The sequence below is a fragment of the Bacteroides stercorirosoris genome, from assembly GCF_900142015.1.
GTDB lineage: Bacteria > Bacteroidota > Bacteroidia > Bacteroidales > Bacteroidaceae > Bacteroides > Bacteroides stercorirosoris.
Genome location: NZ_FQZN01000007.1, coordinates 57,672 through 115,342, shown reverse-complemented (window position 1 = coordinate 115,342; position 57,671 = coordinate 57,672). Strand labels below are relative to the sequence as shown.

Below are 57,671 nucleotides of genomic sequence, written 5' to 3'. Positions count from 1 at the left end.
TTTGCTTCCATTGGAACTTTCACCTGAATTTCCTGGCGTGAGTGTGCGATGAAATCAGCCTCACCTACCGGTAACTCTTCAAAGAAGATTACTTCTTTAATAAGATTCAGATATTCACCCTTGATGGTGAGTACATCGCCAGGTTTCACCGGATTAGGTGTAATCGTCTCTACGCCTATAGGCTCGGTATAAGTAATCTTAGTCTTTGTAGTAATCTCTCCCGTAGGTGTTTTCAGAGTAACATACCCTACTTCAGCCGTTTGAGGAACGGTTACGCGTATCTCATTCGCACTGATTACTTCTATATCAGTAATCTCCCCGCATCCGGGAATAGATACAGATTGTATCTTATCCATTCCGCTACCCAGGAAGCGGAGTACACCGCCACGGGCTACAGGACTGGGACCAAACACATTCAAGCTGATACCACCTTTATATTGGTTAGTATCTTCTTCATCTCCATCATCGCAGGCCGAAAATGACAAGCAACCCAAGAGTATGAGGCACATCATCCAAAGTGCCGAAAGTTTATATGTCTTGTTCATATCTATAGTATCTTTAAAGGTTATTTATTGGGAACCGCACGGATATTATCGATTTTGATAATCGGCGTACACTCTGTACCATTCACACCTCCGCCTACAACGAAGAATGTCAGACTGGCAAAATCTCCCGGTGAACTGGGAACACTTTCAGCCGCTGCACCTAAACGGTCGAGAGTAAAGTTGGAAATAGGTACAGTTACAGTTACCCATTTATCACCGGTATCGTAAGAGCCGGTATCCATCCAAGGGCGGTACAACGCACGACCGTATGCCCCTAAACCATCTTCTCCATTAAAGACCTTGGCATTGGCTCCTGCAACAACCCCGTCAAATCCTTCTATAGGATTACCACTCAGCGTCACCTTGTCATAACCTGCAAAACAAATCTGCATAGCACCCGCACTCCACGGATTAGACGTAGGAATATACATCTCGAACTTCAAGGCCATATTAGCAAAATCTGTAAAATCTACCAGATTATGCAATGCAATACCATCACCCGATGTCACATTCTGCGGACTATCCCACGAACCACACCAATATTCGAATGCAAATACACCGTCGTTCCAACCACCGTCCACACTCATTTTTGATGTACCGTCACCCAACTGGACAAAGTTGCCCGTAAGTGAGGTTTCATCCGTCTTGATTTCTCTTTCGTGCCAACCGTGATTACCCAAACCAGTCTTTCCGTCAAAGTCGAACATAAGGCCACGCGAATCGAGATAGTGGAACGTAGAAGTACTCTCGCCATAAATAGACGCTACACGAATAGAGCCCTCTGTATCACATTCGGGCATTCTGAAAGTGATAGTACTATTAGTGAGCTTTGTAAACGTGGTAAGTTGTTTACCATCTGGAAGAATAACAGTAAGCGGCACATTAGGATCATCAATGAAGTAATTTCCATAAAGAGTCACTTCACTTCCGGCAGTAGCGTATTCACATGACATAGAAGCTATCATCGGCTTGGGAACGATCACATGGAAAGCATATTCTACCGTATCCTGCGAGGCAGTCACCATATAAATTTTGTCACTCACTTCTTCAGGTATATTGTCAGGTATCTGTACAATCATAGTATGAGATGTGATATAACTGGTATTCAACTGTGCCTTTTGATCATTAAAATAGAGTTCCTTGATACTTGTAAGGTTATCACCCACAAGGCAAATAACAGATTTCAGACTTGCCTCCACAATAAGCGAATCCGACTGTGCCAAATAAGGCATACGTATATAACTCACCTGGGGCAGACCACCGGTAAGCTCAAACTTATCAGGCTGGTCCTCACATGAAGTAAACATTCCCGCAATCAGCAGCAGACTTACTACCAACCCTTTGAAATATATATTCATTTTCATATTCATTACTGTTTAACTGATTAATAAACAAACTCCGTTCTTACATCCACGTGTTGAGCCTCATCCAGCAAATGGGGATTATACACCACATCTTCGTCAGGAAGGGGGAGTTTGAAAATAGATGCCGTCACATTAGGTTTCGGAGTATTAGTCTCATAGTACATGGTAGATTCATCTACGTTCCATACATTATTCATCTTATACTCTTTGTAGAGATCGGGTAATCCATAGTAACCGTTACGGCGTTGCGCTTTAATGATATCCATTGCTTTATTTACATCGTAATAAGACATACGAACAAGGTCGAACCAATAGTCACCTTCAAAGGCCATTTCTAAACGACGTTCCTTCAAAACCTGGTCAAGAGTGATACTGGAAGGTCTTTCGTAAGCAGATACAGCACGCTGGCGAACTTTATAAAAAGCGTCAATGGCACTTGCATCCGTAGTAGAATTGTTGTTACCGATTACAGCCTCGGCATAAACCAGATATATATCCGCCAGACGGAGCACATGAGTACTCAACGAGCTGCATTGTTGTCCCGGACTGATACCGAACGTCTTGATATGGTCGTTTGTATTTCCATAAAGATGCTTAGCGATATTGGCACCGGTGCCCGACTGCAAACCGTCATTAGAACCGGGTGCATATTCCTTATCATAAAGAAAATCCAGATAATTGAATCCTCCCTTGTCCTGCCACCAATAACTATACTTATCACCAGCCATCATCATTGTGGCTTTGCGGCGGGCATCACTCTGGTTCCGCTGAGTAGGATTATCAAGCGGAGAAACATTGAACGCATCCTGCAAGTCAACAGAAGGTGCAGTCCAATCACCCCAACAATTATAAGTTTCAAAGCCCTTCATGGCAAGTTCCGAAGTCAGACAGTTTCCACAGGTATAATTATTTTGTTCAGCAGTCCAGCGCCAGCCAAACAAGCTCTCATCACAAAAATCATTTTCTCCTTTGAAAATATCCTCATAATTAGCCATCAGCTGTTTACCTGAATTATTGATGACATCTTTAGCATAATTGGCAGCCTTAGCCAGGTCATCTGCATCCCGTTGTCCGTTTCCGTTGGCGTTGATTCCGGATTTTGTCAGGTAAACTTTGGCCAGCAATCCTTTGGCAGCCCATCGGTCTATACGCCCGGCTTGATTTTCCTCCGGCAGTAATTCAATGGCCTTTTCCAAGGTCATAATGATATATTCATAAATGTCGGCAGCTTTCACTTTATATTTTTCATTGTAGTTGCCTGCCGCTATTTCCGAACTGTTATCATGAACGATTGGCACTTCACCGAAAATACGTACCAGATAAAAATAAGCCATCGCCTTCCAGGCCAGACATTCGCCCATAGCGGTATTCTTCACACTTTCAGAAGCATTGGCCGTTTTCAATCGGTTATAAATGGTATTGGCCTGCGCATTGACAGCCCACAATGAGTTAGATGTACTTTTCATATCTTCGTCACTGCCGTTTACCGTAAAATTGGCATAAGGGCTTCCACCCAAAAGCAAGTTACCCGACAATGCCTCAGGAATCTTATAATATCCACGACTCAAAAAGTCGTACCACGGTGAATTGTAAAGTGTATTGACACTTACTTTGGTCTGGGCATCATTCTGGAAATAGTTGCCATCGTTGTAACTATCCTCATTGGGTCTGTCAAGGAAATCCTCGCACGATACGAAGGATAATCCCAGTATCGCTCCCATTGCTATATATTTAAGTTTTGATACTTTCATGTGTTATTCTATTTAAACGGTTAAAAAGAGAGATTCAAACCAAAGGAATAAGTAGTAGGTGAAGGATAACGTCCAAAGTCCACACCATATACATTCGGAGACATTGTACTGACACCTATCTCGGGGTCATAGCCGTCATAGCCTGTAATGGTCAGCAGATTCTGAATGTTACAGTAAACACGCAGATTCTCTATACCGCACTTGCTCATCCACTTTTTAGGGAAGGTATAACCCAACGAAATATTCTTCAGACGAATGTAAGAACCGTCTTCCACATAACGGTCACTGATACGGTCGTTATCGTTAGGATCACCGATAATAGCACGCGGTAAAGAAGCATTCGGATTGGCAACACGTACATTCTCCACATGATTGTACCACTTCGTACCGTCGGTATATACAATAGAAGGATCAATCGGTTCCAGTTGGGCACGTTTCAAAACATCAGCATGCTGATTGGCCCAAGGAGAACTCATGGTAGTCAGATTGCGTTTAGTAAGATTCATCACTTTATTGCCATAACTTCCGTTGATAAAAATACTCAGGTCGAAGCCTTTATAGCGGAACGTATTGTTCCACCCGAATGTGAACTTAGGCATGGGTGAACCGATATTGGTACGGTCATTCTCGTTTATCACACCATCACCATTCAGGTCTTTGTATTTAATATCACCCACATATACAGTATTAGCACCATCAAACACTCCATTCGCCGGATATTTCACAGGTTTGGGTGAAGTTTGCAAATCGGCAAGGTCCTGATAAATACCATCTGTCACATATCCATAAAAAGAGTAGAGACTTTCGCCTGTATCAGAAAGGCTTACCAATGTACTTCCCCATTGCGCATACCCCATAATGGCCGAACTGGCTGTACCGTTCAAGGCTATCAACTTATTCTTATTCCAAGAAATCTGGAATTCCGAGTCCCACTGGAAATTGCCAATCAACGGGTGAGTATTCAGCGTCAACTCTAATCCAGTATTACGGATGTGTCCGTAGTTACCCATCGGTGCTCGCAGTTTAGAGTTATCATTGCCCGAGGTACCCATGTAAGTAGGCATCTGCAAATCCATCAGCATATCCTTGGATTCCTTTTGATACCAATCGAGAGTTACATTAATTCTATCATTGAGGAAACCGAGGTCAAGTCCCAGATTTATCTGTTCTTGTTTCTCCCATTTCACATCCAGATTAGGAATATTCTGCGGACGGTAACCAGCTCCAAGCGAGGTATACACCTGTTGCATATTCACACCCCACACATAAGAATTAATACTGGAATTACCAGTCTGCCCCCAACCGGCACGTAATTTACCATTGCTGATCCATTTGATATTCTTCATGAACTTCTCGTTAGTAAAGCGCCAAGACAGAGCGAAAGAGTGAAATCCTGCCCAACGATTGTTCGGGCCGAAGTTTGAGGAACCGTCGTAACGGTAAGTATAGGTAGCATTGTAACGGTTGTCATAGCTATAAGTCCAACGGGTAAAGAACGAAGCCATAGAACTACTGCCAAAACCAGCACCAATGGTTGGGGTATTAGTACCTAACATCGGATTATGTACAGCGTCGGAAGGCAGATTGGAGTTAGCGACTTTAGTATAGTCATATTTACTTTCCCAGCATTCCTGACCTATCATTGCACTTACAGAATGCTTCTCGGCAAACGTGTTATTATAAGTCACGTAGTTCTTCAACTGCCAGAAAGTATTGTTATTTTTCTGAATACTACTTTCATTAGCTTCTTTCCAGTTAGGCAAGTCTATGGCGTTGTTATACACTTCTGCCTTACTGTAACCAATATCATAACCTAGTTCCGCATGCCATGTCAAATTCTTGACTGGTGTCAGTTCTGCGTAAATATTACCTGAAAGCTTCTTGCGATTCAACATATTGTTGTGCTCCATAGCCTTGGCAATAGGGTTATGAATGCTGTAATTCTCGCGGGCAAAAGAGGCATAGTTTCCATCAATGTCATAAATAGGAGCCTCAGGTAAAGAAGTCAGAGCGAAACCGACAATACCTTCGGCACCATCAGCCAACTTTATGTCATCATTCGAATCGGCAAACGTAGCACTCAACCCCAATTTCAGCCATTTCTTCAACTGCGCATCTAAATTTACGCGTAAAGATAAACGATTGAAGTTAGAACCGATGATAGTACCTTCCTGATCCATATAACCGGCCGATACATAGTACTGGATTTTCTCCGTACCACCTTGTGCCGACACTTGATGTTGCTGTTGGAAAGCTGTCTGGAAAATGGCATCCTGCCAGTTGGTACCTACGCCCAACAAAGAAACATCACTATAATAAGGATCTTCTTTCACGCCCCCGAAGCCTGAGGCCACAAAATCATTATAATACCCTCCAAAGCCCCGGAGATTGAGCATATCCAAACGTTTTGTTTGACGACTTACAGCCATCATACCATCGTAAGAGAACTTGGCTTCACCGGCTCTACCTCTCTTAGTAGTAATCAGAACCACACCGTTCGCACCTTGTGCACCATAGATAGCTGTAGCAGAAGCATCTTTCAGAATCTCCATACTTAAGATGTCAGCGGGGTTAATGGTTGACAATGGGGAAATAGTAGACGTAGTACCATTGTCCAGCGCATCACCAAAGCCTAAAGAAGAACCGCTTGTACTTCCGCCTTGCACAATCACGCCATCTATCACATAAAGCGGTTCGGCATTAGAATTGATGGTGGCCTGTCCGCGTACACGGATAGAGGAAGCTGAACCTGGGGCACCCGAAGTCTGCACCGCCGTCACACCGGCTGCACGTCCCTGCAAAGACTGGTCAAGATTCGTAATAATCGAGCCTTTAATTTTATCTTCGCCCATAGATACCGAAGCACCGGAAAGGTCACTCTTTTTCATCGTACCGTAACCTACAACCACTACTTCATCCAGAAGTTCAGAGTCTTCTTTCATCACCACATTCACGACTTTTTGTCCCGGCTTCAAGGTAATTTCCTGTTGCTTATATCCGATACAGGAAATTACCAGTACATCTTTACCGGTCGGAACACTCACACTAAATTTTCCATTTACGTCCGCTATAGAACCGGTACCGGTTCCTTTTACCAGGACATTGGCGCCAATCAGAGGGGAACCATCCGTACCGTCAGTAATTGTACCGGTAACTGTGGTCTGTTGGGCCATCACATGACAGCTCAGGAAGAGCGTCATCAGAAACAACATAAAGTTCTTCATATTATAACTATTAGATTTAAAAAATTCTGTAAATCCTTCAATGCAAAGGTAGGTGATGTCGATAGCGCAAACAAGTATAATTTTATCAAGAGCTAATACTATATTGACAAAGCAATACTATCAGTTCACACCCCATAAGCATGTTCTCTTATTTATTTTATATTATCGGTATCTGTCATCTAAGGGAGCGTAGCCGAAGGATGACAAATGCCCGAAGGATTTATTTTGCCTGTAGTTCGTCACGGACCATCCGTCCCCATTCTTTCAAGTCCTTATCTTTCCAATTGCCTTCGGAAGAAGCGGACGGAAGAAGCATCGAACAAGTCTCATCCTTATCCGATACAGACCATGCAACCCAACTTATGGAACGCCGCTGCATCCAGTCCAGCCAGTTTTGCCATTCCTCCTTATTGATGGCACCGTCGCCACTGGCCTCCATACCGGCACATTCGGAAACAAAAATAGGAAGTCCCTTACCCAAAGCGTAGTCAGTGCGGTCGCGCAACCACTGTCCATGGGTATTAGCGTAGAAGTGGACAGTATACATTATATTATCATACCCCGTAATAGGGTCATCAGCCGCTAGATGAATATCTTGGTCCCAATGCGGGCAACCTACCAGAATAACAGCTTCCGGCTCTATGGCGCGAATCGTTTTGATAACTTCCACAGAATAAGTCTTCACCTGTTCCCAGCTATCATCCACCGGTTCATTGAATATCTCATAAATAACATTGGGGACACCTTTGTAGCGGGTTGCCATCTTAGCAAAGAAATCCTTTGCTTCTTCCTGGCGGATGCCATGACTATGCCAGTCAATAATCACGTAAACATCATTTTCAATAGCTGCATCCACCACTTTCTGCACACAGTCAATACCCATTTGCGGACGTTCCAGATAGGCAGTGTCCAGCTCTATCCCCATAGAAGCGCGAAGCACCTGCGCTCCCCAGTCTTCAGAAAGGTAAGCCACCGTGGAAGCATTATAAAAACGGGGCCAAAACTGATGCCAGCCATAACTAACCCCTTTCAATACCACTGTATCTCCTTTTTCATTCATCAACTGTGTACCGGTCACACACAAGCGAGGCAGTTGTTCCACAACTTCTCCCGAACCATTTTTCTTCGACGTACCCATACCGCACCCGAACACTGCCGCCAGCATAAAGGCAGCCAATATACCTTTCCAAATATTCATCATCTTATTTCAGTTTTTCATTTTCAGCCTTAATAATCCCAACCGTAGTATCCGTCGCAAAAACAGAATTCAATCCTTGTTGCTCCTGTGCCGGATCACCCGTATAATCATCTCCCTTCTCCCAATACACATGTCCGGGATTCTGTTCGGCAAAACCGCCCCACGCCCAGAAGTTGCATCCGGCAAAGAGACCGCCGCTTTCGCGATCCCGGCGAATCAGGTCGAACACATAACCATAATATTCATCACGGGCTGTGGTAGGCGCATCTTTAGAGAACCGGAAACCATCGCGCGGAAAGCCGAACTCCTCAAGCACGACAGGCTTCTTATACTTCCGTGCCACTACCATATGATCATCAATATACCTCTTCGTATTCTCTTTGGCTTGCGGAAGAAGTTCCGTCAAGCTGTCGGACTTCACCCACCCCCAGTTATAAGGCCAGATATGAATATTCAGATAATCGATATTCGGGTCGGAATGAATCTTCTCGTAAAGAGCGATATCCCCTTCACATCCCCATGCACCTTCACTTCCGGAAGAGACCAGATGATTAGAGTCAAGCGACTTTATCTGTGACGCTACATCTGCCATCCATTGCGCAAATGATTCCTTATTTTCGTCAGAAAAAGCGCGAGGCTCGTTGCCAATCTGCCAGGACATAAGCGTGGGATCATCCACATATTTTATCTGATTATACCTATTGGTTCTTGTGACGATATCCCTGACGTAATTGGCAAACAAGACCTTCGCGCTGTCCGATTGATGAAACTGTTTCACGTATTCCATATAGGCAGGCCAGCCGTCCACCGCAGGCACCACAGCCTTACCGTGCCCCGACCATTGCAAGTATACGGAATAACCACCACTCCATTCCCAAGAGTTATTCAAATAAAGCACGGCAGTCATATCACGCTTGCGCAGTTCATTCATGAAATAATCCAGACCGGCTAAAATAGTATCATTATACACACCGGGCGCTATTTGCAAAGAAGGCTCCACACGGGTTTTCACACCATTTTCACCGTCCGCACCTACCAATACACGCAAGTTATTGATGCCATTACTTTTCAGAAAGTCCAACTCTCTATGCAAGCGCTCACGATTACCACCTTCACCTTCTGAACCCAGGATAGCACCATACCAGAAGTTGGCACCTACATAGTAATAAGGTTTCCCGTTACGGATGAACTGTCCGTCCTCATTCACATATACAAACGGATTTTCAGCCGGCTTAGGGGTACATGCGCCCAGCAAGGAGATAAGAAGAGTCAATAAAAATAAGTGTCTCATACTATCAGTTTTTATTATTTACTTATTCCCATCTGTTTCCATATCCATGCCAGCCATTCATCCCATTGTTCCTGGTACCAATAATGCCCTGTTTCCAGATACGGATGAAGTTCTTTAGGAGAAGTCACCACATTGTAGGCAGCATACATGGAAGTCGGCGGACAAACATTATCATTATACCCCCAGCTGAACCATCCGGGCACGGTGAGGCAACGGGCAAAGTTTGCCGTATCGTAGTAACGCACCACTTTGAGTTCTTTTGCATCGGGTGCTCCATAATAATAGAAATAGTGAGGCCAGCCACAAGCACGCTTTTTGGTGTATGCTTCATGGTCGCACAGTGCCGGATGTACGGCAGCGTAAAAAGTGACACGCGAGTCAAGGGCAGCCGTCATCACGGACAGCGCTCCTCCCTGGCTGGAACCGGTTACTCCAAGAGCCTGCCCGTTATATTGCGGCAGTTCGCAGATGAAGTCGACGGCACGTAAAGCACCGATAATTACACGGTGATAATAGAAATTCTTCAAATCATTCCGGCAAAAAGTCCAGTAACAATTCAGTGCGCCATTCATCAGATTATCATAGAATGACTGTTCCATTGTAACAGGAATGCCATGTATACCGACTTCTAAAGTGATAGCACCTTGTTCCGCCGTATAGACATCGCCCGCATAGGGACGAATACCGGCACCGGGCACACGCAACAGAGCGGGGTACCGGCCTTCCTTCTTCGGCATACAAAGAATGCCATAAAAACGGGAACCCCAACGGTCAGTCTGAAAGCTGACATGATACACATTCACCGTCGAGGTGCAACGTTCGGGAAGTAAAGTCATCAGCGGTTGGAGGGAAGTATGACGCGCTTCTTCCAACTCTTTCGCCCAGAAGTCACGGAAATCTGCAGGAAACTCCGTTACGGGTTGCAGTTGCTCGGGGGCATAGGCGGCAGTGGCAAGTCCTTCATATGTACGGCCGCCCACGTGAGCCTTCACTTTGCAACGCAGAAAACCGGGAGTTTTCATTGTTCCGTGCAAGGCCAGTTCGCCATTTTTCAACACCACACCTTTTCGGGTTTCAGTAGGATACATTTCCGGACCCAGTTCATAGTCTACCTTCACATCCGGTAAAACGTTCTGAGCTTTCAGTACTCGTACAGTGAATGTACATTTCTCATTCAGACGATAATTCCAATCGGTATGATCGGGAGAAACCACTACGCGGATTTCATTACCGCGTATCTGCGCCGTCGTGGCAAGCATGCACAACAGACATCCCAAAAGAAGTGATATTTTTTTCATGGTATAAAACTAAAGATTTATTCGTTGTCTGCAAAAGTACGTGGTTTCCAAGAAAAAGAATGATACAATATTATCATATCACAATCTTCTTCTTCCTGTAGTTTTCGCGGAATTCTTTCGGCGAACAATCTTTCTTCCGTTTGAACATCCGGTTGAAGTTGGAAAGATTATTGAAACCGCAGTCATAACAGATTTCGGCAATGGTACGGGTAGAGTCCACCAACAGACGAGTGGCAAACCCCAGACGGATATCAATGATATAGTCGGAAAGAGTCTTCCCCGTGCGCAACCGGAAGAAGCGGCTGAACGAAACGGGCGTCATACCTACCATATCCGCCAGCATATTCAGACGGATATCCTCCTGATAATGATCGGCAATGTACTTCTGCACCTTCTGTACTCTCCGGCTATCCGAGAATGTTTCTATCTTGGCGAACGAAGAACTGGACAACACTTTGGCATCGTCATACTGCGACAATTCATAAAGTATTCTCAGAAAATGCATCACCGCATAGAAGCCTTGTTCTTCCGAAGCCAGCCTGTCCAGCCAGTTATACACCTTCATGATAGCCTGCATCGGGAAGCTGATGCCGCACTGCGCTTTCTCCAGCATGTACCGGATGCTGTCGAACTGGTTCTTATTCATGAAGTTCTTGAAAAACAAGTCTGACGAGAACTGGATAGTGATTTCACGTATCCCTTTCGAAGTGCATTCATGTTGCTCCCACACATGCTCCAATTCTTTACCGGTAATCAACACCAGGTCATAGTCCCCGATCACTTCGGTAGAATCGCCCACCACACGGCGGACACCGGCTGCATGTTCTGTAAAGTTCAGTTCAAACTCGGCATGGCAGTGAATAGGGTAAGTAAACTCCGTCTTACGACGGTCGGCGATATAAAAGCAATCGCGGTCGGACAAGGGAGTAATTTCCCTCATGATGTAGTTTGAGTTTTCCATATCGATTGGTTAAAAAAGTATCATGTCACAAATATAACCATTCTTTTTAATCACCGACTGGTAGAATTTGTTATATTATGGGGTAAGATTTGTTATATCGGCCAAAAGATAAGGTTATACCTGACCATAGGAAAGATATAACCTTACATAAAAGCAATCACCGATTCTATTAACTCTGTTTTTATTTCACGCAGAAAGTGTCCTTCAGCAAGTCTTTATCGTCGGAAGATGCACCCACCATCACGATAAACTCGCCCGGTTCCACAATCTTCTTCATTTTCTTATCATAAAAAGCCAGTTTGTCGGGAGTGATGCTGAATTTTACCACCCGGCTTTCACCGGCTTTCAACGGCACACGAGCAAAGTCTTTCAGTTCCTTCACCGGACGGGTGACACTGCTGAAACGGTCGCGAATATACAGCTGCACGATTTCCACTCCATCACGGTCGCCCGTATTGGTCACCTTCACACTGACATCTACCATACCATCTTTATTGATTTCCTTTTGTGCCAGTTGCAAGTCATCATATTTATAAGTGGTATAAGAAAGGCCGTAACCGAACGGATAAAGCGGAGTGCTCGGCTTGCCCGCCGCATACGGATGGAAATATTGCGACGGCTTATGGTTATAAATCATCTGCAACTGTCCTACGCTGTGAGGAATGGTGATAGCCAGTTTGGCCGACGGATTCACCTTGCCATAAAGAATTTCGGCTACCGCCTGACCGCCGCACATGCCCGGTGCCCATGCCTCCACGATTGCGGGAAGATTGTCGGCGGCCCACTGCACACCAAGCGGACGTCCGTTCACCAGAATAAGAATGGTCGGTTTGCCGGAAGCGGCGACTTTCTCTATGAGTTCGTTTTGCAGACCTACCAGGTCGATATCGGAGCGGTCGGTATCTTCACCGTCGGTACGGTCATTCCAGCGGAAGCGCATCATGTACTCTCCGGCCACGACGATATTGAGGTCGGCAGTCCTGGCACGTGCGGCAGCTTCGGCCACCTTCTTCGGATCCATGTTGCGCGGATCCCATCCCTGGTCTACAAAGTCGAATTGAGTATCGGGAGCAATCATTTTCAGTCCTTCGAGGATGGTCGTGACGTTCTCGTCTTTTTCAGGCGCACTCCAGTCACCCAGGATATTCTGATCGTCGGCATTGATGCCGGTCACCATTATCTTTTTATATTTGGAAGCGTCCAAAGGAAGTACACCGTCATTCTTCAAGAGCACGATACCGTTTCGGGCGGCTTCAAGGGCAGTTGCACGGTGTTCGTCGCAGAGGCGTATCTTCATGGTTCCGGCTTCATCGGCATAGGGTTGTTCAAAAAGACCGAGGCGGAACTTGATATCAAGAATACGGCGCACAGACTCATCAATGCGGGACTCGGGGATGCGGCCTTCTTTCACCAGTTCCACTACCATCTCGTTCCAGTGAATGCCATGCATGTGCATATCCATACCTGCCATGATGGACTGATAGAATGCTTCTTTCAGATTTTCGGCAGTGGCGTGCAAGTCGTGGATATGTTCGATGTCCATCCAGTCGCTGACCACAAAGCCGGGGAAGTTCCATTCGTCACGCAGAATATCCTGCATCAGCCATTCGTTGCTATGGCAAGGGATGCCGTTCAGTTCGTTGTGGGCAGTCATCAGTGACATAGCACCGGCCTTGACGCCCGCTTCGAAAGGCGGGAAGAAAACTTCGCGCAGAGTACGCTCGGACAGATCCGTAGGAGAACCGTTTGTTCCGTTGATGGGCTCGCTGCCACCAACAAAGTGTTTGATGCAGGCCAGTACATCTTCGCTACCGTTCAGATCGCCCTGATAACCTTTTACGGACTGCACACCCAGAAGTGTCACCAGATAAGGGTCTTCACCGTATGTCTCGCCTACACGTCCCCAACGGGCATCACGGGCTACTTCCACATTCGGATTAAACGTCCAATGCATGTTCATGGCACGCATTTCTTTTGCAGTCTGACGGGCTATCCGGTAAGCCATCAGCGTATCGAAAGAACAAGCCAGGTTGATATTGGTGGGATATACCGTGTTATCGGGCGCATTGGCATTGCCATGGATGGCGTCGATACCGAAGATAATAGGTATCTGCAAGCGGCTCTTCATGGCGAGTGATTGCAAATAGTTGGCTTCTTCGATAGTGAGCACATGCAGGAAAGAGCCTACCAGCCCTTCCTCCGTCCATTTCTCTATATCTTTCTCCGTGAAACCGGGATAGAAAGCATTTGCGGTATTGTTTTTCAATTCATCTTCACTCATCACGGCACTGTTGGCCTTGATGTGTTCTACGCCGACGAACTGATTCATCTGCCCTACTTTCTCCTCCAGGGTCATTCTCTTCAAGAGGTCTTCCACTCTGTCCTTCACGGGGGCGGAAGGGTCTTTATATACTTCCGTCCTGTCTCCGCCGCAGGAACATAAACAAGCTCCGATTGCCATAGTTGCGATAATTTTCTTCATTATTATTAGGTTTTGATGCACCACAGATTTACACAGATTAGGGAAGATATCTCTGATTATTAATAAATTAATTCTGTGCTAATCTGTGTAATCTGTGGTGAAATAATTCATTTCTGCACCGTTACACCGCAAAGATAGCGCTCTCTATGAATTTCCGGCAACAGTTTCTTATCCAATTGTAGTACAATTTGTTTCAAATCGAGGTATCAGTTGTATTCTTCATACTTTTGATGACCAAAACAAGCCTTTTCCGGAAGAATTGTATACTTTTGTACTTCGAATAATCTCTTAAAACCAATAACATGATAAACCCCATTTACTCTCCCGACAGTAACCGGTATGACAATGGTATGAAGTACCGCCGGTGCGGACGAAGCGGCATCCTGCTGCCCAAAATATCCTTAGGCTTATGGCACAACTTCGGCGACGTGAACACGCTGGCCAATTCCCAAGCGATGGCACATTACGCTTTCGACCAAGGCATCACCCATTTCGACCTTGCCAACAATTACGGCCCATCCTACGGTTCTGCTGAAGAAACCTTCGGAATAATAATGAAGAAGTCATTCCTCCCCTACCGGGACGAGCTGTTTATCTCCACCAAAGCCGGTCATGACATGTGGCCCGGCCCTTACGGTGAGTGGGGCTCCCGAAAATATCTGATGAACAGCCTCAACCAAAGTCTGAAACGGATGAACCTGGATTATGTAGACATCTTCTACTCACACCGCTACGACCCGGAAACTCCGTTGGAAGAAACGCTGCAAACCCTTGTTGACATTGTTCGCCAAGGCAAAGCCCTATACGTGGGCATCTCCAAATATCCGAAAGAGGCTGCCGAATTTGCTTACCGTTACCTCGAAGAAAGAGACGTACATTGTCTGCTTTATCAAGGAAGATATAATATGTTCAACCGGGAACCGGAAGAAGAAGGTATTTTGCTACAAGCCAAAGAAAACGGAACGGGTTTCATCGCTTTCTCACCACTGGCACAAGGATTGTTGACAAACCGCTACCTGAATGGTATCCCCGAAGATTCACGCATTGCCCGAGGCGGCTTCCTGAAAAAAGAAGCATTGACGGACGAAGTCCTGAACAAAATCAAAGCCCTCAACGAACTTGCCGTTCTCCGCGGACAGACTCTTGCCGAAATGGCTCTGGCATGGGTGCTGAAAGATGAGATGGTGACTTCCGTCATCATTGGTGCAAGCTCCGTAGCCCAGTTGAAGGACAATCTGGAAGCCATAAAGAACACTACTTTCACTACGGAAGAAATAGAGAAAATAAATCGGATATACAATCAGAAGTAACTTGTTGGCGGAATTAATCCGTTTCTGTAGCGGATATGAATGAAATGATGATTTATCAGTCCGCTTTTGATGGTCAGTAGTATCTGCCTCCTTTTTGTAGCGGTTATGAGCCAAATGACAAAGGAATATTTTTCACAAAAAAACAGATACATAACCCGGGACATATATTTAGGGTACCTCAGTCGTATACTTAGGGTATCTCGGTATACGACTGAGATAGCCTCTATTTATATGTACTCATAATCAAATAGTTACATTTTACTGCTTAGCTGGTAGAAAATTCACACAAATGAATAGGAAGCATTTCACTCATTTCTATACGGGGTTGAATAAAACAGGTGATTATTGCGCAGCTCAAGGCTGAAAGCCTTTCATCTTATAGCCCGGGGCAGCGCCCTGGGAATTGAGTTATGTTTATCCCTGCGCCCTGTAAGGGCATAACAGCACATATCAGCTTTTGCCCTTACAGGGCGTAAGATTGTGGGGAACGATTCATTCCCAGGGCGCTGCCCCGGGCTATAAGATGAAAGCCTTTCAGGCTTAGGCTGTGCTAAATTATCATTTGCTTCATTACTGCACAGTTATGAATTAATTCACCACAGAGGACGCAGAGTTTTTATACTTCTAATTCCGAGATAATCATAACCTCTGTGTCCTCTGTGGTGAAATAATTCATTTCTTCGAGCCACAATCCAGCAGTACTTTCCCACAAAAGAATACAAATTTAACATACCCCTCTCTGAACCTTTTATTTTTTATCTTGTTCATGTACCAAAAGCCTGAGGTACCAGGGCAGGATTTTTATATTTAACCTAAACATTATAAAAGTATGAAGAAATTAATTCCCCTATTATTGGTGGTCTTGACTTTCGCAGCCTGCGAAAAAGACCCTGACACGGATAAGCTGGACAACAAGTATCTGGTTTATACCAATTATGACACGAAAGCTGACTTCAAAGCTTTCCAAACGTACTACATGCCAGACAGCATCCTTATCATCGGTGACAAGAAAGAAGCTGAATACTGGAAAGATGAAAACGCCCAAGAGATTCTGAAAGCTTACGCAGCCAACATGACCAACCGTGGTTTTGTCCGTGTAGATGACCGTGACGATGCTAACCTCGGTTTGCAGGTCAGCTACATCAAGAGCACTTACTACTTCAATGATTATGGACAACCCGAATGGTGGTGGAACTATCCAGGCTACTGGGATGCACCTTACTGGGGTAACTGGGGCGGATGGTACTACCCGTATGCCGTAACCTATACTTACAGCACCGGTTCATTCATCACCGAACTCCTCAACCTGGAAGCTACTCAGGGCGAAAAAGAAAAACTGCCCGTACTTTGGACAAGTTATATGAGCGGATTGCTCAGCGGTTCCAGCGCAGTCAACACGAAGTTAGCGGTTGAAGGTGTAAACCAAGCTTTCACCCAATCCTCTTATCTGACTAATAAGTAGATAGTAGTTAGTAGATAGTAGTTAGTAGATAGTAGTTAGTAGATAGTAGTTAGTAGAAAGATGGTCCAGAAGTGGACTATCCGGGAACTTAAAAACAATAACAAATATGAAAACAATAAAATATATTTCCGTGAGAGTACTGGCAGTTGCCGCCCTGGCTCTCGTCTTCGCCATGCCGGCAAAGGCACAAATGACCGATAACGGTTATGCCAATATCGATTGGCAGTTCAACTTCCCCCTGAGCAACCACTTCGCTGACAAAGCCAGCGGATGGGGTATGAGTTTTGAAGGTGGTTATTACGTAACCCCGAACATTGCACTCGGTGCTTTCCTGGCTTACCACAGCAACCACGAATACTTCGGACGCCAGACACTGCCCGTAGGTGAAGGCGGTAGCATCAATACCGACCAGCAGCATACGCTGTTCCAGTTGCCTTTCGGTCTTGCCGGACGCTATACATTCGACCGTGGCAGTGCTTTCCAACCTTATGTTGGTTTGAAGGTTGGCCCTCAGTACGCTGAAATCAAATCTACTTTCAACGTTTACGAGGCTAATAAGAGTACTTGGGGTTTCTATGTATCACCGGAAATCGGTCTCAATATCTATCCCTGGGCTTACGGACCGGGTCTGCACATCGCAGCTTACTACAGCTACGGTACCAACAAGGGTGACTTGTTCACTTACAGTGTAGACGGTTTGAGCAATTTCGGTCTGCGTCTGGGTATTGCATTCTAACATAATTTGCATTATAGCACAGATATAAGTTTGACTGGTATTAATTGATTGTTTCAAGACGTGTAAAAAAAAGGGAATAGCCGGCCGCGTGAGCGGGGGACTATTCCCTTCGTTTTTTATCAATTATACGAATCAGGGGGTGAAATTAACTCCTTCTTATACAGTTATGAATGAAACAGATGATTATTGCGCAGCTCAAGGCTGAAAGCCTTTCATCTTACAGCCCAGGGCAACGCCCTGGGAATTGAGTAATGTTTATCCCCGCGCCCTGTAAGGGCATAACAGCACACATCAGCTTTTGCCCTTACAGGGCGTAAGATTGTGGGGGACGATTCATTCCCAGGGCGATGCCCTGGGCTGTAAGATGAAAGCCTTTCAGGCTTAGGCTGCCATTTGCTTCATTTCTTATCAGTTATGAATCTGTTTCAACGCCTGATATACCGCCTCCTGTATCCGTGTACGAATATCCAGCCTCATCAGCTTCGTATTCCATACATCAGGATAAATACGATTGCAAAGGAAGACATAGACAAGACCGTTTGTCGGATCCACCCAGGCACAAGTCCCCGTAAAGCCGGTATGCCCGTAGACAGTGGACGGTGCAGCGGCCGCACACGGACTCTTTGCAGGATTCTGACGGTCGGGCTTATCAAAGCCAAGACCACGACGGCTGATACGGGAAACGGTAGTAGTGAATACCCGGCAAGTTTCCGGACTCAGATAGCGTTTGCCATCCAGCTCACCACCGTTCAGCAACATCTGATAAATGCGCGCCACTTCCGTAGCATTAGAGAACAGCCCGGCATTGCCCGACACACCACCCAGAAAAGCCGCAGACTCATCATGAACAAAACCCTGAAGAACCGTTTTCCGCAGGAACGGGTCAATGGCGGAAGGCACGATTTCAGCTTTCGGTATCGGCGTATGGTTGCCGGAAACGATACCGGCGTATGTACTACCTGCAGTAGCCGCACCTTGCAGCGGCAGGTATCCCGTACGCTTCAGCCCCATCGGTGCATAAAATTCCTGTTCAAGAAAAGCATCCATCGACATGCCCGTACGTGCCTCGACCACCTGTTGCAACAAGATGAAGCCGACGCAGCTATAACGATAACGGCGGTCGCGCAAAGGCGCTTTCACAATCTTCTGCCAATATTCTTCTTTAAAGGAACGGTTCAGCCACAGGCTATCGCTTACCTGCAATGTATGTTCCGCAGTGCGCACCTTGGACATCAAGCCCTCCCGGAACTTGAATTTCGGATTCGCCCAAGTACGGGTGCCTATCTGTACAGAATGCACCGCATCGGGTTTCGCCTTGAAAAGAGTTCCCGCATAACTATCTTCATCTATCGCTTCCTGATAGAACAGCAACGTAGACGGCAATCCGGATTCATGCAGCAATAACTGCCGGATGGTAATGTCTTTCTTATCCGTGTCCTGCAACCAGGGCAAATAGTCCGAAGCACGGTCCGTAAGGCTCAGACGACCTTTATCATACAACTTCATCACAGCAAGCAGCGTTGCTGTGGTCTTTGTCAGCGAAGCCAAGTCGTAAACATCCGTCGGCGATACGGGAAGCCCGGCACCGGGAACGTTCACCGCGACAGGAAGTTTATTGGCTGAAATGCCGACGGCTCCTCCCCAAGTATGTGTCCCGAAGGCTTTGTTATACATTTCCTTGCCATCTTTCAGCACCACAATCTGACAACCGGGATATGCACCTTCCTTAATACCTTCTTTCGCGATTTCATCGATACGCGCCAGCAAGCGGGAGTTTACCCCATGTTCATCGGGAATAAAGTGACGTGGGGTTTTCGGGGTAATAGCCAGACCGTCACCTGTTGCAAACAAATTGCCGATACTTGCCGAAAGATGACCGTCCGCTGTAGCGTCGGCATAAAGTATTCTGGCTACTTGCTCCTGTACATCGTCCATCGAAGAGTGAGCCAATATTACGGCATCGGCCGCAGATACTCCCCGACGTATCTGTAACACTTGTTTGCCGGGAATGAAGAGCAGGTAAGCCACCGGTACATCCGGAGCAAATTCATTGAAGAAAGCCTGGTAGGGTATCAGGCGATGATCCGTGACACAGACGAGGATACGTTTGTATTGCGACAGGGAGTCGCGCAGTTGTTTGCGCGCAGCTTCCGGCAGTTCCTTCTTCAGTTGGAAGACGGCAGGCACGGCGTTGTGCATTCCACCGGAAGCGGAGGCTTTGATATATCCGGAGAGTTCTTTTAGGAAAGGTTGGATTTCTTTCGCATCACCTACATTAAGCACAGCTACCTCAGGGGTGCCCGCATCCAGCGGGAGCATATTATCTTTATTCTGCAATACGATGATTGCCGCCTGGTTCAGACGGCGTATCAGGTCGCGGGTATGTGCGGTATTGATACGGTTCCCCAAACCGGAGAGGCGGACGAAAGGTTTCTTCGACAATCCGAGGGCATACTTATAGGTAAGCACTTTCCGGCATTTCGCCTCGATTTCCGCTTCAGTCAGTTCACCGCTTTTCACAGCATCCAGCACGGCGTCCACTTCTTCCTTGATCCGGCGGGGGACAAGCAACAAATCATGTCCTGCCTTCAAAGCCTTCAAGCAGACAGTCTGATCGGTAGTAGAAACACCTTTCATGGCAAGCGCATCCGTAAACACCAATCCCTGAAACTTCATTTCCTGCGTCAGCAAATCGTGCACCACCTTGCGGGAGAGTGAAGACGGCACTCCCCGTTTCGGTTCAAGCACCGGCACTTCAAGATGTCCCACCATCATACCGGACAGTCCCACCTGAATGGCCTTTCTGAACGGATATAGTTCCACACTGTCCAGCCGCGCACGCGAAAAGGACAACATCGGCAATGAATGGTGCGAATCCACATCCGTATCACCATGTCCCGGAAAGTGTTTGCTGACGGAAAGCACACCGCCTTCTTCCAATCCACGGGAGTATGCTATCACCTTGTCTGCCACATTCGCAGGACTTTCACCGAACGAGCGGGTATTGATGACCGGATTCTTCGGATTGATATTCACATCCGCCACCGGGGCAAAGTTCACCTGCACGCCGAGTTCGCGGCATTGCCGTGCCATCTCGCGTCCGTATTCATATAAAAGTTCGTTGTCCTGTATACAGCCCAAAACCATGTTGCGGGGAAACACCGGCGTGCCGCGCAGCCGCATGGAAAGTCCCCACTCGCCATCGAAGGTTATCATCAGCGGGATGTCCGCCATCTTCTGTGCCTCATTCGTCAGAGCCACCTGGTTTTCTATCAGCCCGCCGGAAAAGAGCAGGCCACCCACTTTGTAGTCATCCACCACTTTACGCAGCAGGTCGCGGTTGGCTTTATTCTGCTGCGGGGCAATCGTATAGATGAATAGCTGTCCAATACGCTCTTTCAGATTCATCTTGTTGAGTACAGAGTCCACCCACTGCCGGCATTGTTCGTTACCGGAAAGCTGACGGATCATGATGGGTTCGACAGGAGATACGGGAGATTGCTGTGCGGGCAGACGCTGCGCCTGGGCATCGAAACGGGCGAAGCAACCGCATATAATAAGGAGGGATAGGAATAGTTTTTTCATTATCATGTATACATTAAGGCTACCAAAGTTATATCATTTCAAACACAAAGGCACGGTAAATACAGAGTTTTTTTGACTAATTAGTAAAAAACACTGTATTTACCGTGCCTCCGGTAGTTTTATGCTCAGGCTATTTCAGACTTTTATAAATCGCTTCCTGTATGTTCGTCCGGATATTCATCTCTCCCAGTTTCGTGTTCCACACATTGGGACACAGGCGGTTACTGAGAAATACATATACCGTTCGGTTCACAGGGTCCACCCAGGTGCAAGTACCTGTGAACCCGGTATGCCCATAAACGGCGGATGTGGCCGAAGGAGCACAAGGACTGTTCTTCAAGTCACTTAAATACGGCTTATCAAAACCTAATCCCCGGCGGCTGATGGCGGAAGTTTCCGTTGTGAACAACCGGCAGGTAGCTTCGCTCAAATAGCGTTTACCATTCAGTTCACCGCCGTTCAGTAGCATCTGATAGATCTTCGCAACTTCCGTAGCTGTAGAAAATAAACCCGCATTACCGGAAATGCCGCCCATACAGGCAGCCGCTTCATCATGCACATAACCGCATAAGTCCTGGCGGCGAAGGAAATCATTGGCAGCCGTAGGCATTATCTCTTGTTTGGAGTATCTCAGCAAAGGCAGATACATGGTGCGCTGCAAGCCCATAGGCGCATAAAATTCTTTTGCGACATAAAGGTCCATCGGCAGCTTGGCGACTGCTTCCACCACCTGTTGCAGAAGAATAAAGCCGAGGTCGCTGTACACATACCGCTTGCCGTCCACATCGCAACGGGCAATCTTTTGCAGGATGGTGTTCTTGAAACTCTTATTCAGCCACATATCATCGGCCACATGCAGCGTATAAACAGATGATCCTTTTGCAGATACCAGTCCCTTCTTAAACTTGAAGTCCGAACAATAGTAGCTGTGCTCACTCACCTGTGTGCGGTGCCATTTATCTACCCAGCTTTGGGCGTATGGACCTTGCACCGAGTTGGGGTCGATGGCTTCCAGATAGAAGCGGATGTAAGGCGGCAGACCGGATTCGTGAAGGAGCAGTTCTTTGATAGTTATATTCTTCTTATTAGTGTTCCGCAGGAAAGGCAGATATTGGGAGGCCTTGTCCGTCAGTTTCAGTTTGCCTTCGTCATAAAGCTTCATGACGGCAAGTAGCGTAGCAGTGGTCTTGGTCAGAGAAGCAAGGTCAAACATATCCGTAGGACGCACGGCAGTGGTGTCTTTATCGGAGTGCGTGCCGAAACACTTGTCATACACAGACTGGCCGTCTTTCAACAGCAATACCTGGCAACCGGGATAGGCTTTGGCATCCAGTCCCGCCCTAACAATAGCATCAATCTGATGCAACTCGTATGATTTCATGCCCATATCTTCGGGAATAATGTTCCCCGGCTTCATACCCGGAGTGACAATACTGCCCTCACCCGCCCGGTAAAGGGCACCGATGCTCATGGACAGTTTTCCCTGTGCAGGCACTTTAGCAAATATCACACCAGCGGCATATTGCTGGATGTCCGCCTCCGACGAATGTCCCAAGACCACGGCACTGGCCTGTTTCAAAGCCGGTTCCAATGGTTGCATCCCCCGGTAAGACGTGAAGAAAGCATACACCAACGGTACGGACAAATCCAGTTCCGCAAGGAAATCGGCATAAGCAACCACATCGGCATCCCTCCCCGACACGCTGATTACGATACGGCGGTAATCCGCCAACTTGCGTGCCAGTTCACGGCGGGCATCGGCAGTCGTTTCCCGTGTCAGGCGGAGATGCTCCACAGGAACAGGAGACAGTTTCTTCATCTCTTCTATAAAAATACTGTCATTCCCCTCGCCCACACTCAACACAGCAATCGGAGCGCCACCAACAGGCGTCAAAGGCAATATCCCGAAATGATTGCCCAGCACCGTAACAGCCGCCTGACGCAGTTTAGTGACCAATGCCCGCGCTTCGTCCGTATGAATGCGATAACTCATTCCGCTAACTTGCAGCTGCGGACGCGGCTGACGCAAGCCCAGCAAATATTTATAGGTAAGTATCTTACGGCATTTGTCTTCTACTTCCGACTCGGGAAGCACACCGTCCTTCACAGCATCCAGCACTTCTTTCACGGCATTTTCCGTATTATACTGCACCAGTACCATATCATTTCCGGCAAGCAATGCCTTTGTTGTGACTTGTGGCACGGATGAAACGCCTTTCATATCGAGCGCGTCCGTAAAGACCAGTCCCCGGAAGCCCATTTCATCTTTCAGCAAACCGGTCACTACACTCCGGGAAAGCGAAGAAGCCGTCTTGTTATCCGGTTCCAAAGCAGGCACCTGCAAATGGCCTACCATCACACCACCCAAACCTGCGCGTACCATTTCTCTAAAAGGATACAGTTCCACACTGTCCAGGCGTTCGCGGTTGTAATACAGCACCGGCAATCCTTTATGCGAATCCACATCCGTATCGCCATGCCCGGGAAAGTGCTTGCTAACCGACAATACACCACCGCTTTCCAGTCCCCGGCTGTAAGCCAGCACCTTTTCCGCTACTTTCTTTGCATCTTCACCGAAAGAACGTACATGAATCACCGGGTTCAACGGATTGGTATTGACGTCTGCATCAGGTGCAAAATTCACGTGTACACCCAGTTCGCGGAACTCGCGTGCCACTTCACGGCCATATTCATAAATCAGATTATTATCTTCGATGCAACCGAGGGCGGCATTCTTCGGAAAATAGGGCGTGCCTTCCAGGCGCATGGAAAGTCCCCATTCACCATCAAAGGTAATCATGACGGGTACTTTTGAATTCTTCTGTGCTATATTCGTCAGTATCGCCTGTTCTTCGGGCGTGCCTTCGGCGAACAGCAGTCCGCCAATCTTATACTTCTTAACCAGATCGCGTATCTGTTTCTTATTCTGTTTATCCGCTTTGGCAGGAAAGGTGGTGACGATCAACTGCCCCACTTTCTCTTGCAGACTTAAACCTGCAAATACGGAATCGACCCATTGTTTGCAACGGGCATCCGCCGCCGAAGGAAGAAAGGGAGCTTCCGTCTGTGCACAAAGCAATGGCGCATTGCCCCAGAAAAGGGTAATCAACAATAAGAGAAGGGTTCTCTTCATTTTATTTATCATTTAGTCTATTAATTTTCATTCATAACGGAGCGGGGTTGAATCAAATGATAATTACTGAGTATCTCAATTAATTAAGCGGACTATCTCCATTCCCCTCCTCCAGTCGGAGGAGGGGTGCCCAAAGGGCGGGGTGGTAGGTGAGAAAAGAATTCCTTAATCTTCTTATTAATAGGTATTTTATTGCTTACCTACCACCTCCCCCTACGGGTACTCCTCCGACTGGAGGAGGAGAATTGAGATAGTACTGTTTATTATTTGCTTTCTTTTCAGTTTCACTCCTTTTTCGCCCGCTTCCGTCAATGTAAGTTTCAACGTACCGACATAAATTCCACTCTTCCCGGTATGTAATACGGGCACATCCTTACCGTCTTTATTCAAATAAATAGCCGGTTCTTTCATGAAGGTATGTGTATGTCCGCCCAGAATGGCATCAATATGATTCGTTTTCTGTGCCAGCTCCACATCACAGGGAGCGTTTTTCAGCTGATAACCGAGATGGGACAGGCAGATGATGACATCACACTGTTCCTGATTCTTCAGTATATCCACCGTTTTCTGAGCCACTTCGATGGGATCGTTATAAACCACCCCTTCGCATTTATCAGCCTGCACCAGTCCTTCCATCTTCGGAGCAAGACCGAATACGCCTATCTTCAACCCATTACGGTTAAGAGTGATATAAGGTTTTACCAATCCTTCCAGCACTGTGCCCGTCATGTCATAGTTGGCACATATCACCGGAAAGTTTGCCATGCGGAACAAACGCGCCATATTCTCCAAACCGAAATCAAATTCATGATTTCCGATTGTCATGGCGTCATAACCCATAAGGTTCATCATTTTGATTTCCACTTCACCTTGAAACAGATTATAATAAGGTGTTCCCTGGGAGATATCCCCACAGTCGAACAGCAACAAGTCCGGATTAACCTTACGCGCCTCCTTAACGAAAGTAGAGCGGCGCACTGTTCCACCCATACCGGCATAGCGGTCGGCAGCATGTGCCGCAATGGGTTCGATGCGGCTGTGCGTATCACTTGTCTGCAAAATCACCAGTTGTTTGGTGTCCTGGGCCGACTCGGGGGCTACCAGGCAGAGAGGTTCTTCAAGAATCTCTCTGGTTGACTGTTGTGCTGATACCGGGAACAGGCAGCCAACAGCCAATAGTAAAAGAATATATCGTTTCATGAATGATAAATTTAGAATTAGTTTACTGTTATCCTACCTTCCAGACGGGAAGTAATCTTCTTTCCTGCAGCCGTCTGACGTTCTACGTAGTCCATGAACAAGCCGCGCAAGGTAGCGCCTTCCGGACATTCCCGTTTTTCTGCTTGCGGCAAGGCGATCATGCCGTCATTTCCGTCAGCCAGATAATCAATAGTAGCGATGGTGTAGAGTTGCTCGTCCTCTACCGGGCGACCGGCAACCGTGCCTTGCAGCAGTTTTCCGTCTTTCGTTATCACAAGTTGCACTCCACTGACCCCTTCGCCATGACGCACTGCAATATTATTAAACAATTCTTTCAGATAAACGCCTTTTATGGTCAGCACACAAAGGGAGTTTTCAAAAGGCAATATTTCATAGATGTTTTCGCAGGTAATGGGACCTTCAGTCAGGACATTACGCAGCCCTCCCATATTTATCAATCCCATATCGGCAGGCTTGCCCAGCACCTCTCCGGCAGCATTACGCAATACATCAGCCACCAGGTTGGAAAGCAGGCTCTCGGGAGCTCCCTTGTCCATACTCATTTCCGCTGTACCTACCACGCGATACATGATACTGTCAACTTTTGCCTTATACGGAGCAAGCAGTGCTACCGCCTCAGCATCGGGGCTTACATCCCAGGTGGAGTCAATCGCTACCATCGTACCTTCAGTTTTTGTCACTTCATACGCAGAGTGACAAGAACTTAGCAGAAATGCAACTGCCAAGAGTACACCGGGAATAAATTTCAAGGTCATTCTTTTCATTTTGTTCGGGTTTTTAAATTGCTACAAATATAAGGATTTGTCTTTCTTTTCACGTCTCGAAGGAAAGAAAAAAGAAAAGTTTTTCCGTTTCTGGAACGGAGATGGATTAGTTACGGGTGACAAATTGAACAAAATGTTATCGAAATGAGATTTCCGCAAACGAAAGCTTTTTCCAAAGCACCTGAAATAGAATCCAGTTACATAATCCATAGAATATATATACACTGTTTTCGTATAAAGCAAGACGTTTATACTATATTTATGCAAGGAGCTATAGTTCTGTCACACAGGAACCATATATCTGACGCAACCAATCTATAGATGGGATGCGAAGAATCTATAGATAGGACGCGAACGGTCTATAGATAGGAAACAAACGGTCTATAGACAGGAGACGAACCATGTGTTTTAAGCATACAGACCATGTGTTTGCAGTGAACAGAACATCTGTTTTTCTTTTTTTAGAGTTGTATACATTTATATATCATCCTATCAATTAACAAAATACCAATTTTCGTTCGTTTCTTTTCGTCATGCCCTGCACTGGGACGGAAATACGACATTCTCATTATGCATAAAAAACAAAATGTCAAAACGAGAAAAAGGAATGAAATGACAAATTACAAACAACAAGTTCAAGATACAAGCTAAGTACTCAATCAAAATTAATTCGTACTATAAATGATAATTTAGCTACCTATCATTAGGTGAACTAATTATGCGAACTAATTATACGAACTAATCATGCACACTTACTTACATATCCAAGCCAAACAAACATTTTTTCACCTTCGATGCAACTTTCATCCCCCTTTCTTCGTCTAACTAATAACAAACAACCTGAAAACAGGACAGGCCATTCTGAAGTAAGGAACTAAAATCATAAAATCATTATGAAAAGATTATGTATAGCCATACTGCTGGGCAGCATGGTACAGGGAGTTTTTGCACAAAAAATAGAGATTAAAGGCACTGTACGCAGTGCCGCAAACAGCGAAGCTGTGGAATTCGTGAATGTAGTACTGCAAACTATTGATTCCACATTTGTAACCGGCGTATCAACCAACAATGAAGGAAACTTCAACCTCAACAAAATAGATGCAGGAGATTACCGACTGGTACTTTCCAGTGTAGGATACACTACACAATACATCACTCTGGATGGAATAAAACGCAACACGAACCTGGGAGATATTTTTCTGGAAGACGACGCCATTGCATTGGAAGGCGTAACCATCAGTGGTTCCAGCCAAATCAGCCGTCCCGACCGGAAGCTGGTATTCCCGTCCGAACGCCAGATGAAAGTCTCTACCAACGGAGTGAACTTATTGCAGGAAATGATGCTTCCGCGCATTCTGGTCAACCCGATGAACAATGAAATCGGGATATCCGGCGGCGGCGAACTGCAACTACGCATCAATGGAGCCAAAGCGGACATCAACGAAATAAAAGCACTACGCCCTGCCGACATCATCCGTATAGAATATCATGACAATCCGGGACTGCGCTATGGCAACGCCGAAATTGTGCTCGACTACATCGTACGCCGCCCCGACACGGGCGGAAACTTCGGAACCGACCTCAGCCAGGGTATTAATGCAATGTGGGGAAATTACAACGTATTCGGCAAAGTCAACCATAAGAAATCAGAATTCGGCCTTTCTTATTATATGGGTCCCCGCGATTTCTACGGAATGTACCGGGACAATGAAGAAAACTTCCATCTGGCAGACGGCAGCAACATCCAACGGGTGGAACGCGGTGAACCCAGCCATGCCATGTTATTCATGCAGAATCTAAACGTGAATTATAGCCTTCAAGCCTCTAAGAACTCCCTGTTCAGCGCCACATTCCGTCTGCGCGGAAACAATCAGCCGAACTGGGACTATCAGGGAGTGCTCTATAACGTCAATGATGAAACGGATATGGTAAATATGACAGACCGCACCAAGAATAGCTGGACCCGCCCTTCTTTAGACCTCTACTACCAGCAGAATCTGAAAAACAAACAAACATTAGTGTTCAACCTGGTGGGAACCTATAACCGTGAAAAGTCACACCGCATCTATCAGGAAAGCCTGAAAGATGAGATGCTTACCGATATCAACAATGATGTATTGGGGAACAAATATTCACTGATTGGAGAAGCTATTTATGAAAAACAGTTTTCAAAGGGAAACGCTCTGAGTTTCGGTTTGCAGCACACGCAGTCTTATTCTAACAATGAATACCGGAACGGGCACAATTACGACACGAAGATGCACCAGGGAAATACGTATATCTTTAGCGAATACCGCGGAAAGATAAATAAGCTGGATTATCGGTTCGGACTCAGTCTGACCCGCTTCTACTACAACCAGAGCGGCAATGACAAATCTTCCAAGAAGTACAGTGTAAACCCGAAAGCCGTGTTGCATTATACCTTCTCCGACCATTCATTTCTTCGCTGGAAAGCCGAAGTCTTCAACGCTACTCCTTCGTTGAGCGATTTGAGCGCGACAGAACAAACGGTAGACTCTTTCCAGATACGGCGTGGCAATCCGAACCTGAAAGCCTACCTGTGTTACCGGACAGAATTGACGTATGAATGGAAGAAAGGCATTTTCTACAGTAACCTTTGGGGAGCATATGATTATCGCCCCAATGCCATCATGGACGAAAAATATCAGGAAGGTAACAAGATAATACAGACATGGAATAACCAGAAAGACTGGCAGAAAGTTTCCGGACGCCTTATGCTCCGGGTAGGTCCACTTTGGGATATGTTGCAACTTTCATTTACAGGCGGTGTAAACCATTATATGAGTAATGGTAATAACTACTCCCACACTTATACCAACTGGTATTATGAAGCACAGGCTTCTTTCAACTACAAGCGTTTCTCCCTGTTCTGGCAGATAAATACCAACTGGAATAACTTCTGGGGAGAAACCTTGTCGGGTGGAGAGAATATTCAGATGCTGGGCGTATACTATAAGCACAAGGACTTGAGGGTAGGAGTCGGCGCTTTCAATCCGTTCACAGACAACTATAAGGTACAGAATGAGAATTGGAACCGTTTCGCCTCCTACAAGACTAAAAGCTATATAAAGGAAAGCGCGCAGATGCTTCTTGTCAGCCTGTCCTACAACTTCTCCTTCGGACGCAAATTCAAGGGAATACAGAGGAAGGTGAACAACAGCGATAACGATTCGGGAGTAATGAGTACGGGGAAATAAGGGTGACTTTGGACTTCACCCTCTTACATTCCTTTACTGATCTCTCCGTCCACCATATGCACCGTGCGGTCTGTGATCCGCGCCAGTCCTTCATCGTGGGTGACAATGACGAATGTCTGTCCGAGACGGCTGCGAAGGTCAAAAAACAGCTGATGCAATTCTTCCTTGTTATGGGTATCAAGACTACCCGAAGGTTCATCGGCCAATACCACAGCGGGGTGGTTAATAAGGGCGCGGGCTACGGCCACACGTTGTTTTTCCCCACCGGAAAGCTCATTCGGTTTATGTCCGGCACGGTCTGCCAAGCCCATAAATTCCAGTAACTCCAGGGCGGAAGCTGTCGCCTCTTTCTGTCCCACACCGGCAATGAAAGCAGGTATCATCACATTCTCCAATGCAGTGAACTCCGGTAAGAGTTGGTGGAATTGGAATACAAAACCGATATGTTTGTTACGGAAAGCTGATAACTCCTTCTCCTTCATCCGGCTGACCAGCGTACCGTCAATAGCTATCGTTCCGCTGTCAGGGGCATCCAGTGTCCCCATAATCTGGAGCAAGGTAGTCTTTCCCGCTCCGCTCGGACCGACAATGCTGACAATCTCTCCTTTATCTATATTCAGGTCGATTCCCCGCAAAACTTGCAGAGTACCGAAACTCTTGGTTATTCCTTCTAATCGTATCATACTTATAATCTTTTCAACACATATTCCGCAAGATAGCATCCGAACACCGCCGGCATATAGCTGACCGTTCCGCACGTCGATTTCTTATTCATTTCATCTTCCGTCAGCAACACCGCTTTCGGGTCTGCCTGCTCCGTACTGAACACTACCGGCAACTTACGCCTAATGCCCATTTTCTGCAACCGCTTCCTGACGGCCTTGCTCAACCCGCAGTGATACGTGTCCCATATATCCGCAAAGCGCACCTGGGTAATATCGCTTTTCGCCCCGGCACCCATACTTGAAACAATCTTTATGCGTCGCTTTAAGGTTTCTGCAATCAGATGGCACTTCGGGGCCAATGTGTCGATGGCATCCACTACAAAATCGTAAGATGCCGCATCAAGCAGTTCGGGAATATTTTCATCTTTCAGAAATACAGGCAGCACCGTCAGTTCAACTTCCGGATTAATATCGCGGAAACGCTTCTCCAATATCTCTGCCTTGCTTTGTCCCAAAGTAGAATGTAAGGCCGGAAGCTGGCGGTTTATATTGGTAGGCTGCACTGTGTCCGCATCCACAATCGTCATGCGCCCCACTCCGGCACGGCAAATCATTTCCGCCGCATACGCTCCCACTCCACCGAGCCCCACAACAAGCACATGTGCCTGCCGCAGCCGCTCCATCTTCTCCTCACCTAACAGAATACAGGTCCTTTGTCGCCAATCCTCCATCTCACTATCACTTTATCATTTTATCATTTTATCGCCTCTTCCTAATTACTCTTCTTAAACCATTTATAGAACCACTTGCCCACCTTTTCGTAATGCTGGTCTTCATTATTTCCGCGTGGATTGGAGAAAGACAACATATCTTGCGGTTCTCCCAGCTGGTCAGGATAAAGCACTATCAAACTATTGTTGGCAAAGTATTTTCCTAACTGGGCGGGAAGTCTCTCGAATGCAGGGTCATAGGAAATAGAACCACGACGGGCACTGATAATTACCAGTAAGTGGTCATAATTCACCTGCCCGGTCAGCAACAACAAGTCTCCCCAATCATCCAAACGGGAAAATTCGGTAGGTGTTGCGCCATACCGCTTCTTCACCAGCATCTGCAAAAACACTGTTGTTTCCTCATTGGCAAAGAAGTGTACCCGGCATCCTAATGTATTCCCCATCCGGCAGAAATGTTCTACCCACTTCTGGAAGCCCGCCTCGTATTCCGCTTTCGGCGGGACAGCGACATTGATTCTACGTATCGTATTGATAGGCATCAGGAATTTGGCAATCATCACCTCCCGGTGCAAACCTTTCAGCAAGTTCTCTGCCAGCATACCGAAGAAGGAATCCACGATATTCACCTTGCGGTGCAGACCGATAACCACATCCGTCACTCCGTGTTCTTTAGCTGTATGTATAATGCCCGAAGCGATATTCAGGTCATAACGGCTAATCAGCTTTAACGGAACATCCGCCGACGCTGTTATCATCGCCGCTTTTTCCAGATAGCGCTTACCGCGAAGTTCCAGAGCTTCCGAAGCATTGTTATCATTAATTACATTCAATGCCAGAAGATTATCCCTCTGCTTCGGATCACGTATCACTAACGACAAGTTTACGAGGTCTTCAATCGTATCGGGATTGGCCACCGGTATCAGAATCTTTTCCAATTCCGCCGGCCGGTTTTCCGCTTCCAAATGGGCTTCATCAATAGCAATCTTACGGGCGGCACGCTCAGTAATGAACGAACTCACCACGCAGGTCACAAGAATGAGCAATACCGTACCATTCAGCACATCATCATTCAGCAGACGCTCGCCATTGGGCAATATGATGTTATAACCCACCAACACCGCAGCCAACGTAGCCGCAGCCTGCGCATTACTCAACCCATACATCAGCTCCCGTTCAATGGCACCCATCTTATAGATTTTCTGTGTCAGCCAACAGGCAATCCATTTACCCGTCAATGCCACCACAATCATCACACCCGCCACTTTCAATGCATCGCCATGACCAAAAATCACATGTATATCAATCAACATCCCCACCCCAATCAGGAAGTAAGGAATGAACAGCGCATTACCTACAAACTCCAGATGATTCATCAACGGAGAGACATGCGGAATAAGCCGGTTCAGCACCAGCCCTGCAAGGAAAGCGCCGAGAATACCTTCCATCCCGACAAATTCCATCAATCCCGCTCCCAGGAACACCATGGCAAGCACAAAGATGAATTGCATTACATTGTCGTCATACCGGCGGAAAAACCAACGGCCGATGCGGGGGAAGAAATACATAATCAATCCACCCAGAAAGATAACCTTAATGACCAGCCACACCCAGAACAGCCCGTCAGATTCGCCCTTGAACATACCTCCTACCACAGCCAGTACCAGCAAAGTCAGTGTATCCGTTACCGCCGTACCTCCCACCGCAATGCTCACACTACGATGCCGGGACACACCATACCGGATAACGATAGGATATGCCACCAACGTATGGGACGCATACATACTTGCCAGCAGAACCGAAGTAATAAAACTGTATTTCAGATAGGCCATATTCGTCACCAATCCAATCCCTATCGGAATGATGAATGCCAGTAAGCCCAGCACAACCGCCTTTCCACGATTCTGTTTAAAATCCGACATATTCATTTCCAGACCGGCCAGAAACATGATATAGTATAACCCCACTTTACCGAACAGTTCGAAACTGCTGTCCCTTGCCAAAATATTGAACCCATGCTCACCAATCACCAATCCTGCCAATATCATACCGATGATATGTGGAATACGGAGCCTATTCAGCAAAATAGGAGCAAACAGAATGATGAGGAGTACAAGGAGAAATATCCATGTAGGGTCAGTTATCGGGAGTTTCAGACTGAAGTCAAATAAGTCCATGGGCTTCAAGTTTTAGGTTTACGATGCAAAATAACAAAAAACTTTTCATTTTATACGTTGTCATACAGCAAATTGTTATAAATTTGCAGCCAATTCTATCGTTTTTAAGGTAGAAGAACATTTTTATAAACTTAATAAAAAACAAAAGAAAATGAAAGTAGCTATTGTTGGAGCAAGCGGAGCCGTGGGACAGGAGTTCCTGCGTGTGCTCGATGAAAGAAATTTCCCGTTGGATGAGTTAGTGTTGTTCGGCTCTAAACGCAGTGCCGGAACAAAATACACATTCCGCGGTAAACAGATCGAGGTAAAACTCTTGCAACACAACGATGACTTTAAAGGGGTTGATATCGCTTTCACTTCCGCAGGCGCTGGTACCTCTAAAGAGTATGCCGAGACCATCACCAAATATGGTGCTGTGATGATTGACAACTCCAGTGCTTTCCGTATGGATAATGATGTACCTTTGGTAGTGCCCGAGGTAAATGCAGCTGACGCCAAAGACCGTCCGCGCGGCATCATCGCCAACCCCAATTGTACCACCATCCAGATGGTAGTGGCACTGAAAGCCATCGAACAGCTTTCTCATATAAAGACTGTACACGTTTCTACGTATCAGGCTGCCAGCGGTGCCGGTGCGGCCGCTATGGATGAGTTGTACACACAATACCGCCAGGTATTGGCCGGTGAATCCGTTACTGTTGAGAAGTTTGCTTACCAGTTGGCATTCAACCTCATTCCCCAGATTGATGTATTCACTGAAAACGGATACACTAAAGAAGAAATGAAAATGTATCACGAAACACGCAAGATTATGCACTCCGATATTAAAGTAAGTGCTACTTGTGTACGTGTTCCTGCCCTTCGCTCTCACTCTGAAAGCATTTGGGTGGAGACTGAACGTCCTATCTCGGTAGAAGAAGCTCGCGAGGCATTCGCAAAAGGCGACGGTCTGATTTTGCAGGACAACCCGGCTGAAAAAGAATATCCGATGCCGTTGTTCCTTGCAGGCAAAGATCCCGTCTACGTAGGCCGTATCCGTAAGGATTTGACTAACGAGAACGGATTGACTTTCTGGATTGTGGGCGACCAAATCAAGAAGGGCGCTGCACTGAATGCCGTACAGATTGCAGAGTATCTGGTAAAGGAAAATGCGATTTAAGGAAACAATCATGCATATTGCAATAAAAGGAGGCTGTATCACGGCCTCCTTTTTTTATTGTCTGTATATTGTTAATAAGTCACAGAATCCGATAAATCGCTCTCCGCATTTTTATTATTAAGTGCAGTGACAAAATAGATTCCTTTTTCGGTCAGCCGAAACGTGGTTTCTTTAGTAATTCCAACCAAGGTAGCAACCTGATCGGCCCCGTTATTCTTATACACCGCATAATAAGCGTCCTGTACTCCGCTCCATGACAAAGTGCTTCCATCCACCCGGACATTGGTAGGGGCATTAGGTTCCTCAGTCGCGATTCTACCCAAGTAAGGAAGCAAAGCAAGATTTTTATATACACTTTTAATCACACTCATAATCCCTACCTTGTTTTCCACCAAATACTTGACACTATACAGTACGCTTCCTTTCACTTTAGGTTTCGTACCCGCAAAATCAAACTGCTTCTTCAAATCATCAGATGACTGGAATTTGCTGCCATAGTCCGGATTACCGAATTTATAGATACCATATCCCACTAAAAGATGATTCTCATAAATATGTTGCGACCACAAATTCAGTCTTTGATTGAAGCTGGTTTCCTCTGTGCCCGTAGCGAAATATAGCTGTGGAATTATAACGTCCACCCAACCTTCTTTCGACCATTTCTTCACATCTGCAAACAAAGTATTATAGTTGCTATCCATATTTGCAGCAGGACTAACTGAGAATATCACGTCAGGACGGGTTCCGATAATAGTCTTTTGGATATCCTGTATTACCACGTCTACATTATTTCGTCTGAAATCAGCAATATTATCGAACTTATCTTTACCATATTTTTCATATTCCGCATCATCATTCATCTTTTCGGATGCTTCTAATGAGGGATAAAAATAATCGTCCAAATGGATACCGTCAACATCATATTTAGTAATAATCTCTTTAACGATTTGTGTAATTCGGGTCTGTACTTCCGGTAGAGCCGGATTATAAATCCGGATTTTTTCGTAATCCTTGGTCAGTTCCACCGGTATTTTAGGATCCAGTTGAGGAAATGACGAGCCTTTATTTGCCCGGGTGGAAATTCGATAAGGATTCAGCCAGGCATGAAACTGAATGTTCCGTTTGTGAGCTTCTTCAACAAGAAATCCCAAAACATCATAAGTCGGCTTAACTCCGGCGGTACCTGTGATGTATTTACTCCACGACTCATATTGCGAATCATAAAAAGCATCCGCCATCCCACGAATCTGGAAAAAGATCGCATTCATATTATTCTCGACCAGCAAATCCAGATAGTCAGTATACTTCCGTTTCTGGGCAACGGCATTGTATTCCTCCATAGGCCAGTCAATGCCCCAGGCTGTGGTAACCCACACTCCTCTTAGCTCTTTTTCAGGCAGGATCGAGGGCGTGTTCTCATCCGGTGGCGGTATAATGTCATCATCGTCCTTACTACAGGATGCTACAAAAGCAATAAGGATAATCAAAGTCAGATATTTCCAATATTTCATTTCTTAATTCAGAATAATGGAGCCGTCTAATCCTCACTTATCAGACGACTCCCATGTTTATACTATAATTAGTTCAATTCAACCGGAGAAGCCATCAGTCTTCCTCCTCCTGCTTGATTGGAAACTCGCAGATTACAAACCCTGAATCAGTACGTGATCCGAAAATGCAAAGTTTAGCATCTTTGCCGTTTGCATCTTTTTCTATGTGATAATCTGTTTGTGCAAGAGCCGCTCCATTACCACTTCCACCTAAAATAAATGTATAGTCCGGATTATGATTATCCCCTTCATCAAACTTTTGCATCGCTTCTTCTACCGTGCTTCCCTTTGTCAGATTATAGACAACTAAAGAAGGCGTTGCCTTAGAAGCAGAACCATGTCCTGCCGTACAAACCATCAGATAACGCTCATCATTAAAGGTAAATATTCTCGGAGCAACAGCTTCTATCGCCAAATGATCTTTATTCATTTTATACTTTTCTCCAAGAGACTCATCCACCAATGTAACAGGCAACCTCAACCCTGACCATACATACTGATCCGTATCTTCTATTCTGAACACATTAGTAACCATTCCTGCATCTGAACTTGAAGTCAGCACTTTAGGCGAGTCAATTGTCTTATGGTTGCTAACAGTCAGTCTCAAGAACTTAGTAGACGCATTATCACCAAAGAAAATAAATCCGTTTCCATTTTTATCAATGTTGACTGAGATGTTATCTCCATGCCGGTTTCCAGCTCCGGGAATATCGGCAACATTGATATTGGCAACTACTTCAGGTGCAGAAGCCGGTGTATCCCAATAATATATTTTCAAAGGTGATGCCTGGGAACCAGACAATGTTGCAATATATACATGACCGTTTACCAGTGCTCCCATATTATAAGAGTAAGTTCCACCTGTTACACCTGTAAGATCCAGCATTATCGGTTTGATTTCTCCACTCTTCAGGTCAGATACCTTAAGAAGATGAGGAGCGGTTTTCCTGCTGACAACCAACACATGTTCACCATCATAAGATGCACATCTTGTCATCAGCGAACCGTAATCCGGATAAATATGGTCACCTGAAAAATCGTATACCGTCGGCTTTTCAAAATCAGCTCCATACACAGGAATTCTTTTTCTGACTCTTATAAAATACTCTTTATATCTCTTCTGATTGACTATCCGAAGAACCAGAGTCTTAGAAGCCGTTTCCTCATCCATAGAGAAATCCAATACCGAATTCTGAAGAGCAGCCCCTTCGGAGAGCTTTGCTTCCAGACTTATAGCAGAGAAGTTTGTTGTCATATCCAAACGAGGGAAATTGATCATCTTATTGTCTTCATCAATTGTCCCTTCCACCACTGTATTGCCGTCTGCCCCTGCATTTACTATTTTTATGGAGAGAATCTCGGTATCATAAGGTGCTATATGGCTTTTAGGATAATCCTCATCACAGGAAACCAGGCCAAGCCCCAGCAATACAGTCAGAAAACCTATATTTCTTATTAATTTATGCATAATCTCATGTTTTAGTTTTAAATAATTTCCATGATCTCACTAACTCATGTCATTGGTTTATGCCGGTCGGCCAACCTTCTGTCTGAGTCAAAGTATATCCTTTATTTTTATAATCCGCAATCTGGTTCGTACCGATAGGAGAAAGATACGGATTGACATTGGGAACATTCAGGAACGGTAATCTACCCTGATTCTGTGTAGGATAGAAGAAACCATTCATTTTGGCAGCGTTGGTTCCATCATATACGGTAAAGCTTCCATCCTTAGCCATCACTCTGAGTTTTCCTTTATTCTCGTCTTTCAACTCACTTTTTACTTCATCGTTGAAATTAACCCAGGTACCAATCAATAAATCTTCGTTCTTATCGGTATCCATATATTCCAGTTTTTTCCAACGCCTCAAGTCGACGATGCGTGAGTACTCAAATGCAAACTCCATTCTTCTCTCCCGTCTGATTTCCCAAAGTAACGCTGACACTGTCGGGTCTCTGTCCGGATCCAGAGGAAGTGCATCCAGCTTCAAATCAGCTGTTCTTGTAACCCCTAAAGCTTTTGCTTCTTCTGCTATCGGCCTGTTACGGATCTTATTGATGGACTCATCTATTTCGGTCTGAGAAACTTCCTTTCCACCCAGTGTAGCAAGTTCGGCTTTAGCCTCAATCCAGTTCAACAGGACTTCTGCATAACGCAATACCGGATATCCGGTAGTGTTTTTTTCGCTTTGGAACTCTGCTGCCGGAGAGCCACCGCTTTCAATATAACTCAAGGCACTCCGTGGGATAAATTTCGTCACATACAGATAGCAACTCTTTGCTCTCGGAGTAGGCTTATTATAGAAACTGGCTTCAAAGCGTGAATCTCTTGTCTTAATCAAATTACTAAGGGTAAAATCACTCGCATTTTCCAAAGAAGAAGTCTGCCAATCTTTACCATCCGTACAAATGAACGCCTTGATCAAATCCAGATTCGGCCCTACATCAGTAGGGTCATTCATATTACAGGTCGATGCAATAGAATGCGTAATGTTTTGGGCGGCATCATATTTCCGATACAAGATGCAATCCTTGCTATTGGTTAGGTCTGTAGAACCAAACAATTTACGAAAATCCTCAACGATACCATATTTTCCACTATTTATAACTATTTCCGCAGCAGTAACAGCCTGATCAAAGAATTTCTTGGCACGCTCATTATTTTTATAATAATACTTTTGCCAGCTTGCTTCAAACAATGCCCATCTTGAAACCATAGCGGCTACCACATAACGATTCACGTATTGTCCCCCGTCATTCAGGCGGACATTCTGCATCGCATAGTCAAAGTCATTGTAAACGGCATCCATTACCTCATTTCGCGGAGTGCGATCCTTGTACAGAGCATCTTTATCCGTGTTTTTCACCTCTGTGTCATAATAAGGGACATCGCCAAATACGTTCACCAAACGGGCATATTCCAATCCTCTGAAAAAACGCCCGATCCCGGTCCAGTGATTATATTGCTCACCTGTCAATATTTCCGGCATCAGGTTGCTAATGCGGTCGATCATGACATTTGCTTTTCTTACCCAGGCAAAATTCCAGGTAGGGCCGGTAAATTCACTCTGCCACATCATATCCAGGCTCGTGCTTCCTTTGGAAGTAGGAACCGAACGGCCGAATTGTGTCTGAGTGGACATTCTCACCGCATCATCATTAAATGTATAGTTAGCGTTAGGCGCATAAGTCGTTGTATACTTAAGCCCATATCCTACAAAAAAGTTTGTATAAAAAGCATTGGCATACAGACGCACTCTATCTTCGTTGGTCCAATACGCATCATCCTCAGCCGTAGTCAATGACGGGCGATCGAGCACATCATTACAGTTCGTAAACAATAAAACGATACCGGCTAAAATTATAAATATCTTCAATTTCATAATAATTCTATTTTAGAAGGTTAATTGAACACCGCATGATAAGCTTTTGAATACAGGGGTACCCGTACCGGTACGTCCGAGATTATAGCTAGTTGAGAACATTGAATATCCTGATATGGCTTCCGGATCGATAGGCAATCCTCTCAGATTATCAAATGTAAAGAAGTTCTCCAACGACATATAAATTCTTGCCTTGCTCAGATATATTTTAGACAGAAGGTTTCTGGGAACAGAATATCCGAGTGTGATATTCTTAATTCTCAAATAAGACATATCCAGCAAATAGCGGGATTGTTTCTGCATGGCAAATCCTGTATCGCTGCCACCTAAGTCCCATGCCCTGGGATAGAAAGCATTTGTACGTTCTTCTGTCCAATAATCAGTTGTAAAGGTCTTGGGCAATGCACCCTCCTTAGCATTATATCCGGGAATTGCCAACTGACCACTACCCCAGATTTTACGTTTTCCAATACCCTGGAAGTAGATAGAGAAATCAATACCCTTATAGTCTGCTCCCAATCTGAAGCTATATTCATAACGGGGAGTCGTGTTGCCGATAACTGTCAAGTCACCGGGATTACCATTTGTATTAGTTCCCGGAGTAATGTAACCATCGCCATCAAGATCCACAAACTTAGTGTCACCAGGAGAAAAGATCAACTTGTTTCCATCTTCATAGTGCACCTGATAAACCGGATATGCCGAAGATTGCTTATTAGTAGTACGGGCAGTTCCATTATAAATGACGACAATCTTTTCAATTTGCCCGTCTGCTCCATATACAAAATCTTCTTTTTGGAACAATCTGTCCGTCACAAAACCATAAATATCGCCATAACGTCTTCCTGTTGAGTAGGTAGTACCCAAACTGCGGTCTTCCCAAGGAGTCAGATAGTCAGCACCTTTCGTAATGAAAGTGGTAGCATCAGATATAGACGCCATTACATTAATACCGATCCCGTTAGCAAAACGGTGATTGAAGTCAGCCGACAATTCCCATCCCTTAGTTCTCAAACTACCATAGTTACCTCTGGGTGCATCAGCACCAAGAGTCACCGGCAGACTTTCGCCGGGAATAATCATATTCTTCGTATCGCGTTGGTACCAGTCGAAAGTTAAACCCAATTTATTATTAAAAAATCTGAGGTCAACACCAAAGTCCAGTGTTTCAATCTGCTGCCAGCTAATATCACTGTCGACTAATGACGGAGTGCCGAACATCGGCATTTTGTTTCCACTTCCATCCAGCCATGATGATTGTCCGTCTGATAGAATTGATTTATACAGAGTGTTTGAAACAGATTGGTCACCGATACTACCCCATGAAGCTCTGAACTTACCGAAACTTAAGATATTATTAATCGGTTCCATAAACTTTTCATTGGTAAATACCCAACCGGCAGAGAAAGAAGGGAACCATTTCCATTGCAAATCCTTAGGGAACTTAGATGAACCATCCCGACGTATGTTAGCCTCAACGAAATATCTATCTTCAAAAGAATAGTTGAGACGTCCGAAAAAGCCCAACTGAGCCTCCCAGTTACGGTTTCCTTCAATAAACTGATCGCCGGATGCCAATGGAAATTGGGGGTTAGCCAAGTCAATCAGATTTGTTTTCCATCCCTTATATGAGCTCCATTTGTTGGTAACCCTGTTCATACCTGCCATTATCTTGAAAGCATGTTGCTTTTCCGCGCCTAACAATAAGTTGTAGGTGGTATAAACATTAAAAGTATTGTTATCTATAGATTTGCTATTGTTTCCTACCTGGCTGGTGCTGGGACCGGAACTGTTGTAGTATTTTCCCACCGGGAAACGATATGCCTGCATTCCACCGGTATCCACTCTTTCCCCTTGTTCGTTAACATACACTTGATTACCATTTTCTATCCAGGCAGTAGGAGCATACCACATCTCTCCTGCTTCATATTGCATTACCGAGGAATTGGTTTCCGTAGTTTGCCTGTCATACGTATAGTCAAACTTTACATCCCAGTTTTTGGTCAGATTCAGAGTAAATCCTAAATTGATGTTATAATACTTATTCTGTAAGTTATCCGTATTGGCAGCTGCCATTTCATAAGTGGGTTCTTTCAAAGGATTACCATTTTCCGTTACTCCCATAGGCATCAACGGGCTCCAACGATAAAGATACAGCCACGGGTCGGCAGTCGTATTTCCGATTCCCGGATAACGTTTATTACGATCAGAATAGATAGAACTTGCTCTTACAGTAATATACTTGTTAATTTCCGAAGTAACACTGACCGAAGCATTATATCGTTTGAAATCATCTTCCTTGGCAGTTCTCGACATACCGCTCTGATCCAGATAGCCTAATCCGATGTTATAGCTGGTCTTACCACTCTTACCATTTACGGACAGGTTATGTGTCATTGTCGGCGTCCAGTTTTTAATCATAGCTTTGGCACCATCATAAAGCCTATAACCATACTTGTCTTTTCCATCATAGTACCAGTCGCGCCCATACACCACCGGATCATTCCATTTTACTTTTCCACCATACATATTTTGCCACTCGATGGCTTTTTCCAAACTCTCAGGACTGATGCGCCAGAAACCACCGGCCGGCATTGGCTCTCTTCTGTTGTTCTGTGCATCCAAGGTATATTGCAAGGCTTCTATACCGCCTATCTCAATTTTCTTAGCCGGATCCTGCCAGGAGAAGTTATTAGAATAGCTTATTTCAAACTTTTCATTTTGCGCTCCCGATTTCGTGGTTATCAGAATCACACCAAACGCAGCTTTTGAACCGTAAATAGAAGATGAAGCCGCATCTTTCAATACCGAAATAGACTGGATGTCATTAGGATTCACCATCTGGATACTTGGGATTTCCACATTATCCAATAAGATAAGTGGTGCGTTACTTCCTGAAATAGACCCAACCTGACCACGAATCTTGATTAAAGGATCTGAGCCGACCTCACCCGTCGGAATAGTAATATTGACTCCCGCTACAGCTCCTTGCAGTCCACGGCCAATATCCGCAATAGGGCGGCTATCCAATGTTTTATTCACATCGACTGTTGCCACTGCTCCCGTCAGGTTAGCTTTCTTTTGCGTACCATAACCCACCACTACTACTTCTTCCAGTAATTCACTATCTTCTTTCAAAGTGATTTTCATAGTTCTGGTAGCTTTTACTTCTTGGGTCTGAAAACCTATATAAGAAATTCTCAGAATGGCTCCCGGCTTTACTGTCAACGTAAATTTACCATTAATATCAGTAATACCACCATTAGTGGTCCCTTTTTCTATGACACTGGCTCCGATTACCGGTTCGCCATTGGCATCTACAATCAAGCCATTAACGGTCTGGGCTTGCAGTTGTTCCGCCACTTCCAAGGAACTGTCTGAGGCAACTTGAGTAGCCAGTATATTACCGCTGTTCAAAAGCAGTGCACTAATAGCCACTGCCGTGAGGAATTTGCTATGTGTTAATCCTCTTTTTTTGCGATCTTCATTCATAAAAGATTGATGATTTTGTTGTTAATCAAAATAGTTTTCTCAAAAATCCGGGTAAGGATAGTCAGTATAGAAATAGTCTTAGCTATTTCTTCTATCAGGTAAGTTTCTGTTCCATAGGCGTTTTCTCTATTTATAGGTTTAACTTATATTTTATCTCTCTTATTCTTTTTAAGTACAAACCAAGTTCCAAGAGAACATTGCCTATATTTTTACAGTAAAAATTATGTAATAATAGCACAAATAATATTCAAACTAATATTCATTGCACGAACATTTATTTATTGTCTTTTACTGCTTATCTTTACAATAATAAAATGGCTCTTAAATTAGTGAACATTTAATTAAACGAGATTTATTTTATAGTGCTATAAATAATTTATGAGATTCTATTATTGAGAAGACATAAATAGTAATCCAACTAACCACGTGGAAAATAAGATTAACGTAATCGTGCTAAATATTTTTTTGAAGAATTCTCACCAGAAATATGACGGAACAATATGCATATGGAGTTAACAATAAAAAGAGGGTTGACTTTTTAAATAGTCAACCCTCTTTTCACATACAATATTCTATTCAGGCTCCCTTTTATACTTTTCAAATACCTGGAAGTTCTTCTAAAATGCCTTTAAAACTATTTACTCTTTAGTGTTCCGCATAACTGTATGCTCTTGCAAAAGTTGCTTTACTACGAATACCAGCAAAGTAATGAGTGGTATACCGACCAGTGGTAATGGTCCAATAATCTGTATAGAACTTACCATTGATTTTCAGCAACCAGTCCACATCATCCATGACCGTTTCTCCGGGTACACCACCATTCGCCGCCGTCACTACAATACGAAAATCAATACGGGCAGCTCCCTGTGCAATGTAGGTTGTCTTTTTAACAGGTACTTGCTGGAAGCCTGTGCTTTCGCCGAAAGCGACTGGTGTACCCAAATTGAGCCATGCACTCTTAGTCGCATCTCCAGTTGCGTCTCCCACTTTCTTTCCGTCAGGAATGAGACCGGCATCTTTATCTGCATTTGTATAAAGCGGATGCAAGGTATACTGATACTGATATTGCAATTTCATAGCCGTAGGATGTCCTTCTGATTCATACATTAAGTTGACGAAACGAATATAGGCAATGGTATCTGTATCAAAAGTTGCTTTAGACGGGTCCAGCGGATAAGGAATGTCAAAATTGCGTTCCAAGATAAGCGGATTGGCATTATAATCATGTATGATAACATTCTGTTTCCCTTTAATTAAGGTAACATCCTGATCGAACACCAACTTTAAATCGGTACCTTGATACAACTTCAGATTCACTTTACCCGGTTTGGAATAATAGAATCTGCCCGCACCGGGAATTGTGTTATAGTATTTCAACACATTGGTACTATTAGCCAGAAGCTTCCCATCCAACTCTACCTTATAGATATTGTTTTCAGCCGAAGAGGCTACCGGTGTATAGTGGCCTATTTGGAACTGAGCCATATCATCTCCAACTGGAATAGCGTCATAATCAACCTCCATCTTTTCACATGACCCCATAAAAAAGGCAGCTAAAAGGCCTATACTTATATATTTTATCTTTTTCATATCGTTTATTCGTTTTAAATAAGACATTAATTAGCAGGATATTCACCCGGATAAGCAAACCAAGGGATAGAACACTGGTAATTAGGTGCCGTGCCGGATATAGGTTTCAGCTTTTCCAATGATTCGATGTTCCATGTATACTCTGAGTTGTAACGCGGGCGAATGCGATAGCAGGGTGAGCCATCATTGTAAAGATTATATGCCGCATTCCGGAATTCAATGTCTCTTGCAGCACCCAGAAAATAACCTTTGAATACTTTGGCATCATCTTCGTCACGTTTCACCTCAATCAGGCGTGTATCATCCCAGCCATTACCTTTAGACGGATAATCACCAGTATACTGAATGTCATAGTGATACTTACGCAAATCAGTCCAAGCTTCTATTCCTCCCCACGGATAAAGAGAAATAAACTTCTGCAACATTATATGCGAGAGAGTCAGATTCCCTTCTCCCAGTCCTTCTACATAAGGGCCGGCATAATATTCATTTGCCAAAGCACTGTAAACGCTCTTGGTGACTTTATCTCCCCCACCAATAACTCCCTTAGTACCCGGATAAAGTGGCGTAACCGTAAAATCCAAATCGTTGCGGACACCTTCTTTGAAAGCTGTGTAAGCAGCTCCCTTATTGCCCTTCTTCCAATATGCTTCGGCAAGGCAAAGTTTGATTTCAGCAGCAGTCATTAATACGTAAGGGGCATTATCGCGGAATAACCAGCGACCGATACCATCATTAGGCAAAGACGTAGTAGAATTCTTTACTGTCGTAGTACGTCCGTAAAGATGCGGAGTAGTTTTAATGCCGGCAGGATTAGTGCGGGTAGTATTGTTTCTTCCTCCGTAATACTGATGCGCTTTTACGCTGTCGGGATCGTCAATATACAAGTATTCAGGGTCACTGTCGGTACTCAGTTTCACCGCTACACGGGGATCGTAGTGCCCGGGCAAGCTTATCAGCGTATCTGCTATGTATTGTTTTTCAAGCAGTTCGTATTGGTAATACGGATTAGGAGGCGTTGTCTGCTTGATGCGTTGGCCATCTGTTCCATATTTAGGTATGGTTCCCGTCATAATCTGTACCATATAATCGTGTTGATAATAAATGGTACTGAGATTGCCTCGTTGTGTTCCCCAGAAATTATTGTAGTCCGGGAAGGGAACACTTCCCGAGCCACCTTCCATTTCCACCATAGCATCATCAGCAGATGTTTGCAATGATTTACCGGCAGCTTCAATCAATTCATCGGCATACTTTTCAAGAAAATCCGATTTGTTGGATAAAGATGACAGATTGCGTACGATTACACCATGAGCAAATTTAATCCATTTGGAGATATCACCTTTATAAACCCAATCGTTAGCAGAAATTTTTGAGCTATAAGCAGTCTTATCCTCCATTTCCAGATATTCGATAGCCTTGCGGGCCCATCCACGGACAGCGTCATAAATATCGGCCTGAGAATCATAATCAAACTGTACGCGCTCGTTATCAAAAGCCTGTTTAAGTGGCAACTCACCATAAACTTTGGTTAGCATATCCCAGCTATATGCTTTAATGGCATAGCCGATACCGGCAAGATGCCAGTGCTCTGCTTTAATTGCCTGATTAATCAGGTTCTCAAGATTCATACCTTGATCCCAGTAAACTGTGCGCCAAATCAATGCTCCCGTATCACTACTCTGTGGATAATAGTGATTACCATAGTTAGAACCATATGAACTTTGCGTAGTGCTCCACATGGAGATCATAGGCAGAATGGCGTATGTCAAGTCGAACGTAACATCCTTATAAGATTGTAGAATGCCGGACAGATATAAATAGTCTTCTACATAATCCGGAGAGTCAATATTCTTATTAACATCCAGATAATCGTCACAACCGGTATTGAGTAGCATCAGTAGAGACAGGAATGGAACAATTATATATTTCTTCATATTCTTCATATTAATTGGATTTATGACTTAGAATTGTACACTTAAACCACAAGTGATGCCACGTGGGCTGGGGAGCCCCCATGTGTCGTAACCTTCACCTCCTACACCACCGGCGGAAGCGGACATCGTGTTGCCCACGGCATCCAGACCGTTGTAGTTGGTAATAGTAAGAAGATCGTTGCCGGATACATAAATCTGAGCATAGCTGATCAGACCGTTGGTTATCTTCCTAAGGAGTTTTTCTGTAAATGTATACGACAGACGTATTTCGGACATACGCAGATAGTTGACATTGGCTTGAACCCAGTCGCGGGCAGAGCCGGCATAAATAGTGCCACCATAATTGCCATATGTGATAGCGATATTATTGGGCGTCGGATTCTCCGAGTTTTCATTGCCGTCTTTCAACACACCGGGAATGATAACGGAGCCCTGCTCACGTTTCTTCACAGAATCCCAGTCCATACCGTTTTGAGCCAGATAGCGACCGGTTCCGTTGATTACTGTTGATTTAAACTTACCGGAAAACATGGCATAAAGGCGCCATTGGCGTTTGAAAGTAACTTCCGTTGAAAAGCCGAATCGCAGTTTAGGTTCACGGTCGCCTATATGTGTCCATTCCGCACTTACGCGTGGAGCTCCTGTTGAAGGATCAATCAAAACTTCCCCTTTGTCGTTACGTTCAAAGTCTAGTCCGTGGATAGAAGTAACAGGATCACCTACCATCGTACCTAAACGGATTCCAGCCGTATTTCCATTCGTATAGGTGTCATAATATTCCGCCATCGGGAGGCTAATCGTCTTTGAACCGGTATGTGAGAGGTTTACTCCTACATTCCAACGCCACCCATTGTAATTATGAATAATATCCCCATCAATATGTCCTTCCCAACCCCAGGTTTTAAAGTCACCCAGATTGCGGGTATTCAATACAAAACCAGTGGCATATGACAATCGGAAACCGGTAACAATCTGATCTGTACAACGGGTACGGAAATAAGTGAAGTCTGCAACGATCCGATCGTTCAGAAAGCGGCCTTCTGCTCCTATTTCATAACTGGTAGTCATTTCAGGTTTCAGTTTTGAATTCGGACCTGTATAGCCATATTTGTAACCGCCGCCCCTTAGTTCCGTAGCTTGCAGTTCCGGATTAATAGAAAGCGGGGATGTATCTTTACCAACTTGTGCTATGGCACCTCTCAACTTCAGATAGTTTATAGCCTCATTTCCTTTGAATATCGGCAACTCCGTCAAAACGAATGACGCTTCCAATGCCGGGTAGAAATAGCTCCGGTTGTCAGTAGGTAACGTTGAAGCCCAGTCGTTACGTCCACGTAAAGTAAGGAACGCCATATTATCCCAACCAAATTCAGCCTGTGCAGAAATAGCCTGAATACGACGGATAGTGGAACGCTTTTTAGAGACGATAGTAGCTGCATCTACATTGTTGATAGAAGCCATATCCCATACAATATAGTTCTTTCCATAAGAACTCAGGCGCGTTATTTTGTTTTCCACCTGATGATAACCGACTTGTGCAGTCACTGCCAATTTCCCATCAAAGAATTTATCATTCCAGCCTGCAAGCATATTCATAGAGAGGTCTGAGAAGTTTTCTTTAACCAAATTATATACTCCGCCGCGACCAGGTTGGATGTCATAGTTGTTTTTAGCCCACAACGGATGTTCAGAAGTCTCAAATGTTTGCGTACCTATATCCCAGCCATATTGTGCCCGGAGGAAGAAGTGGGAATTCGGTTGGATAATACCGGTCACATTACCAATAATTCGGTCGGATTCATCATAATACTTGTTGTTATTCATCAAAAACAACGGATTATACATATCACCATCCACATACGGATATGGATAACGCATATGCACCAGGTCCGGGTCGAGATAGTTGCTCATGTCATCAACGAGCGGCCAGCGAAGTGCATAATAAAGTGGACCACTGGTACCTTTAGGCATCTTGTTATTCTGAGTGGATGCATATTGCATGGATGATTCAAAGCGCATCCATTTTGTGATATCCGCCTTGCCGGACAAAGAGAAATTACTACGCTGGTAATCGGTATTCTTAATTGTACCGGTTTGATCGGTAAATGAAGCTGAAGCACGCATCGTCAACTTCTCAGTACCGGTTTCTACTGATACATTGTGTACTTGTGTAAATCCGGTTTGCAGAATTTGATCCAGGTTATTATAAAGTTTAGTACCTTCGGGATAGAGTCCACCGAAACGGGCGGTATTGTAATAGTTGGTTACACCATAATTACCATTAGAATACTTTGTTTGCGGATCAGGCAGACCATAAGACGTATCCCAACGGAAACGGTTACTATACGAAACTTTACCCTTACCTGCCGTACCTTTCTTTGTCGTAATGATAATGGCGCCATTTGAAGCATTCGAACCGTAAAGCGCAGCTGCGGCTGCTCCTTTTAATACTGTGATGCTTTCGATATCTTCGGGATTAAAGTCATTGCCACGTGATGAGAAGTCCAGTGTACGACTACTATAGACGTCCTCTACAGCCATACCGCTGCTTGCAGAGAAAGAAGAGTTGTTCATCGGAATACCATCAACAACATAAAGCGGCTGGTTACTGCCGGAAAGAGAAGTGATACTGCGTAATGTTACCTGTGTTGACGCTCCCGGAGCACCCGAACTGGAGACAACATTCATACCGGATACACGGCCTTGCAGTGCCGTGATAAAATTATCTCGTCCCGACTCTGCAATTTCATCTGCAGTCACTTTCTGTACAGACGAACCGATACCGCGTTGAACACGCTTCAAACCGAACTCCGTAACGACAACTTCGTTCAGCATATTGGCATCTTCCTCCATTTGCACATTAATTTGTGCCTTAGTAGCTTTTACCGATTGCGGTTTACAGCCTATATATGAAAACTGGAGCGTAGCTCCTTGCTTAGCAGTAATTGTATAGTCTCCATCAGCATTAGTAATCACGCCTTGATTGGTTCCCAGAATTTGAACACTTGCTCCGGCGAGAGGCTCGTCAGCGGAGTCAGTAACTTTACCTTTAACGGTGATTTGTTTCTGTTGCTGCGTTACTTCAGTAGTAGGTGAAGCCGGTTTACCCGCGATATTGTTAGGACTGGCATTTATGTTGATAGCAGGTACTATTAGCATAGCAGCTATGCCCATTGAGATTTCCTTAAATCTATTCATAAGAGTCTCATGATTTTAATTATTTTCTATTTGTATTTAAAGAGTATGCGACCATTGCATTGTCGTGTTTTCTGGATCAATGCATTAGTTATGGCAGTTTGAGTACTTCGTTACGTACTATTGTTCTTATTCGTGCGATCTTCATTCATAATATTGATGATTTTAATGGTTGTGTTGAAGTAACTCCAACATTCCGAATAGGTAGTTAATAATCAGGAATAACTGACAAGGTTATTCCTTTTGACGGATAACTTTTTGTTCCATAGGCATTTTCTCATTTTATTAGTTTGACTTTCATATTATCTCTACTTTGTTTTATCTACGGTTCCAAGAGGACTTAGTGGTTATTTTGATACATTATTCCCTTATACCTTTTGGTTCTCTACATTCTTTCCTTACCTTTGTAATCAATACGAACCAAGTTGCACAACTCGGGACTACCAAGTTACATATGTTGGTATATCCAAGATGCATAACTTGGAGGCACCAAGTTGTATAACTTGGTAAAGCGATATAAATAAGAAACACTATATATATAAGTAACAAACAGTTAGAAACACTATGGGATTAATTTATTTTGTTCGTAAGAAAAAGTTCAGGACATCAGGAGGTATGAAGTCTTTATACTATGCAATACAACGAAAACTACAGGTGAAAGGTGGTAAAACAGAACGGGACCTTGCAAAAATATTATCGCAAGGAAGCGGACGTAGTGAAGGAGATGTCTTATCCATCCTGACCGATTTGCCTAAAGCAATAGAAGAAATACTGAAAGGTGGCGAATCCGTGACGATTAGCGGATTAGGTTCGTTTCAAACTGCCATTACAAGCAATGGTTTTGAAGCACCGGAAGATGTTTTGCCAAGTGAAGTACGCCTGTCCAAAATCTATTTTAAGCCTGATCGCAGATTCTTTTATCGTGTAAGCACAATGAACTTTTTTCGCTATCCGCTTAGCAAATACTTCCCTAAGAATCAGTTGAGAGCAGAAACATTAGCTAAGGAGAAAAAAGAGGAAAAAGAAGTCTTTCCTGAAATGGGAAATGAGAGTGCAGACTAATAAGCTTGAAGAGAAATAGGAAAGTTTTTCCCAAATAAGTGCTATATATTAAAAAAATCTATATATTTGTATTCAATTCTAAATCCAGCTGCGTATGAAACTAATTGCTGAAAGTGGTTCGACACGAACTGAATGGGCCTTGGTTGAGGACAATCACCTGATACAACGAGTTTTTACTGAGGGGCTTAATCCTTTCTTTCAAACCCGAAGAGAGATCAGTCGGAGTGTACGTTTAGGTTTACCTGAAACTTTTTTCAAAAGGAAATTGGAACAGGTGTATTATTATGGTGCCGGTTGCACTTCTTATGAAAAAAAGAATGTATTGGGTGCCTCATTAGTAGCACAGTTCAAAACTCCGATTCAAGTGGAAAGCGATTTGCTTGCTGCTGCCCGCGGTTTGTTTAAATGCGAGGCTGGAATTGCCTGTATCTTAGGTACAGGTTCTAATTCTTGCTTTTACAACGGAAAGATTATCGTAAAAAACGTCAAAGCAGGCGGATATATATTAGGTGATGAAGGTAGCGGAGCCGTGCTGGGTAAGCATTTTCTTTCAGATGTCCTGAAAGGCCTGGCTCCAAAGGAGGTAATGGCCGACTTTTTTGAGAAATTCCGTATCAGTCCCAATGAAGTGATGGAATCAGTCTATAACCGGCCATTTCCTAATCGCTTCCTTTCCACTATTTCATATTTCTTAGCGGATTATACGGATGATGACTATGTATACGAGTTAATAACCGCTAATTTGCGTAGCTTCTTCACAAGAAATGTGTGCCAATATGACTATAAGAGTTATCCTATTCGTTTTGTTGGCTCATTAGCCTACAGCTATGCTGCAATTCTCCGAGAAGTAGCCAGTGAATTTGGTATTGAACTGGATGTCATTGAAGAAACTCCAATGAGTGGCTTAGTCGAATTCCACTCATTAAATATTGAAGAACCTTAATTATTGTATATAAAGCATATTGAAAGGAACTAAACATTCCTTTAATCGCAAATTTATAGATATAAAGTTAAATAAATGCAAAGGAATGTTCTTGATATTAAATTATAATATATCTTTGCTAAGAAGAAACGAATAAATAGCGTTTCATTGCCTTTGTTAATAACGAGTTTATCTCTTAAAACAACCAGCTAAAGTATAACAGTCTTTAGCGTATTTTAATTTTTGGTTAATGACCGTTTTACCAAGTTCTCTTGGAACTTAGCCAATACATAATTTAAGAAAGAGAGACATAAAATAAGTTAAACCTAAAACAAAAAAAGAGCCTATGGAACAACAATTTATCTAACAGAAGAAATGGTCTCAGCTATTTCTATACTGTCCATCTCCCCCCTTATTTCTGAGAATACTATTAAATTAACAACAAAATCATCAACTATTTTATGAATGAAGATCGCAAAAGACGAGCATTAAGAAACAACAAGCTCTTCACTACAGTAACAATTAGTGTATTGTGCTTAAACATTGGTAATGTGATAACTGTGCAAACAGCCTCTGGTTCCGCTTTGAATAATTAATGGCATTACAAACTCAATTGCAATGCGTCAAAGTGAACCTGCATTAGTATGATATAATTCTGGACTATTAACCATTATTGTTTATTAAATCTATGTTAAGGAAAAAACTTTTTATCCTATCAGTAACCGGACTTATGCTTTTATGCAGCGGTTACGCCCCTGGAATGAGTGTAAATGCACAGAATGCCACCTCGTCAAGTACACAGAATTCAAGAAAAATAACCGGAGTTGTTACTGATACTCAAGGTGAACCTATTATTGGAGCAACTATCCTCGTGCAAGGCACAGGTATCGGTACAGCAACTGATATAGACGGAAAATTCTCTCTCGACATTCCATCTAATGGAAAAACTCTTATCGTATCCTTCATCGGATTTGATGCGCAAGAGATTCCCATTACGAGTAATACGACTTATAAAATACAATTAAGCGGTACAGACTATGCTCTGGATGAAGTAGTCGTCACAGCATTAGGTATGAAGCGTGAAAAGAAAGCCCTCGGCTATTCCGTGCAAGATGTAAAAGGTGACGCTCTTATTGAAAATCGTACTGCAAACATCGCTACATCCTTGAATGGTAAGATTGCCGGTATGAATATCTCCTCGACTTCTGTTCCCGGCGGTTCAAACCGTATCGTTATCCGTGGTAATAACTCCATATCCGGCAATAACATGCCTTTGGTTGTAGTGGATGGCATCCCGTTTGATAACTCTCAAGGCGTTGACGACGTAAACACAAACTCCTGGGGTGCAGGCTATTCGGACACCGGTGACGGATTATCCATGCTGAATCCCGATGACGTTGAATCTATTTCCGTATTGAAAGGTCCTTCGGCTACAGCACTTTACGGCTCACGCGGTGGTAATGGCGTAATCCTCGTTACTACGAAACAAGGACAAGGAGGCAAAACCAAAGTTTCCTACAATAGTAACTTCACTTTTGAGAATGTGATGATTCAACCGGAATTCCAGAATGAATTTGGTCAAGGTACGGACGGAGCATACGTTGCCACCTCCCGTAACTCCTGGGGACCTAAAATGGGAACTGTTGTTACCGACTGGACTGGACAAACCCGTGCTATGGAAGCCAAAAACAATGACTACTCTGATTTTATGGATACAGGTACGTCCTGGAGTAACTCTCTCGACGTGACAGGTTCTTCCGGCAAGATGAATTATCGTGTAGGTATGTCCAACACAACGCGTAAAGGTGTTATTCCCAACAACAAGTTGAATAAGACAAACTTCTCCGTTCGTGCCGGTGGTGAAATCATCAAGAACCTGACTCTTGATGCTAAACTGAATTACACCTATCAGAAAGGTGAAGGCCGTCCTGAATTCTCTGCATCCGGCTTCAACCCTATATTCGCCCTCATTTATACTCCGCGCAGTATTAACCTGCATGAGATGAAAGATGTTTTCGACAAGGATGGAAAGATTATCGACTGGTATCCCAGTATGCTTACAGTAGTGAATAACCCGTATGCACTGACCTCTCTCAGCGGGAACAAGGACGTAACCAACCGTATTAACGGTTTTGCATCGCTGTCCTATGAAGTAAACAGCTGGTTGAAAGCAATGATTCGCTTTGGTGGTGATACCTACGGCAAGAAAACTGAAAAATGGATACGCCATGACTTGATTTCAAGCGCCGGCTACAAAGACGGACGTTTCTCAACCGGTCAATACAACATGGCCGAATACAATGCTGACTTCCTGGTTACAGCCCAGAAAGAAAACATTGCAAGTTCCAAATTCTCCGGTATGCTCTCCGTTGGTGGCAACTTAATGAACCGCCAATATAACAGCTTCTATGCTACAGCCGAAGGTTTGAATATCCCCGAACTTTACACCATTCAAAACGGACAGTCGACGACGACAAGAACTTATAAATCTGAAAAGGAAGTTCAATCCCTTTATGCATTGGGACAATTGTCATGGGACAACTACCTGTTCTTCGATGTAACCGTACGCAACGACTGGTCGTCCACATTGCCGAAGGACAATCGCTCGTTCTTCTATCCTTCATTCTCTTTGGGTTGGGTTGTAACCGACATGCTGACCAAGTTTAAGATAGACGTTCCCAGCTGGATCTCTTTCGCCAAACTGCGTGCTTCTTATGCAGAGGCAGGAAATGACACCGACCCATACCAATTATTATCCGTATTATCTACAGTCTCCAACATGGCAGGGGGCCTGATGGGAGTAGCCGAGCCTTCTACGAAAGCGAACGCTAATCTCAAACCGGAAATTATCAAATCAATGGAGTTCGGTGCTGACATCCGGTTCCTTGACAACCGTTTAGGATTCGACGTTACGTACTATAACAAACGTGCATACAACCAAATTATTTCCATGCCTTCATCTATCACCTCAGGATACAGTGCCAAGTATATCAACGCCGGACGTGTTGACAACTGGGGCTGGGAGATTCAGATGAACACCACGCCTATTCGCACCCGTGACTGGAACTGGAATCTTTGGGTTAACTTCGCCAAGAACTCTTCTGAAGTTGTAGAACTTTACGAAGGAGTAGAATCCATCACCCTGGCACGTCCTATGGGACAGAACTGCTACGTAATGGCTAAAGTAGGCGAACCTTACGGACAGATTTACACCAATGGTTTCAAATATGACGAAAAGGGTAATCGCCTTGTCGGTGATGATGGCAAATACATCGTAGATCCTACTCTCCGTGTTTCCGGTAATATGAACCCGGACTGGACCGCAGGTATCGGTTCTTCACTCAGATGGAAAAACTTCTCCTTCGGCTTCCTGATCGACGTTCGTTATGGTGGCGATATTTATCTGCAATCCATGATGCGCCTGCAATCCTGCGGTCAGACCAAAGAGACTGCTGTCGGACGCGAAGAGTATTATACAACTGGCAAGGGATTGATTTCTCAGGGTGTGAATGTGAATACAGGAGCTGCCAACACAGTGGAACTTAATCCTACCGCTTATTGGGGACAGTTCTATGGCAATATCGGAAACTACATTTATGACGCCACCAATGTACGCCTCCGCGAACTTAACTTCTCTTGGACAATGCCGGGCAAATGGTTCAACAAGACCATCATCAGCGGTATCAAGATTAGCGCTGTGGCCAATAACGTATGCTTCTTGTACAACAACCTCCCGGGATTCGATCCTGAATGTACATACTCCACCGGTAACGGACAGGGTGTTGAAACGGCCGCTTTGCCTTCTACCCGTTCATTTGGTTTCAATCTTAACGTTACATTCTAAAATAAAGGAAAGAATATGAATAAGTTATTTAAATCTATTATAAGCATTGTCGGTCTTTCAATGACCCTTGCGGGCTGTGTCGGCGATTTTGATGATATGAATACTGACCCCAACAACCCGACGCCGGGTTCAGTCGATCCTAAGTTTCAATTGATATTCATACAGGGACGCGGTATTCCCTATGCCAACCAATGGCAACAGATAGACCAGTTGATGATCAGTACTTTCTGCGAATATGCAGCCAATGACGGTCTTTCAGCTTCCGACTATAACATAGACGCACGTTATGTGGACAATATATGGGAGTTAACCTATACCGTGTTGACCAATGCCAACTCTCTGATTCGTGCCAATGAGAGTAATCCGGTTCATACCAATGTCGTACAGATGGCCCGCATCTGGAAAGCGTATGCGATGTTGCGTTTGACTAACTGTATGGGTGATGTGCCTTACTCTGAAGCTGCCAATGACATTGACCAGCCTAAGTATGACACTCAGAAGGATATCTATTATACGATATTCGACGAATTGAAGGATGCTGCAAGCAAACTGGACGAATCAGCCGCTAACAATGTAGGTTCTTATGACCTCATTTACGCCGGTGACGCTGCCAAATGGAAAAAGTTCGCTAATTCCCTCCGGTTACGTATGGCTGTCCGTATCTCTGACGTAGACGCTACCAAGGCTAAAACGGAAGCTGCCGCTGCTATCTCGGCAGGTGTATTCAGCAATGATGCCGATGCCGCTTTCTTGAAGCAAGGTGAAGACAAGTTCGCCCAGAACCCGATTTATTATCATAAAGGTTCTTCCGTATTGCATATGTCAACAGCTTACAAACGTCTCGTGCAAGGTCTCGGCGGATTGGCATGGCCCACCGCAGCCGACCGTGAAGCAAACAAAAACATTACCGAAGCTATTCTTGCCGCCAAAAATGCTCCTGCAGTTGTTGATCCCCGCGCTCCTATTCACTTTGAACCGGCAGGTATCATCGAAACTCCTGCAACGGAAGGTATGACCGGCAATTGGGATGGTACAGATCCGGGACACGTAGCCTCCGGTGTAGGTGCTGCCATGGACAATGGTCAGTTTGTAAGTGACTTCTCCAAAATCGGCCCATGGTATTATGAAACTATCGACAGAAAGTATCCTCTGTTCAAATACAGTGAACTGTGTTTCCTGAAAGCTATCGCCATCGAATTAGGTCTTGTGAGCGGTGATGCCAAATCGGAATATGAAGCAGGTGTGCGTTCAAGCATGACTGAACTCGGTGTTCCGGAAAGCAACATTGTAAGCTACCTGGCTTCTACCTCTCCAAACTATTATGGAACCACAGCCAGCTACGACGACATTACAGGAACCAGCAATACAGCTTTGGACAAGATTCTTACCCAGAAATATATCGCTCAGTTCCAGGAATGTTCTTTCGAGACTTGGGCTGACCACCGTCAGTTCCACAAGCCTACGCTCATGCCGTTCGCAAGCGTTAGTTCAAGTGTGTTCAACATGAATCCTTCCGACCAGGCCAATAATACGCCGAATGCTTATATCAAGCGTATATATTATCCTTCTTCAGAATATACTGTGAATGCTACTAACGTGAAAGAAGCCGAAAGCCGTATGGGTGGAAACAACAGCATACAAAACAATGTATGGTGGGACGTTAACTAAAACCTGATCCTCATAAATGCGTAGTTGAGAGCCATTCAACTACGCATTTTTTATGTCTTCATTGTAAATATCAAAAGTTCATCTAACTTTGCTGTATATATACCCACTTATCTGAAACAATATGGAAAACATTCTTCTTGCAATCTTTTTATGGTGCTCCTCACTCTCTAACCAGGGATTCATAACAAGCCCTTATTTCCAGGAGCAGGAAATTTCTTTTGTATATACTCCGGGAATCAAAATCCATATCAATGCTCCTTCAGAGGCAGAATTTGACAAAAGCAAACCAACCAAACTTGTATTGTATGCCTTGCCCAATGGCAATAGCACGGACTGGACCATAGGAAAGATGCCGGCAGAAGGTGATGACTGGCATTATCACATACAACACATCGGAGCACAGACGCGGTTTATCAGAGCTGCAAACCAAGAATACAACTTCGTAACCATCTACCTGGAAGCCAACACCAAGAGCTGGGGAAGTTGGAGAAAAGCCGAACCGATGCGAGACGAAAAGATTAAGGAAACAGTGGAATATCTTCTTTCCCTTTTCGCCGAATATCACCCTCACATAGAACTGAACAGCCATAGTGGAGGAGGTAATTTCATTTTCGGTTTTATGGATGCCAATTCCGAAATTCCCGCCTATATAAAGAAAATATCTTTCATTGACAGCAACTATAACTGGGACAATGAACGTTATGGCAATAAATTAAAGAAGTGGTTGGAAGCCTCTCCCGACAACAGTTTATT

General features: G+C 44.6%; 33 protein-coding genes (2 of these 33 cut by a window edge). 10 read left to right on the top strand and 23 right to left on the bottom strand.

Annotated elements, in window-relative coordinates; genetic code table 11:
- The 9 genes from BUC01_RS07170 to BUC01_RS07130 form a co-directional block, all read right to left on the bottom strand.
- On the bottom strand, nucleotides 1-545 hold the 5' portion of the coding sequence (locus BUC01_RS07170; RefSeq protein WP_025834433.1) for a hypothetical protein. 1,771 nt of this gene lie to the left of the window's left edge; 545 of the gene's 2,316 nt are visible here — the first part of the coding sequence; the start codon lies at nucleotides 543-545; its stop codon lies off the left edge, out of view.
- Between the two features lie 20 nt (nucleotides 546-565).
- Nucleotides 566-1,909 carry a glycan-binding surface protein gene (locus BUC01_RS07165; protein ID WP_025834435.1) on the bottom strand — a complete coding sequence of 448 codons (1,344 nt, stop codon included), beginning with the start codon at nucleotides 1,907-1,909 and terminating at the stop codon, nucleotides 566-568.
- A 20-nt stretch (nucleotides 1,910-1,929) separates the two neighbouring features.
- Nucleotides 1,930-3,660, bottom strand: coding sequence for a RagB/SusD family nutrient uptake outer membrane protein (locus tag BUC01_RS07160; RefSeq protein ID WP_073313128.1), 1,731 nt, complete (start codon nucleotides 3,658-3,660; stop codon nucleotides 1,930-1,932).
- A gap of 20 nt (nucleotides 3,661-3,680) precedes the next feature.
- The gene (locus BUC01_RS07155) at nucleotides 3,681-6,884 is read right to left on the bottom strand and encodes a SusC/RagA family TonB-linked outer membrane protein (RefSeq protein WP_073313126.1); all 3,204 of its coding nucleotides are present in this window, start codon (nucleotides 6,882-6,884) and stop codon (nucleotides 3,681-3,683) included.
- 220 nt (nucleotides 6,885-7,104) lie between these two features.
- Nucleotides 7,105-8,085: a glycoside hydrolase family 5 protein gene (locus BUC01_RS07150; RefSeq protein ID WP_025834437.1), complete on the bottom strand. Its 981-nt coding sequence runs from the start codon at nucleotides 8,083-8,085 to the stop codon at nucleotides 7,105-7,107.
- Nucleotide 8,086: 1 nt separating this feature from the next.
- On the bottom strand, nucleotides 8,087-9,373 hold the full coding sequence (locus BUC01_RS07145; RefSeq protein ID WP_025834439.1) for a glycoside hydrolase 5 family protein: 1,287 nt from the start codon (nucleotides 9,371-9,373) through the stop codon (nucleotides 8,087-8,089).
- Nucleotides 9,374-9,387: 14 nt separating this feature from the next.
- Nucleotides 9,388-10,671, bottom strand: a complete 1,284-nt coding sequence (locus BUC01_RS07140) for an acetylxylan esterase (RefSeq protein ID WP_025834441.1) — start codon at nucleotides 10,669-10,671, stop codon at nucleotides 9,388-9,390.
- A gap of 73 nt (nucleotides 10,672-10,744) precedes the next feature.
- Nucleotides 10,745-11,632: a helix-turn-helix domain-containing protein gene (locus BUC01_RS07135; protein ID WP_034524656.1), complete on the bottom strand. Its 888-nt coding sequence runs from the start codon at nucleotides 11,630-11,632 to the stop codon at nucleotides 10,745-10,747.
- Between the two features lie 181 nt (nucleotides 11,633-11,813).
- Nucleotides 11,814-14,114, bottom strand: a complete 2,301-nt coding sequence (locus BUC01_RS07130) for a glycoside hydrolase family 3 N-terminal domain-containing protein (protein ID WP_073313124.1) — start codon at nucleotides 14,112-14,114, stop codon at nucleotides 11,814-11,816.
- 302 nt (nucleotides 14,115-14,416) lie between these two features.
- Between BUC01_RS07130 and BUC01_RS07125 the strand changes: the two genes are divergently transcribed.
- From BUC01_RS07125 to BUC01_RS07115, 3 genes are all read left to right on the top strand, one after another.
- Nucleotides 14,417-15,424: an aldo/keto reductase gene (locus tag BUC01_RS07125; protein WP_025834444.1), complete on the top strand. Its 1,008-nt coding sequence runs from the start codon at nucleotides 14,417-14,419 to the stop codon at nucleotides 15,422-15,424.
- An 829-nt stretch (nucleotides 15,425-16,253) separates the two neighbouring features.
- Nucleotides 16,254-16,886 carry a DUF4136 domain-containing protein gene (locus BUC01_RS07120; protein ID WP_025836100.1) on the top strand — a complete coding sequence of 211 codons (633 nt, stop codon included), beginning with the start codon at nucleotides 16,254-16,256 and terminating at the stop codon, nucleotides 16,884-16,886.
- Nucleotides 16,887-16,992: 106 nt separating this feature from the next.
- A complete protein-coding gene (locus BUC01_RS07115) occupies nucleotides 16,993-17,622 on the top strand; it encodes an outer membrane beta-barrel protein (protein WP_025836098.1) in 630 nt (209 codons plus the stop codon).
- A 408-nt stretch (nucleotides 17,623-18,030) separates the two neighbouring features.
- Here the strand turns inward: BUC01_RS07115 and BUC01_RS07110 are convergent, their stop codons facing one another.
- The 4 genes from BUC01_RS07110 to BUC01_RS07095 form a co-directional block, all read right to left on the bottom strand.
- Nucleotides 18,031-21,207, bottom strand: coding sequence for a serine hydrolase domain-containing protein (locus tag BUC01_RS07110; protein ID WP_073313122.1), 3,177 nt, complete (start codon nucleotides 21,205-21,207; stop codon nucleotides 18,031-18,033).
- A 130-nt stretch (nucleotides 21,208-21,337) separates the two neighbouring features.
- Nucleotides 21,338-24,340 (bottom strand): serine hydrolase domain-containing protein, encoded by a 3,003-nt coding sequence (locus BUC01_RS07105; protein WP_073313120.1) that lies wholly within the window; start codon nucleotides 24,338-24,340, stop codon nucleotides 21,338-21,340.
- A gap of 213 nt (nucleotides 24,341-24,553) precedes the next feature.
- A complete protein-coding gene (locus BUC01_RS07100) occupies nucleotides 24,554-25,540 on the bottom strand; it encodes a bifunctional metallophosphatase/5'-nucleotidase (protein ID WP_025833484.1) in 987 nt (328 codons plus the stop codon).
- A gap of 17 nt (nucleotides 25,541-25,557) precedes the next feature.
- Complete coding sequence (locus tag BUC01_RS07095) at nucleotides 25,558-26,325, bottom strand: 5'-nucleotidase C-terminal domain-containing protein (RefSeq protein ID WP_025833483.1); 768 nt, start codon at nucleotides 26,323-26,325, stop codon at nucleotides 25,558-25,560.
- Nucleotides 26,326-27,218: 893 nt separating this feature from the next.
- On the opposite strand from BUC01_RS07095, the gene BUC01_RS07085 reads away from it, so the two are divergent.
- Nucleotides 27,219-29,543 (top strand): TonB-dependent receptor, encoded by a 2,325-nt coding sequence (locus tag BUC01_RS07085; protein ID WP_073313118.1) that lies wholly within the window; start codon nucleotides 27,219-27,221, stop codon nucleotides 29,541-29,543.
- A 23-nt stretch (nucleotides 29,544-29,566) separates the two neighbouring features.
- Here the strand turns inward: BUC01_RS07085 and BUC01_RS07080 are convergent, their stop codons facing one another.
- From BUC01_RS07080 to BUC01_RS07070, 3 genes are read right to left on the bottom strand one after another with little or no spacing between them, the layout of a single operon-like run.
- A complete protein-coding gene (locus BUC01_RS07080; RefSeq protein ID WP_073313117.1) occupies nucleotides 29,567-30,226 on the bottom strand; it encodes an ABC transporter ATP-binding protein in 660 nt (219 codons plus the stop codon).
- 2 nt (nucleotides 30,227-30,228) lie between these two features.
- The gene (locus BUC01_RS07075) at nucleotides 30,229-30,939 is read right to left on the bottom strand and encodes a tRNA threonylcarbamoyladenosine dehydratase (RefSeq protein ID WP_025833480.1); all 711 of its coding nucleotides are present in this window, start codon (nucleotides 30,937-30,939) and stop codon (nucleotides 30,229-30,231) included.
- 41 nt (nucleotides 30,940-30,980) lie between these two features.
- Complete coding sequence (locus BUC01_RS07070; protein WP_073313116.1) at nucleotides 30,981-33,116, bottom strand: cation:proton antiporter; 2,136 nt, start codon at nucleotides 33,114-33,116, stop codon at nucleotides 30,981-30,983.
- Nucleotides 33,117-33,267: 151 nt separating this feature from the next.
- On the opposite strand from BUC01_RS07070, the gene BUC01_RS07065 reads away from it, so the two are divergent.
- On the top strand, nucleotides 33,268-34,275 hold the full coding sequence (locus BUC01_RS07065) for an aspartate-semialdehyde dehydrogenase (RefSeq protein WP_025833478.1): 1,008 nt from the start codon (nucleotides 33,268-33,270) through the stop codon (nucleotides 34,273-34,275).
- Nucleotides 34,276-34,346: 71 nt separating this feature from the next.
- Here BUC01_RS07065 and BUC01_RS07060 read toward each other — a convergent pair whose 3' ends face one another.
- From BUC01_RS07060 to BUC01_RS07030, 7 genes are all read right to left on the bottom strand, one after another.
- Entirely contained in the window at nucleotides 34,347-35,786 is a 1,440-nt protein-coding gene (locus tag BUC01_RS07060; protein ID WP_025833477.1) for a glycoside hydrolase family 10-like protein, read from the bottom strand.
- 94 nt (nucleotides 35,787-35,880) lie between these two features.
- Nucleotides 35,881-37,293, bottom strand: coding sequence for a DUF4623 domain-containing protein (locus tag BUC01_RS07055; RefSeq protein ID WP_025833475.1), 1,413 nt, complete (start codon nucleotides 37,291-37,293; stop codon nucleotides 35,881-35,883).
- Nucleotides 37,294-37,342: 49 nt separating this feature from the next.
- The gene (locus BUC01_RS07050; protein WP_073313115.1) at nucleotides 37,343-39,208 is read right to left on the bottom strand and encodes a RagB/SusD family nutrient uptake outer membrane protein; all 1,866 of its coding nucleotides are present in this window, start codon (nucleotides 39,206-39,208) and stop codon (nucleotides 37,343-37,345) included.
- A 12-nt stretch (nucleotides 39,209-39,220) separates the two neighbouring features.
- Nucleotides 39,221-42,700: a SusC/RagA family TonB-linked outer membrane protein gene (locus tag BUC01_RS07045; RefSeq protein ID WP_073313114.1), complete on the bottom strand. Its 3,480-nt coding sequence runs from the start codon at nucleotides 42,698-42,700 to the stop codon at nucleotides 39,221-39,223.
- 645 nt (nucleotides 42,701-43,345) lie between these two features.
- Nucleotides 43,346-44,290 (bottom strand): hypothetical protein, encoded by a 945-nt coding sequence (locus tag BUC01_RS07040; protein WP_073313113.1) that lies wholly within the window; start codon nucleotides 44,288-44,290, stop codon nucleotides 43,346-43,348.
- A 26-nt stretch (nucleotides 44,291-44,316) separates the two neighbouring features.
- Nucleotides 44,317-46,227: a SusD/RagB family nutrient-binding outer membrane lipoprotein gene (locus BUC01_RS07035; RefSeq protein WP_025833471.1), complete on the bottom strand. Its 1,911-nt coding sequence runs from the start codon at nucleotides 46,225-46,227 to the stop codon at nucleotides 44,317-44,319.
- 27 nt (nucleotides 46,228-46,254) lie between these two features.
- A complete protein-coding gene (locus tag BUC01_RS07030; protein ID WP_034524531.1) occupies nucleotides 46,255-49,425 on the bottom strand; it encodes a SusC/RagA family TonB-linked outer membrane protein in 3,171 nt (1,056 codons plus the stop codon).
- 561 nt (nucleotides 49,426-49,986) lie between these two features.
- Here BUC01_RS07030 and BUC01_RS07025 point away from each other — a divergent pair.
- The 5 genes from BUC01_RS07025 to BUC01_RS07005 form a co-directional block, all read left to right on the top strand.
- Nucleotides 49,987-50,484, top strand: a complete 498-nt coding sequence (locus BUC01_RS07025) for an HU family DNA-binding protein (RefSeq protein ID WP_025833469.1) — start codon at nucleotides 49,987-49,989, stop codon at nucleotides 50,482-50,484.
- Between the two features lie 94 nt (nucleotides 50,485-50,578).
- Nucleotides 50,579-51,427, top strand: a complete 849-nt coding sequence (locus BUC01_RS07020; RefSeq protein ID WP_025833468.1) for a hypothetical protein — start codon at nucleotides 50,579-50,581, stop codon at nucleotides 51,425-51,427.
- A 667-nt stretch (nucleotides 51,428-52,094) separates the two neighbouring features.
- Entirely contained in the window at nucleotides 52,095-55,250 is a 3,156-nt protein-coding gene (locus BUC01_RS07015; protein WP_025833466.1) for a SusC/RagA family TonB-linked outer membrane protein, read from the top strand.
- A gap of 15 nt (nucleotides 55,251-55,265) precedes the next feature.
- The gene (locus BUC01_RS07010; RefSeq protein ID WP_073313112.1) at nucleotides 55,266-56,918 is read left to right on the top strand and encodes a SusD/RagB family nutrient-binding outer membrane lipoprotein; all 1,653 of its coding nucleotides are present in this window, start codon (nucleotides 55,266-55,268) and stop codon (nucleotides 56,916-56,918) included.
- A 121-nt stretch (nucleotides 56,919-57,039) separates the two neighbouring features.
- On the top strand, nucleotides 57,040-57,671 hold the 5' portion of the coding sequence (locus BUC01_RS07005; RefSeq protein WP_025833464.1) for a hypothetical protein. Its footprint extends 1,126 nt past the window's final position; the window shows 632 of its 1,758 coding nt (coding positions 1-632); it begins with the start codon at nucleotides 57,040-57,042; the stop codon falls past the right edge of the window.

Coding starts and splice junctions, on each gene's coding strand:
- BUC01_RS07110 (WP_073313122.1), bottom strand. CDS start 21,207: ATGAAAAAACTATTCCTATCCCTCCTTATTATATGCGGTTGCTTCGCC.
- BUC01_RS07095 (WP_025833483.1), bottom strand. CDS start 26,325: ATGAAAAGAATGACCTTGAAATTTATTCCCGGTGTACTCTTGGCAGTT.
- BUC01_RS07050 (WP_073313115.1), bottom strand. CDS start 39,208: ATGAAATTGAAGATATTTATAATTTTAGCCGGTATCGTTTTATTGTTT.
- BUC01_RS07070 (WP_073313116.1), bottom strand. CDS start 33,116: ATGGACTTATTTGACTTCAGTCTGAAACTCCCGATAACTGACCCTACA.
- BUC01_RS07030 (WP_034524531.1), bottom strand. CDS start 49,425: ATGAATAGATTTAAGGAAATCTCAATGGGCATAGCTGCTATGCTAATA.
- BUC01_RS07085 (WP_073313118.1), top strand. CDS start 27,219: ATGAAAAGATTATGTATAGCCATACTGCTGGGCAGCATGGTACAGGGA.
- BUC01_RS07010 (WP_073313112.1), top strand. CDS start 55,266: ATGAATAAGTTATTTAAATCTATTATAAGCATTGTCGGTCTTTCAATG.
- BUC01_RS07025 (WP_025833469.1), top strand. CDS start 49,987: ATGGGATTAATTTATTTTGTTCGTAAGAAAAAGTTCAGGACATCAGGA.
- BUC01_RS07020 (WP_025833468.1), top strand. CDS start 50,579: ATGAAACTAATTGCTGAAAGTGGTTCGACACGAACTGAATGGGCCTTG.
- BUC01_RS07120 (WP_025836100.1), top strand. CDS start 16,254: ATGAAGAAATTAATTCCCCTATTATTGGTGGTCTTGACTTTCGCAGCC.
- BUC01_RS07015 (WP_025833466.1), top strand. CDS start 52,095: ATGTTAAGGAAAAAACTTTTTATCCTATCAGTAACCGGACTTATGCTT.
- BUC01_RS07150 (WP_025834437.1), bottom strand. CDS start 8,085: ATGATGAATATTTGGAAAGGTATATTGGCTGCCTTTATGCTGGCGGCA.
- BUC01_RS07140 (WP_025834441.1), bottom strand. CDS start 10,671: ATGAAAAAAATATCACTTCTTTTGGGATGTCTGTTGTGCATGCTTGCC.
- BUC01_RS07155 (WP_073313126.1), bottom strand. CDS start 6,884: ATGAAGAACTTTATGTTGTTTCTGATGACGCTCTTCCTGAGCTGTCAT.
- BUC01_RS07145 (WP_025834439.1), bottom strand. CDS start 9,373: ATGAGACACTTATTTTTATTGACTCTTCTTATCTCCTTGCTGGGCGCA.
- BUC01_RS07075 (WP_025833480.1), bottom strand. CDS start 30,939: ATGGAGGATTGGCGACAAAGGACCTGTATTCTGTTAGGTGAGGAGAAG.
- BUC01_RS07160 (WP_073313128.1), bottom strand. CDS start 3,660: ATGAAAGTATCAAAACTTAAATATATAGCAATGGGAGCGATACTGGGA.
- BUC01_RS07035 (WP_025833471.1), bottom strand. CDS start 46,227: ATGAAGAAATATATAATTGTTCCATTCCTGTCTCTACTGATGCTACTC.
- BUC01_RS07135 (WP_034524656.1), bottom strand. CDS start 11,632: ATGGAAAACTCAAACTACATCATGAGGGAAATTACTCCCTTGTCCGAC.
- BUC01_RS07060 (WP_025833477.1), bottom strand. CDS start 35,786: ATGAAATATTGGAAATATCTGACTTTGATTATCCTTATTGCTTTTGTA.
- BUC01_RS07105 (WP_073313120.1), bottom strand. CDS start 24,340: ATGAAGAGAACCCTTCTCTTATTGTTGATTACCCTTTTCTGGGGCAAT.
- BUC01_RS07100 (WP_025833484.1), bottom strand. CDS start 25,540: ATGAAACGATATATTCTTTTACTATTGGCTGTTGGCTGCCTGTTCCCG.
- BUC01_RS07080 (WP_073313117.1), bottom strand. CDS start 30,226: ATGATACGATTAGAAGGAATAACCAAGAGTTTCGGTACTCTGCAAGTT.
- BUC01_RS07065 (WP_025833478.1), top strand. CDS start 33,268: ATGAAAGTAGCTATTGTTGGAGCAAGCGGAGCCGTGGGACAGGAGTTC.
- BUC01_RS07125 (WP_025834444.1), top strand. CDS start 14,417: ATGATAAACCCCATTTACTCTCCCGACAGTAACCGGTATGACAATGGT.
- BUC01_RS07045 (WP_073313114.1), bottom strand. CDS start 42,700: ATGAATGAAGATCGCAAAAAAAGAGGATTAACACATAGCAAATTCCTC.
- BUC01_RS07040 (WP_073313113.1), bottom strand. CDS start 44,290: ATGAAAAAGATAAAATATATAAGTATAGGCCTTTTAGCTGCCTTTTTT.
- BUC01_RS07165 (WP_025834435.1), bottom strand. CDS start 1,909: ATGAAAATGAATATATATTTCAAAGGGTTGGTAGTAAGTCTGCTGCTG.
- BUC01_RS07115 (WP_025836098.1), top strand. CDS start 16,993: ATGAAAACAATAAAATATATTTCCGTGAGAGTACTGGCAGTTGCCGCC.
- BUC01_RS07055 (WP_025833475.1), bottom strand. CDS start 37,293: ATGCATAAATTAATAAGAAATATAGGTTTTCTGACTGTATTGCTGGGG.
- BUC01_RS07130 (WP_073313124.1), bottom strand. CDS start 14,114: ATGAAGAAAATTATCGCAACTATGGCAATCGGAGCTTGTTTATGTTCC.